Genomic DNA, 51,085 nt, shown 5'->3' on the forward strand with positions numbered 1-51,085 from the left:
CCTAAGGGGACACATTCAGCGGCACTGTATGTCAAAATGGACCAAACCGACTTTGACCCTGAGAGAGATATGGAAACTGTAAAGGACCGTATCATGGAGCAGTGCCGAAACATCCTTGACCGATTTAAGATGGACGGTTGCGTGGTAAACGCTGAAAACGAGCATTTTGCTGTCTTCCTATTTGAGTCCGATTTACGGGAAGATGATTTTTCTGGTGCTATTTCAAATGTAACTCGCCAATTCCTTTCAACGGTAAAAGAGAAACTTCATACGACAATCACTATTACAAGCGGGAGAATCTATAATGAACTGGCAGACGTTTGCCGTTCCTATCGAGAGGCAGTAAAAGCCATGGACTTCCGTCATTTAGTAGGGATTAATCAAGCTTTTTCTATTGAAACAATTGAATCTTCAAAGCGTGAGGAAGTGGCTGAGCAACTACAAATTGAAGAAGATCTCTTCCGATATATTTCACTGGGTCTTCCTGAAAAAGTGACGGAGCTGCTAGAAAAGGCCAAACATGAACTTCTTACAAATAAACGAGTATCCTTGCAGGAAATCGTATTGTTTGCTGTTAGAGTCATTAGTTTAATAGTTTATGAATCGTCTAAAATGGCAAAAAACTGGGACGATAAAAAGTTTGGGAATTTTGAGAACAGGGTAGTAAAATTACAGACCATCGATGAAATCTTTTCCGTAATAACAATAATTGCTGTTGATTTAGCCGAGTTTGTAAAACGATTAAATGGGAATCATAAGCATACACTTGTTGATAAGGCCATTGATTTCATTCGGGAAAATTACCACGTGGCCAATTTAAGCCTTCAAACAGTAGCAGAAGAAGTTCACGTCAGCTCAGCCTACCTTAGCAATCTTTTTAAAGTCGAGAAGGGTTATAACTTTGGAGATTTTCTCCTTGAGACGAGGATGAAGAAATCTATGGAGCTTTTTCAGAAAACTGATTTGAAGACCTATGAGGTCGCTGAGAAGGTGGGGTACTCTAATCCTCAATATTTCAGCAGCAGTTTTAAAAAATACACGGGTTATACCCCGGTTGAATTTAAAAAGCTAAAATAGGCATAATAGTTCGTCATTCGGGATAAAAATAAATGACCCTTTGAAAAAATGGAGATGAAAGGGAAAACGGGGTAGAAAAAGTAGATTGAGAAAGATATAAAAAAGCGAGTGTTAACGTTTACATTTATTGTTTACATATATTGATTTGTTTGTTAGACTAAAATTAATTAAAATTGTTAACGTTAACAAAAACAATAAAGGTAGGTGCTTGAAATGGAAAAATTCATGGGACCCAATTATTTATTGAAGAATGAAGTCGCTATCTCTTTATATCATGATATTGCGAAGGAAATGCCAATAATTGATTATCATTGCCACTTAAGTCCAAAAGAAATCTATGAAAATAAGAAATTTAAAAATCTTACAGAAGCATGGCTCTATGGTGATCACTATAAATGGCGGGCAATGAGAGCTAATGGGATACCCGAGGATTATATAACGGGAAACGCAAGCGACTATGAGAAATTTCTAGCTTGGGCAAGAACTGTTCCAATGACAATTGGTAACCCGCTCTATAACTGGACACATTTAGAGCTGCAACGATTTTTTGGTATCTATGATGTCCTGAACGAACAGAGTGCACCTGGAATTTGGGGAAAAGTAAATAGATTACTAAATGGGGAAGGATTTTCTGTCCGTGATTTAATCTTGAAGTCAAATGTACGAGTAATCTGTACAACAGATGATCCGGTTGACAGTTTGGAATATCATGAATTGTTAAAGAATGAAAAAGATTTCCCGGTTACTGTTGTACCCGGATTCAGACCTGATAAGGGACTAGAAATTAATCGTGAAGGTTTTCTTGATTGGGTGAAAAAACTGGAGGAGGCTTCTGACATCGAAATTAACACGTTTGAAGATTATCTTGCAGCATTACAAGCCCGGGTTCAGTTCTTTCACGAAGCAGGCGGCACTGTTTCCGATCATGCATTAGATTCAATGGTGTATGAAGAAGCTACATTTGAAGATGTGGCTCGAATTTTTGAACAAAGGTTATCTGGCAGCATTCTTTCGCTGGAAGAAGAAAGGAAATTTAAGACTTATACGCTTATCTTCCTTGGTAAACAGTATGCGGACCTTTGCTGGGCCATGCAATTCCATATTAATGCTCATCGGAATAATAATACAAGAATGTTTCACAAACTTGGCCCAGATACTGGTTACGATTCTATTAATGATGATCAAATTGCTAAACCATTGGTTAGGATTCTTGATTCTTTAGAACAAGAAGGCAAGCTTCCTAAAACCATTCTTTATTCATTGAATCCAACAGATAACTTTGTAATTGCGAGTATTATTAATAGTTTTCAAGACGGAACCACTCCTGGGAAAATACAATTTGGGACAGCATGGTGGTTCAATGATACAAAAGATGGAATGCTTGATCAGATGAAGGCTTTATCTAATGTAGGTCTCTTCAGCAGGTTCATTGGTATGCTAACAGACTCGAGAAGCTTTTTATCTTATACTAGACATGAGTATTTCCGCAGACTCGTATGTAACTTAATTGGGGAATGGGTCGAGAACGGTGATGTCCCCTATGACCTCGAGCTGTTGGGCAAAATCGTCCAAGGCATCTGTTTCAACAATGCAAAAGACTACTTTAATTTCAAAATCGCAGAACCAGTGGGCAGCTTAAACTAATTTATTAGGATCATATCATGCTATAGAGAAAAAAGAATAGAGTCTATATGATATGGAGGCATTTTCTTAAAAATAGAACGGATGATTAGGGATTTGGTAAGGATGAGTATTCATTCGCTTGCTCCTTACCGATCCTGTTCAGGTGTGCGAATAAATGTTCACGTGTGCATCTTTTAGTCGTCAATAAGGAGATATGACCTATGCAAAAATTAAACCGAAGGAATTATAAGGAATATAAAATTTATCCGGAAAAAATCCTTCAATTTGGTGAGGGGAACTTTCTAAGAGGGTTTGTTGACTGGCAAGTTCAAGTCCTGAACCAAAAAACGGATTTTAATGGCAGTGTCGTGGTCGTCCAGCCAAGAGGATCGGAAAAGATTGAGAGGCTTAACCGTCAAGATGGACTGTTTACCCTTTATTTACAGGGGATCAAGGATGGAAGCCCTGTTAACGAGCATATGGTAATTGATTCGATCAGTCGTGGAATCAACCTTTTTACTGATTATCAGTCCTATATCGAACTGGCTGCTAAGGAGGAACTCCGGTTTATCATAAGTAACACGACGGAAGCCGGCATTGCTTATGACTCTGAGGATAAATTGGAGAATCAGCCCCAGAAGAGTTTTCCGGGAAAATTGACTGCATTCCTGTATCATCGCTTTAAAGCTTTTTCCGGAGATCTTGAGCGCGGCTGCGTCATTATTCCCTGTGAACTGATTGGTAATAACGGGACGGTGCTGAAGGAGATTGTACTAAAACATGCCCAAAACTGGAACCTTGGCAGCGAGTTTATCAATTGGCTCGAGCAGGCCAATACGTTTTGCTCGAGTCTGGTTGATCGAATTGTCCCTGGATTTCCTTCCGATACCATCAATGAAAAGACTGATGAAGTTGGTTATCATGATGAATTAATGGTGGTGGGTGAACAGTACCATCTGTGGGTGATTGAAGGACCGGAATATATTAAACACGAGCTTCCAGTTGAAGGTACCGGACTCAATACGATTGTTGTGAAGGATTTAACTCCATTCCGTACTCGTAAAGTTAGGATTCTAAACGGGGCCCACACAGCGATGACGCCCATTGCTTATTTATCTGGATTAGATACGGTTGAAGAGGCAGTAAGTGACAAAGAAGTAGGATTATTTATTAGAGAACTGATAACAGAGGAAATTATACCTACCCTGGAAGGGGATGCAGCGGAGCTCGGATTCTATGCCGAGGAAGTCCTGAGCCGGTTTGCGAACCCATATATTAAGCATTATTTAACGAGTATATCCTTAAATTCGATTTCAAAGTTTATTACAAGGAATTTGCCTTCTCTTATTGATTACTTGAAGCAGACTAACGTTCTGCCGATAAGAATGGTTTTTGCTTTGAGCTGCATGATCTATTTTTACCGGGGGAAACGGGGCGAAGAAAACATTTGTTTACAGGATCGGCCTGAAACACTGCAATTCTTTAAATCTACTTGGAAGATGTATGAAAATAAGGAAATAGAGTTACACGATGTAGCGGAAAGAGTACTAAGTGACAAGAAGCTCTGGGAAATGGATCTTAATAAGATTTCAAATCTAACAAGTACCGTAACGAAACATCTTAATGTTATCGAACAACTAGGGGTAAGGAATGCGCTAAAAGAATTATCTCAAACAAAATTTAGTTGATTATATCTTCAATGTGGCAAGAGGTGAAGTAGGGTAATATTAATTAATAAATTGAACGAGAAGGGGAAATGAAAAATGGAAACACGTTACGCGATTCATCCAGAAGATATGAAAAAATATACAACTGAAGAGTTAAGAAGAGAATTTTTAGTAGAAACTCTTTTTGAATCAGGGCAGGTTCGCTTAACCTACACCCACAATGACCGTATGATTTTCGGAGGGGTTACACCAGCGGAAGAAGAGTTGACGATTAAACTGGATAAAGAATTGGGTGTTGAATATTTCCTTGAGCGCCGTGAACTTGGGATCATTAATATAGGCGGGGAAGGGTCCGTCATCCTTGATGGGGCAGAATATGATATGAAGGCTCGAGACGGATTATACGTTGGAAAGGGAACACAAGAAGTACTGTTCCGCTCCAAGGATGTCAGTAATCCAGCTAAATTCTATATTAATTCTACCCCTGCTCATCATTCGTATCCTACCGTTAAAATAGATATTAATGAAATTGTTCCTCTTGAAACAGGTGAGCCTGGTACTTTGAACGAGCGTAAAATTTATCAATATGTTCATCCAAATGTGTGCGAAAGCTGTCAGCTTCAAATGGGTTTGACGATGTTGTCACCAGGCAGTGTTTGGAATACTATGCCATGTCATACACATGAACGCCGCATGGAAGTATATCTATACTTCGATATGGAACCAGAAACACGTGTATTTCACTTTATGGGTAAACCCGAGGAAACAAGGCATTTAATCCTGAAGAACGAGCAGGCGGTCATCTCTCCAAGCTGGTCTATACATACGGGGACAGCGACAAGCAACTATACATTCATATGGGGAATGTGCGGAGAGAACATCACTTATACAGACATGGATTTTGTCAAAATGGAAGATTTGAGATAAGTGGGTCGCTTTCACGAAATGATAAATTAAAGAGCGGGGGTTATCGGAATGTCCAATGAACTTAAAGCTTTTTCATTAGATTATTTTAGCCTTAAAGGAAAAGTTGCTATCGTTACCGGGGGCAATAAGGGTCTTGGGCAAGCGTACGCTGCTGCACTGGCCAAGGCTGGGGCTGATATTTTCGTAGTTGTACGAAGCGGGGATTGGCAGGAAACAAAGGATCTGATTGAAGAAACCGGTCAGCGGGCTGTATTTTTCCAGGCAGACTTAGCTGACAGGACAAAGGTAAAACAGGTAGTTTCAGAATGCCTTAAGGAATATGGGAGATTCGATATTCTAGTCAATAACGCGGGAACTATCCGCAGAGCCCCGTTGTTGGAGTACAAAGAGGAAGATTGGGATGCCGTCATGGAAATCAATCTTAATTCTTTGTACCTCCTCAGCCAGGAGGCGGCCAAGGTCATGGTTGAACAAAAATCAGGAAAAATCATCAATATTGCATCCATGCTATCATTCCAGGGAGGTAAATTTGTTCCTTCTTATACGGCGAGCAAGCATGCCGTAGCAGGCCTTACCAAGGCGTTTGCTAATGAATTGGCCGAGTACAATATTCAAATCAATGCCATCGCACCTGGTTACATTGCAACAGATAATACCGCACCGATTCGAGCGGATGATAAACGCAATGCGGAAATTCTTTCTCGGATACCGGCTGGACGTTGGGCAAATCCTGCAGACTTGATGGGTGTTGTGGTGTTCTTGGCCAGTGAGGCCTCTAACTATATGAACGGACATGTGTTAGCAATTGATGGAGGCTGGCTTGCCAGATAACTTGGCTAAGGAATAAAAAAGAAAACAAAGAGCCGTACCAGATTTTTTTGGTACGGCTTCTTATTGTACTAAAGAGGTGTATACAGGGAAGGACTGCGCCTCCTTAGTCAATAGTAAAAGAATTGGGGGATCTTACTAGAGAGAATTCTATAACATTTCGTAAACGAAACTAGATTAAATAAATTAACTTAGTTAGGACGATGCTTCTCTTTGGACCGGACACTCTGGCTGAATTCGCTTGGAGTTAGACCTACATACTTGCGGAACTGCCGGGTAAAATGGTTGTAATTCTGAAAGCCTACGTCATGGGCTGCTTCCGTTGCATTCCGATTCGTATGTGCAAGAAGTAGGGCGGCCTGCTTAATTCGCATTCGATTAAGTGCCTCCACAATTGATTCGCCGGTATATTCTTTAAATAAATGCGACAGTCTCGATGCGGAGAGCCCCACACTGCGTGCCAGCTCCTCGACTCGAACCGTCTCCTGCATCCGCTGGGCGAGCAAATACAGCGTTTCTTCAATTCGAGGGTCAACCCCACTGGTTTGCTGCTTTGCGAGCAGCATGAGAATCTCCCGCAGTGCACTCAAGCAGAGCTCGTGCCAATAAGCGGCACGTTCCCGGGAGTCAGACAGAATACGGAGAAAAGCATGGTAGATACGCTCCCGAACCGCTTGCTGTTCAATCTGCCGGATGGTCAGTGCATCAATTGGCAGAAGACTCGCATCCATGAATCCGCCAGTAAAATGCGCCCAAACAAAATGCCAACTTTTTCCTTTAGGTGTACCGTAACGATGGGGTGTTCCCGGCTTTAACAGTGCTATGTCACCGACCCTTACCCGTAGCTCGCGGCCGTCTGCCTCGAAATAACCTTCACCATCTAGAGTGTACGTGATTAGCCAGTCACTCATGCCGTCCGGACGAACGGTAGAATAGGTTTCGCGCTCATGAAAATGCCCGGCGATCACCATACCGTTGGCCATTCCGTCATAATTGGAGGGGCGGTCAAGCTCCATGGTTATCCCCCTTTTCTTAGAAGTACTTTATTAAGATAAGTTTAGTTTAACTGCCGGCGGCAAACAAGTGGAATTGTTGAGAAATAGCAGAATCGTATGCATTGTTAGCAAGATCCATCCTTCTTCTACTCCTTATTCCAACTATATAATAAAGACAGTGATATATGTCACTTATAGTAGAAATAGGGGAGGGTAAAGAAGTGGTATATAAGAACCGAGTACTAACGGATGAGCAAAAGCGTAAGTTTGAAACGGAAGGTTATTTAATCGTTAAAGGATTGTTTACGGAGGAGCAACTGGCGGAGATTGACCAAACCTTTGAGGACATTAGCCGTCAGGCAATCCCGGGTCATTTTGAACCAGATTTGCAGCAGGAAACGATTGACCCGCTAAAACGGTATCCGAGGGTCATGCATCCGCACAGGTTTAATGAAACAGCTAAACGCTATATGCTGCATCCACAGGTAATGGATGTGCTTGCTGATTTATATGAGGAAGAACCGTTGGCTGCCCAAAGTATGTTTTATTATAAACCTCCAGGTGCACGGGGGCAGGCACTTCATCAGGATAACTTTTACTTAAAAGTCGAGCCGGGTAACTGCATTGCCGCTTGGACGGCGATCGATGCCGCGGATGAGCAGAACGGCGGGCTGTTAGTTGTGCCAAAGACGAGTGCCTATGATATTGTTTGTCCTGAATTGTCCGATGCCAAGGAATCGTTCACTACCCACTACGTGAAGCCGCCGAAGGACCAGAAGGCCATTCCGGCTGTGATGGACAGGGGCGATGTGCTCTTTTTCAATGGGAACCTGATTCACGGTTCATACCGCAATAAGACAAAAGATCGTTTCCGCCGCTCGTTCATTTGCCACTATGCCAACAGCTCGGCCGCGCGTATTGCCACGTATTATCGTCCACTGTTCAAAGTTGACGGCACCGAGGTGGAACTGGAGACCAATCCGAATGGAGGTCCGTGTGGAGTTGAATATGAATCACCGTATATCCACTAAACGTGAACCTAGGCTCGAGGTGCAAATGTCCTGGTGGGGGATGAACGGACTGGGTGTTCAAAATGGCGCTGGTGACGAATGGGGTATGGAGGAGAAAGTGGTTCGCATCGCCGAAGCAGGCTACGACGGCATTAACGGCTTCCTGCCTGAGGGCAGGGAGGCTGAACGCTTGTTTAGGCTGCTGGATCAATACAACCTTTCATACAGCGTAAACGCGTATCCGAAAACAGCGGAGGAGCTGGACGTTTTTCTTCGCAAGGCAAAATCGTTCGGAAGGGTTGATTTCGTCAATGTACAGGTAATAAGGCCGTTTCTCGTCGGAGAACAAGCGATGCAACTGCTTGCCGACATGGCAGAGGTGTCGCATTCTGTGGGTATTCCGGCTTATATAGAGACGCACCGCGGAACGGTCACGCAGGATCTACTGCGCACGGTAGAGTATGCTCAAGCTTTGCCTGAACTTAAGCTGACAATCGACTTCTCACATTATGTCGTGGCAGGTGAAATGACTACGGTGTCGGACGAGGCAGAAGAGCTGCTTCAGACCCTGCTTTCACGTACGAAGAGCATTCATGCCCGCGTATCGAACGGGGAACAGGTGCAGATTGATATTCCCATGTTAGGAAATGTGGATGTGGAGAGTGCCAAGGACCTTGAGTTCGAACACCCGATGTTGAAGCACTATAAACGTTGGTGGCTTGTAGGGATGCGCAGCTGGCGTCAAACAGCACTGGCAAACGAAGTGCTGCCGTTTGTCTGCGAGCTGGGGCCGCCACCTTATGCAATAACGGTTCGCGGTCCGGAAGACGTGGCGTGTGAGGTGAGCGACCGCTGGACGCAAGCACTGCTCTTTGCAAGGATCGCCCGGTCGTTATGGGAACAGGTTTAAATGATAAATAGCAGGTGAGTTTAATACGTGTTTACCAAATGGAAAAGCTCTTGAAAGAATCAAGGGCTTTTTTGGATTGGAAGCTAACTCTTTAATTTACCTTTTAAATTTTTCTCAGCATTTATTAATTTAAGAAATTTAAAATTTCGCCTGAATGTCTTTTAAAAACAGATCAGCAGCAGCAGAAAAAACCTGATGCTTTTTCCAAACAATATTTAAGCAAGATTCAAGCCGTGGCTCTAACGGTTTAAAACATAGGTTACTATCACTAGACGTATTGACTATTTTATCAAGGGTGACTGCATAACCAATTCCCTCTTCAACCATAATCGCGGCATTGTAGGCAAGATTGTATGTAGTTACGACGTTTAATTTATCAAAATCTTCACCAAACCAATCCGCAAATTCATTTTTAGAAAATGTCTGTTTCATAGCCTGTCGGGAACAGATTAGCGGAACATTTAGTAAATCCACAGCTTGAATGGTATCTTTGGAAGCTAGAGGACTGTCTTTCCTCATCACAACTCCCCAAACATCTTTGGCAGGGATATTGATATAATTGTATTTTGATAAATCAGCTGGTTGAATTAAAATACCAAAGTCAAGCAATCCTTTGTCAAGCCGTTCCGTCACATCGTCTTCGTTTCCACTATAAAGGTGATACCGTATATTTGGATAACGTAACTGTAACTCTTTTACTACCCGTGCAATCTGTTTCATGGCGTCTGTTTCCCCGCCGCCTATGTAAACATCCCCGCTTATTGTTTCTTCCATTGAACTAAATTCTGCCTCTAATTTATCGACCATACCAACGATTTCTTCTGCTCTTTTTCGAAGCAGCATTCCTTCATCTGTGAGAATGATACTGTGACTACTGCGATTAAATAGTTTCTTCCCCAACTCTTGTTCAAGGTCTTTTAATTGTCTTGACAAGGTTGGCTGCGTAATATACAAAAAATCAGCAGCCCCCGTAATGCTTCCTTCTCTTGCAACTGTAAGAAAATACCGCAAAACTCTAATTTCCAACTAACACTCCTCCTTAATGTGTTTTAGTATATCCATTTTAGAAATACCTATCAAGCATATCTTGATATAAGATATAAGTATTTGGCATATAAAAAAGGCGCGGTTACAATAAATAACAAAGGATGAAAAAAGAGTAAGAAAGAATGTATCTAATCTGTCTAGTATTTAAGATAGGAGTTGTTATTTTGACTAAACAAAATAAATTGTTGATTTTTATATTAACCATAGGAGTCTTCGGCATTTTAAATACGGAAATGGGGTTTATTGGAATATTGCCTTCCATTTCCGAACACTTTCATGTCAGCATATCAAAAGCTGGATGGCTGGTGAGTTTATTTGCACTTGTTGTTGCCGTATCTGGTCCAACGATGCCGTTAGTGTTTTCGGGGATAAATCGGAAGATGGTTATGTTACTGGTACTAGGTGTTTTCGTTGTGGGGAACACTGTATCCATATTTACCTCTAACTTTACCATTCTATTAATTGCACGTATCATACCAGCCTTTTTCCATCCAATTTATTGTTCTTTGGCATTTTCTGTGGCAGCTGCTTCGGTAAGTAAAGAAGAAGCTCCAAAAGCTGTGTCTAAAGTATTTATCGGGGTATCTGCCGGTATGGTTGTCGGCGTACCGATCGCAAGTTTTATTGCCAGTGCAACTTCTTTGCAAATGGCGATGGTGTTCTTTGCTCTTGTTAATGCATTTTGTTTCCTTGCTACATTGATTTTTATACCATCTATGCCAGTTGAGGAAAGACTTTCTTATGGTTCACAATTTTCCGTCTTAAAAAAATCGATTACATGGCTTTCGATCGTGACGGTTATTCTATTAAACTCAGCCGTATTTGGAGTTTTTAGTTATCTTGCTGATTTTCTGAAAACTGTTACGAATATCCCTGCGAACACCATTAGTTTACTATTATTCGTATACGGCGGAGCCAATATTATTGGAAATATTCTAGCAGGGAAATTACTAACGAAAAATGCGAACAAGTTTGTCGCAGCTTTTCCCTTTGTATTAGGAATCATTTACATCCTATTATTCTTATTTGGACGGTTTACCTTCCCTATGGCGTTCATTACGTTAATTTGGGGGATATTAGGTGGAATAGGGGGGAATATCAATCAATATTGGCTTTCTACTGCAGCGCCAGAAGCGCCTGATTTTGCCAACGGTTTATTTATCGCATCCTGTAACATAGGAACAACTATTGGTGCAGCTGCAGGCGGATTATTTATATCAGAATTGGGTACTCGGTACGTTGTATTAGTTGGAATCCTATCATTGATCCTAAGTTTGGTAACCATTTTACTAAGAAATTATCGGTATAGTCCTACAAAACAACTCTCCACTAAGGAGTATACCCTTTAAGATTTATAGATTTCATTCAATTAAAGAGTGAGGAATGGAGGAATAAAAATGTCACACGATAAACAGGTTGCGCTTGTCACTGGCGGTAATCGAGGAATTGGATATGAACTGGTCAAACAACTGGCTTTGATTGGTTTCAAGATAATTTTGACAAGTCGGGATCAAGAAAAGGGTAAAGAAGCTGCTAAGAAACTTAGGGCGTTAGATTTGGATGTTTCGTTTGTGGAAATGGATGTGACCAATCAAGAAAGCATTCATCAAGCTGCAGTTACCATAAATGAGCAGTATGGAAGATTAGACGTTTTGATTAATAATGCTGGAGTGTATTTGGATGAGAATAAAAAGTTATTGAATATGAACCCTTCCATTTTAGAGAAAACGATGGCAACTAATTTCTTTGGTGTTTACTACTGTCTCCAATCTTTTATGCCGATCATGGAAAAAAGAGGTTATGGTAGAATTATTACTATTTCTTCAGAATATGGGGCAATGAGTGAAATGGCTGATCGAGGTGCAGGGGCTTATAAGTTGTCTAAATTTGCCCTAAATGGATTGACCCAATTAGTCGCTGCAGAAATCAAAGGGGATATTAAAATAAACGCGGCCGATCCTGGATGGGTAAGTTCAGATATGGGTGGACCATCTGCTCCAAGAACCCCAAAACAAGCAGCTGAGTCGATCCTTTGGTTGGCGACACTTGGACCTGAAGGACCTAACGGGGGATTCTTCAGAGATGGAAAACGAATCGATTGGTAACATTGCATTATCAAAATATATTATGTAAGTAAAATTCCCCCTTGGCGAAAATTTAACCCGAGCGGGATGTTTTTTTATTTAAGTGCCGACTGTTATTCGCTCAATATATAAATGGAAAATGGACAAAATTCCATGCAAATTAAACCATCAGCTTAATTATGCTGTATTTCCCCCTAGGCTTGTACCCGAAAAATTATATTAAAATACTTTGTAATGAAATTGTTATATAGCTGTGATGAGTCCGTTATATCTTTCTAGTATAGTAAGGCTATCAACTCACACGAGGAGGAAACAATCATGCTAAAGAAATTCATCGTAGCCTTTACTATATTAGCTTCTTGTGGCTCTTTGTTCGCCGCCAAAGGTGAAAAAGCGGAAGCAGCAACTTATAATTATCATACAGCCGCAATTTCAATTGCGAAATCTCATATTGGAGTTCCATACCGATGGGGTGGGATGTCGCCTAGCGGATTTGATTGTTCAGGTCTTGTAAAGTATTCATACGGAAAAGCAGGAAGAACACTAAATCGCACTGCTGCCCAAATGTACTATGGAAACGGATATCGCCCATCCAATTTACAGATTGGTGACTTACTGTTTTATGGCCCGTCCAAAGTAAGTGCCCCAACCCATGTCGCCATCTATATCGGATACGGGAAAATGATCATGGCATCCTCTTCAAAAGGGGTTATTATCACCAACACTAGCAATCCATATTGGCATCCAAGATATATTGGAGCAAAGCGAGTTTAAAGATCATCATGACGATGGTCTTTTTTTTATAGTCTCTGTTATTATTCACTGTTGATTTTTGTATGATATGAAATTCTTATCATCGTTGTTTTCTTATTTTTCATTCCTTAATATTTTTTACCATAATGAATAGGTTATGTTTTGCATCTTTTGGTAAAAATGGGCTGAATCCATGTACTAAGGAATGTCACACATAGAATGTTTTACTGCTAGTTGGTTAAATTATAACCATCTTAACAGTGGTGGTGAAAACATGACAAAAAGGAATATTAAAACTAAATCAGGGAAGCAAAGTGCGAAAAGTATAACAAGTACCGAATTTGCTTCTGAAATGAAACCGCAAGACAAAAAAACAGAAAAAACAAGGCCTTCCACATAAGCTTACCATACAACTTAAGTTAGAAAGCGCAGAGATCTATCCTTTCGCGCTTTCTAACTTAATAACACTCACACATGGAATGTGTTACAAAAGAGTAATGTTTCCTTTTTTGCAATCCTCGATGGTTTGATCGTTCCAAACGGAAACTTGGACTTCACCAATATGGGCCTTTCTTAAGAGGAACATACATAACCGGGATTGCCCGATTCCACCGCCAATTGTATAAGGAATCTCTTTTTTTAGAATTGCTTGATGATATTCCAGCTTAGAGCGATCTTCCAGGTTTGCCTGTTTTAATTGGTTTAACAGCGCCTGCTCATCCACACGAATCCCCATTGAGGAGATTTCCAATGATCGTTCTAAGATAGGATACCATAACACAATATCACCATTTAAATTCCAGTCATCATAATCCGGGGAGCGTCCATCGTGCTTTTCACCAGATCGTAATTTGCCTCCTATTTTCATTATAAAAACAGCTCCGTGTTCCTTTGCAATCGCATCTTCCCGTTGCTTCGCTGTTAACTCAGGAAATCTGTCTTCAAGCTCTTGAGTCGTAATAAACTTGATGTCTTCCGGAAGAATAGGTTCAAGTTGAGGATATAGCTTATAGATGTAATTTTCAGTATTTAATAGTGCCTGATAAATCTTTTGTACTTCAGATTTTAAGGTTTTTAGATTCCTTTGTTTATTAGTGATAACTTTCTCCCAGTCCCACTGATCCACATAGATCGAGTGGAGGTTATCTAAAATCTCATCCCTTCTAATGGCGTTCATATCCGTATAGAGCCCTTCGCCAACAGTAAATCCATATCTAGCCAGAGCCATTCTCTTCCATTTTGCCAAGGATTGAACGACTTCAATAGAGGAGTTTTTGATATCTTGAGCATCGAAGGAAACGATGCGCTCCACCCCATTGAGGTTGTCATTTATCCCACTGCCAGTTCTTAAAACAATAGGGGCGGACACTCTTATTAAATTCAACACTCCAGATAGGTTTCTCTCAAAATGATCTTTTACTTGCTTAATTGCCATTTCCGTTTGTATTAAATTCAATGTGGATTGGTAAACCCGAGGGATTATAAGGGATTTAGGCATATTTTGAACAACCTCCAGTTAAAACGTCTATTTTTTGTAGATCTTTACCCTGTTTACATTATGATGAAGTCTTATTATTGCCATCAGCATATGCCTATAAAAGAATTTTAAACTGGATCATCATAAAACTTGGCAATAACGTTTCAATCTTAGAGTGAAATTCGTTATAATGGTAATTTAAAGGGGGTGTTAACAGATGGAGAATCAGTTACGATTGTCTGGGAATTCTTCCACTCATGCAAAGCCTATTATTAGAAAGGCGATACTTTGCATGGGGCGAAACCTTTAGTTTTATCGCTGAACAAGCTTTCTAATATTTTGGCTTTGCACCTTATTTTATCCAAACCAAAATAAGGAGCGGGCAAAATGAAATATATTAACGCAACCAAAGTTTTACCTGAAAAGCTAATCGTGGAAATCCAAAAGTATATCCAAGGGGAAACCTTATACATTCCTAAGCAGGTAACAGAGTATCAGAAATGGGGAACCTCAAGTGGCGGGAGACGGCTGCTTGATCGTCGTAATGCCGCCATTAAAAATTCTTTTAGTAGTGGCAGCAGTATCCAGCAATTAGCTGAGGAATATTACCTTTCAACCGAAACCATCAAAAAGATTGTTTATTCACATAAAAAGTAAAAGAACGGCACTGATGAAAGTCCTCATTAGTGCTTTTTTATGTATAAAACGTTTCTAAGTCATTTTCTCCATTTCTGAAGCTGACTTTATTTTATAAAATGTGTTAAGAGACGTTGCAAAATGATTGGAGAAATATGTGATGACCGAGAAATTTATCAAAAATGAACAGTTAAATTTTATAAAAAAACAGATTAAATTGATTAAAGACACGACCAAAAAGAATGTACCGAAAAACGTTTTGATGGCTACAATTGACTTAGCCAATGCTAAAATACTGGACCTCTTTCCAAATGCTTCATATGATCAACAAGAAATGCTGGATCTTTCCAGACTGAAAACAGATGACGAATATGAGCAATATATCCAGCGTATTTCGGCCTTGTTGCTGCCTTTTCCACAAATCACTGAGCAGCAACTGAAAAAAATGTTTCCGAAGAATAAGAAATTAAAGCTGCCTGATTTATCAAAAATAGACCACAGCCAGTTAACCTATTTAAGCTGGAACGATTTGAGATCTAATAAAAAATTTATCGTATATGAGCTGAATGGAACTATGGTTGGGATTGAATGTAAATTTACGCCCACTAGCAAATATAATTATTGTTCCGTCTGCCATTGTTTAGGCGAGGTTGCCTATTTTTCCACCGTAACAAAAGAAAAAAGGCTAAAAACCCGGATTATTACAAATCTATTGGCAATCTAATTTGTGCAGATAGCAGCGAATGCAATAAAAAGATAACCAATGTAGACTATTTAACGACTTTTTTAAAAAACTCACTAAAATATGAATAAATCCATGCAGTTTTTGGTTTAGCTTATTAAAATACGGGTATGTAATAATTAGCTACATTCCCCCATATCCTTATGTTGCTGCTAACTTTGACTATCTTATGGATAGTCCTTTTTTTTTGATTATTAAATTTATTCCATTCTATATAAGGGGATTTTATCGGGTATGCCCGACTGCTTCCTATAGTTACCGCTTTTCTTAGTAATCGTGTTATTGGTATAATACTATTAAAAACGTGTTTATATTAGAAAGGAGGAATATAAAATGGGGGAGCCTACTAGTATTATTGAATATATTCAAAAAAATAGAGAGCAGCTGATCCATGAGTGGTTAGATAAACTAAGCAGTATAGAAGAAAATAAAATTTTAAACCAAAGCTATTATAATATTTGTAATGAATACATAAATCTATTAACTTACAATTCGATTGATGAGGATATAGTTAAACTCAAAATCAGTGCGTTCATTCAAAAATTAATCCAAATAGGGTGGACATTAAATTTTATGATGGAGTGTATAAACGAATTTGGTAAGATTGTTTTTTTTCAAATGACCAAAGATGACGTAGATCAGAAGCAAATGGAGTTTGTTTGGGATTATGATAAGTGGATCAGTCCAATTAACAATCAATTATACAGTCAGTACGCAGCTTCTTGGCAAAAAACGATTTCTTTACAAAGAATTGCACTTGATGAATTAGCTGCACCACTTATCCCTGTATTTGATGATATTTCCGTCATGCCGCTCGTTGGAACCATTGATACAGAGCGGGCAAAAAGTATTATGGAAAATTTGCTTGAAGGTGTTGTCAAAAATCGGTCCCAAGTTGTCTTAATTGATATAACAGGGGTCCCAGTAGTGGATACGATGGTAGCTCATTATATTATGCAAGCCATTGAAGCAGTTCGATTAGTTGGGGCAAAATGCTTACTTGTGGGGATAAGACCCGAGATAGCCCAAACCATTGTGAATTTAGGAATTAATCTAAATCAGGTTATAACAAAAAGCAACTTGCAAAAGGGGATAATGGCTGCATTAGAAATGACAAATCGAAAGATAGTATCAACGGAGGAATAAAATGAATACGAGAATCCCAATTCTAAAGCTATATAATTGTTTGTTTGTTTCCATTCAGTGGGAGCTTGATGACAAAACAGCATTACAATTTCAAGAATTATTGCTTGAAAGAATACATGAAACCGGTGCTAGAGGTGTAGTGATCGATTTAACTTCTGTCGATATGATAGATTCGTTTATTGCTAAGGTTCTAGGTGATGTGATTAGTATGTCCAAACTGATGGGTGTAAAAGTGGTTTTAACTGGCATTCAACCTGCTGTAGCGATTACGTTAGTTGAACTCGGGATTCACCTTCAAGATGTACTTACAGCAATAGATCTAGAAAAGGGGTTAGAAACAATACAAAGGGAGTTGGAGGATTAAAGCATGGAGAACGAATCCTCTGTACAAATAATATCAGAATGGGATATTGTTGCAGCTAGGCAACTAGGGAGAAATATTGCCAAAGAGCTCGGATTTGGAACAGTTGACCAGGCAAGAATCACCACTGCCATTTCTGAGTTGGCACGTAATATTTATTTATATGCCGGGCATGGAGAGATTCATTTCGAGCCAGTCAATGATTTCGAAAAAAGAGGTTTAAAAGTAATGGCGGTTGATCATGGCCCAGGAATTCAGGATATTCGAAGAGTGATGGAGGATGGGTTTTCAACATCTGGTGGTTTAGGGGCAGGATTACCAGGAGTGAAACGCTTAATGGATGAATTCGATCTGACCTCATCACTTGGAAAAGGGACTACCATTCGGGTAGCAAAATGGCTTCGAGATAGGAGGGTTGGTTAGGAAGATGGATTTTAAACCGATTTTAGAATCAAGTTATCGGGAGATCCTTCGGAGATATATAGAAAATTCTTCCGAAGAAGCACTTTACCAAGGACAAATGTTCAGCAGGAAATCGATTGAACAGCAAATATCTCCTGAAGAAATTATAAGTATCCATTGTAAAGCTTTAAAGGAGTTATTTCCAGATATTAATCCTGACATATTAGCATCGTTTGATTTCCTTATTGAATTTATGATGAACTATGGTCTAGCCTATCAAGAACATCTGAGCTTACGAGACCAGCAGTTTGAAATTAAATCGGAAATTGAAATCGCCGCCAGCATCCAAGAAACCTTATTAGAAACACCCATTCCAAAGCTTGAAGAAGTGGATATCGGTGCCATAAGTATACCGGCTAAGAAAATGAATGGGGACTTTTATCGCTTCGTTCAGGATGGAAATAGTATTAGTGTTGCCATTGCAGATGTAATTGGCAAAGGAATACCTGCCGCACTTTGTATGTCAATGATGAAGTATGCAATGGACAGTGTAGCAAATTCTAGAAAAAATCCGAATGATGTGTTAACCAATTTAAATAGAGTCGTAGAAAATAATGTGGATTCAACTATGTTTATTACCATGTTTTACGGAATATATGATTTCGTTAAGCATTCATTTACTTATGCTGCTGCGGGGCATGAGGAAGGGTTCTATTACCATGCCTCTTCTCAATCATTTGAGGACATTAAAACTCGGGGCATTGTGTTAGGGGTAGAACCGAATTTTACCTATGAGCAGTATGAAAAAAAGGTTCAACCCGGAGATATGATTGTTTTACTATCGGACGGTGTGACAGAATCAAGGACGGAGAATGGATTTATTGAACGTTCGGTTATTACCGATTTAATTCAATCCTTTATGCATTTACCCGCACAAGAAATGGTGGAAAACATCTATCGTCATATCGAGAGACTCCAGAATTTTGAGCTTAGAGATGATTTTACACTCATCATCTTAAAAAGAGTTTAAAACCCCCTAAATCGGGTAGTTCTTATTTGAAACATATGAAGAGTGACTAAAAAATCAATGAAAGGCACTTGGTAATGATGCAGAGTGAAAAAATGCTTGAACTTGACCTTAACCAACATATTCAGGCAATTGCCTATCAAGTTCCAAAGGAAGGGAATGTATTTAACGGGGATAGCTTTTTTATGAAAGTAACAGCCGAATACTTTATATGTGTGGTTGCTGATGGTTTAGGGAGCGGGGAGCATGCGTATCATTCGTCCAACGCGATTAGTCAAGAAGTGGAGAAAAACCATGATAAAGAGGTAGAGGTATTAATCGATAGCTGCAATCAGGCCCTAAAAGATAAAAGGGGTGCTACTATATCGATATTAAAGGTGCATTTTTTACAAAAGACCTTCACCTATAGCTCGGTGGGAAACATTCAATTTGTTCTTTCTTGCCCCTCTGGTCGGTTTATCTATCCACTGCCTATCCTAGGATATTTATCTGGGAAGCCCCAAAAATACCGCTGCGAAACCTATTCCTATGAAGAGGGGGCAAAATTTATTCTTCATACGGACGGTCTCTCGATTCCCGGCATTAAGTCATTGGTAAGTTCCTCTTGTTCGATTGAAGAAATCTCGAACTATTTAGAGAGGAATGCGAAAATAGGAAAAGACGATCTGACGTTTATTGTAGGTCAACTTCTCTAACAATAACCAATCCCATTTTGATTGAATAGCTAACAATTATATTCTAATTATTATAAAAATAGGTGCATTTACACTATAGCGGGTATAACCATGGGAATACCTTTGTGAAGTTTACTATAGACTTACTAAGGAGGGAAAAAGTTGGATAACTTCTATGATACTAAAAATATTTCAGAATATATTACCAACCATAATGATGAATTCCAGAATAAACTTTTGTCTGAAGCAGTCAATGTTGCCTCAAATATTGAAGGTATTTTAAGAGAAGGTAATATTGATTTATTAAAAAATGCTCAAAAGCTAGTTCTATATGTCGTGGAAAATAGAAAAGATGACCTCACCATTTTTGCGAGAGAAGAAGGAATTGCTTGGGCGAAGCATTCATTAACTCTTGCGTTCAAATTAGAATGGGTACATGCTATAAGACGTGCTTTATGGTATTTTATCAGACTTTATGATCAAACACATGAGAATGAGCAATTGGCTAAAAGTTTTTTTGAACTGGAAGAGTTGGTTAATGATGGAATTGATGAATTTCTTAATTCCTTTTTCATTAGCTATTCACAGTATAAAGATGAACTCATCCTATCCCAAAGGCAATTAGTCGAACATCTTTCTGTACCGATCATTCCAGTTAGCCAAACGGTAGCTGTATTACCATTGATAGGTACATTTGATTCTTATCGAATGGATATTATAGAAGAGAAAGTATTAACAGACATATCAAAGCACAGGCTTCTAACCTTAATTATCGATTTATCAGGAATATCAGATATGGACGAATTAACGATTACTCATTTTCAAAAAGTGTTGATTGGTATAACGTTGATGGGAGCTAAATCAGTCATAACGGGTTTACGACCAGAACTTGTTAGAAAAATGGTTCATTTAGGAATTGATCTTACTAGTTTTACTGAAACCAAAGCAACCTTACAGCAAACATTAAATAATTATCTCGGTTAACCTCTACATATCTAAGGTTTTATCCGTATGAATTAATAATATAAAGAGAATTGAGAACCGGCTGCCGTTATTCGGCAGCCGGTTTTTTTTTTGCCGGGCTATCTTGCCTTGCTTGATGCGACTTTTCTTTCTTTTTTGACAAAAAGTTAGTTTATTAGACAGAAACAAGGGTATACGTTTAATAGAAAAGATTCCGGAAGTCTTTTAACATGATTAACCACCTAAGGAGCTACAAATATGAAAAAAATAATCGGAAGTCTATCTCTTATTTTACTCTTATTCTTATCAACCATCCTATCAGGATGTTCAAGCAAAAGCAGTGCCGCTAGTTCAAATGGGAAGGTAGTGGTCGATTTTTGGACCTTTTGGGGTTCGGAAACCAGAAGACCGGTGATTGAAAAATTGGTCGACGACTTTAACAAATCCCAGGACAAAATCTTGGTTAAACATACCTTTATCCCTTGGGGAGATATTTGGACCAAAAATCTTGCCGCTGTGGCAGCAGGCAACCCTGCCGACGTCGTAATCAATGATATCAATAGTGTTTCGCAGCGAGCTGAAAACAATCAAGCAGAGGATTTATCAAAATACATAAATCAAGATACATTTAAAAAACAATTTTACCCGAATCTTTGGGAAACAGTCTTATATAAAAACAAGCCCTATGCAGTTCCGTTCACAACCGATACAAGATTGCTATTTTACAATAAAGATGCATTCAAAGAGGCGGGCTTAGACCCTAATAGACCGCCTGCTACCTGGAAAGAGCTTGAAGAAGATGCCAAGAAGCTAGATGTGAAACAAGACGGCAAATATACCCGGATTGGATTTTATCCATTGTTTGGCGGCTTTGGTGCTCCAAGTTGGCTGAAAAATGCGGATAATGGCATTGGGTACGTCGAAAACGGAGAGTTAAAAATAAACACGCCAAACAAAGTAAAAGGATTAGGATGGTTAGCTGACTGGCAAAAACGCTACGGAGTGAAGACGATCCAAAACTATCAAGCTGAATTCAGCAACGGGCAAACCAATCCATTTATTGCAGGTAAGGTTGCCATGTTTACAGATGTAGCCACCTTCTATACTCAAATCCGTGACTCTGGTACAAAAATGAATTTCGGTGTAACCACAATGCCTGCATTTGATGAAAACAGCAAGCCATGGAGTGATGGCGGCGGATTTGTGGCGGAGATTCCAAAAGGAGCAAAACATCCTAAAGAAGCGATGGAATTTATTAAATATTTAACTGGAGAAAAAGCTCAAAAATACTGGGCAGAGAAGAACTATGATAACGTCGCCAATATTAAAGCGGCTGAGAGCGTTTTAAATGATTTAAATGGTAACGCTAAAGCGGTGTACCAAAACGCAGTAGATTCATTGCGGTATACAACTCTATCTCCAGTTCCTAATCAGTATCCTGACTATCAAGAACGAATTAATCCTCTGGTAGAGTCAGCGATCGACGGCAAAATGACACCGGCGCAAGCCTTAACCAAGGCGGAAAAAGATGTCGCAAAGATGAAAAAATAACGACGAGAAAAGAGAAGCGTTCAGCGCTTCTCTTACTCGTATGAGATAGGATGAGCAGAATGGAAAAAGTAACAGGTCAAGTGGATACAAGAATGTCGAGTATCCCGCTTAGCACACAGGAGAAAAGAGTCCAAGTTCCGTCGGTTTCCAGGGTAAAGTGGAAACGGAATCTGATCGGCTATGTATTTATTTTACCCTGGCTGATCGGTTTTGTTGGATTGACAGCAGGTCCTCTCGTTTTTTCCCTGTTTGCCAGCTTTACAGACTATAATATTACTTCCAAAATGAATTTTATTGGACTGGAAAATTATAAAAGAATGTTCACATTAGACGATATGTTCTGGACAGCGCTATGGAACACTCTTTACTATGTGATTTTTTCTGTACCCTTAACAACGGTCGGAGCCATTATGATTGCAGTTTTATTAAACCAAAAGGTGAAAGGGATGAAGGTGTTCCGCACTATTTATTATCTTCCATCTATTTTGTCTGGGGTAGCAGTCTACTTCTTATGGATGCAAATGTTAAGCCCGTCTACAGGGTTAGTCAACCAATTTTTACATCTATTCGGAATCGAAGGTCCTTCATGGCTCTTCGACCCCCACTGGACAAAGCCTGCACTGATATTGATGAAGATGTGGAGTGTAGGGGGAGGCATGCTGTTATATCTCGGTAGAATGCAAGGCATTTCTCCGTCGTTATATGAAGCTGCTGATTTAGATGGGGCAAGTGGACCTCAAAAATTTTTCTATATTACCCTTCCGATGATAACGCCGATTATCTTCTTTGACATCATTACGAGTACTATTGGATCGTTTCAAATTTTTCAAGAAGCTTATGTCATGACACAGAATGGACAAGGCGGACCAGGCAATTCGCTGCTCTTCTACAATCTTCATATGTGGAACAACGCTTTCAAATCGTTTGATATGGGATATGCTTCAGCCATGGCTTGGTTCTTATTTATCATAATAATGGGTCTGACCTTTATTAATCTAAAAGCAGGAAAGAAATGGGTTTATTATGATGGAGGAGATGACAAGTGATTGGAGCAGAAGTAAAAAGGTCCGTGCAATACAGGAAGCAAAACGTCAAAAAATCGATGGTGTTTCTAATTCTTTTCGTAGGAAGTATCGTATTACTGATTCCTCTATGGTGGATGATCTCTACTTCTCTAAAATCTCCTGAGGAGATCATGCAATACCCGCCAACCTTTTTTCCAAAGGGTTTTCATTTTTCCAATTACATAGAAGCATGGAAAACCGGTGATTTTACGAGATGGAGTTTGAATACCTTACTGATTGCTGTTGTCAATACCATTGGTAATGTATTTGTCAACGCCTTTATCGCCTATGGGTTTGCACAGGTCCGTTTTAAGGGAAGGAATGCTCTCTTTGTTTTGGTACTTTCCACGATGCTGATTCCCGGTTTTGTAACGATGGTGCCGCAATATGTTTTGTTTTCAAAATTAGGCTGGGTTAACACCTACCTGCCGCTCATCGTACCGGCCTTTTTGGGAAGTGCATTTAATATCTTTCTCATTAGACAATTTATGTTGACGATTCCGAAAGATATCATTGAGGCTGCAACAATAGACGGGGCCAGCCACTTTCGGATTTGGTGGTCGATTGCGACGCCGCTGGTTAAGCCGGCGTTAATCACCGTGGCGATTTTCTCCTTTACCGGCGCATGGAATGACCTGCTGGGTCCATTATTGTATTTAAGTGATGAAAAGCTGTATACCCTTCAGTTGGGCCTTCAGACATTTAAAGGCAGCGTCCAAACGCAGTGGAATTATTTAATGGCCATGTCTGTGATGGTACTAATTCCAACCCTATTGATTTTCTTCCTGTTCCAGCAATATTTTATTAAAGGTTCCAATATTTCAGCAGGAATGAAGGAATAAGTGACTGATAAAAAAACGGCTCTGCTTCACCGAAATCGTTTCAAAAACGATTTTGGTAAACTAGAGTCGTTTTCATTTTGCCATTTTAATCATATCCCCCCCATTTTAAATGAGTGAAATATATATATAATTATGGAACCAATTCAAAAACAGTACCTTGGTTAAAATCAGTCACTTTCATAGAGCCATAAACCGCTAAATAAAGTCTGGTTTGATCCTGATTCGTTCCCAAATTAACATAATAGGCAGATTGGGACCCAAAATTATAATCGGTTTCAATTACACTAAAATCATTTTGTTTACCATCTGTTCTTATCCTCGTATAAGCTAAAACCCCTCTTACCGGGGAAGGAGGTTCTTTTCGGGCAAGGTCGGTAAACAAAACGCTGCCCGTTAAATCAGGGATTCCATTCCCCAGATAGGCTTGGACTCCTGTCAGGGCAGTTCCTGCAAATTTATCGGGTCGTTGATCTTGATGAAAATAGCTCGTTAGAGGCTCGAGGCGCCTTGCTGAAGTGTTTACAGCTTCATTGTAATAGGCCATTGTTTTCTCGTCCAAACTCGAATTATTCGGGCAGCCCCTGATAATGGAAGTGGGAAAAGCACCTTCCCATCCACGCCAGCCAAGGTTAATATATCCTTCTTGGTCAGGTTCGGTGTTTCTTACTTGGTCTTGAATAAGCTGTGTAACCGGGATGGGTTTATAGTGAAGGAATGAAAAAATCGACTCTGCCAAATCCTGACCGACATTTCCCACATATTTAATATACTGATTATAAAGACGTTGATATGAAATGCCTGGTATATTGCGAACCCCTTTGGCCATTACCGTAAGCGTTTCCTGAATAGGGACAGGAAGTTCATTAAAACGTGTAACCACAGAGGGATTTTGGCTAAAGGTATTCTTGGACACGTCGATTTCGATTATTTTACCTGCTATTTCCATATGATCCTGACTTAAATTAAACGGATCATAGCCTGATCCTCCATCACCGGTGGTTAAAACAAGTTTTCTTGTTTCAGGTGAAAAGTTTAAGCTATTCACACCATTATGATTCATAAATGGTCTTCTTAAGTTAAGTAAGGTCCGGCGTTTTTGATGTTGACCATTCAATCGTACAATCCATTCTTCTACTGTATCAATATGATCATAGTGAGTTTCTCTGTTTTTCCACGTTTGGTTTAAGGTTTTAGGGTCACACGGGTTAGGACTAAAATGCTCAGAAAGAGCCCCTGGACCTTGTGTTCCTGCCACAGAATAATGAAGATAAAACAAACCATTAGAATAGAATTCGGGATGAAAGGCTAGCCCTAGCAATCCCCGTTCATCATAACCGCCACTAGAAGCACCTAGCTTTATGATTTGCGAGCGAATATCTAAGAATGTCCTTATCCCTCCGTTTTCTATATAAAAGATCTCACCTACCTGGGTTGCTATAAATAATCCTTCCATTGTGCCACCCGGGAGGATAGCGGTTTTTATAACGGTGGGTAAATTGATCTTACTAACAATGGGTTGTAAACGAACCTTCACTTTTTTCACCTAACTTTACACCCCTTCTTTTGGGTTTTCTTTTATATGAATATGAGTAGAAATGTACTATTAGTACCACCTCGGGGCAGGTGAATCTGGTAAGGCATAGGAACACTTTCCAAACAGAATAGGAGGAATCCAAAAATGATGACAAGCTCTCCCTAATTGGAAAACAGCAAATAAATTCAGCCCTTTCCTTTTACGTTCCTCATATGCTTTTTCCGATAGTTGAGTGGCGACATGCTGTAAGTTTTTTTAAAAGCGCTCGAAAAATAGGGACCATAACTGAAACCACACTGTTCTGCGATGGATTGAATGGAATGATCTGTTTTTAATAACAAAATTCGTGCTCGCTCAAGACGATACGTATTTAAATAATCTAGTGCCGTTACTTTATAGTATCTTTTCATATACTTAGCGATTGTATTTTCATGGATATTGAATTGTTCGGCTAACATCCTGTTGGTAATTGGTTTTTGGTAATGATCTCTTATAAATTGGGCCACTTTTTCTGTAATCATGTACCCACTATCTTTTGCCATTCCTTGAGACTCCAATAGATTAATGAGCGAAAAGAAACTGATTTGTATATCCCAAAATGATAATTCCTTATTTTCTTTCGTAGTCGCTAATAAGAGCTGATCTATTTTTTTGTAAATCTCCTCAAAATCTACTAATTTACACTTTTTTTGTAATTGAAGGGTATAGTTGTGATTGTGAAAGTGTAAAGAGGGGATTGGAATGTCTGATTTTAATTTCCTTGGTTCGACTCCTTCTGAATAGTAACTATTTGTGTAGAAGTGCAGCCAATAAAATTCTGTTTCTTCATCTGTTGGTCGTGTAGAGAAATGGTGCTTTAAAGGCAGTAATACTAACATTTCGTTTTTACTTACAGTAAAATCTTTCCCATCCTCTGTTAAGTAAAGCTTCCCTTTTTTTACAAAAATCATATCGAAATACTCCAAATCACTTCTATTTGGATGCGATGACCATTTTTCATATTTCGTGAAATTCCCCTCAATAAAGATGGGAAAAGGGGGCACGGCAATTGACACGATTTCCATACAAATCACCTCGATCTTTCATCCTCAAGCTACAACTCGTAATGCTTTCTTCTAAACTTCGATTTCCTTATGAATATTTTAACCGTGTGAAATATCTTAAAAATTGAGTAGAATCCTTTATTTTCATTCTTTTTATAGTTTGCTATATTTAGAAGGAATTAAGGGTAACGCTTTCACTTCATTATACCTTTAGATCCTTATTAATAACACATTTAATTAACCGATGTCTTTTAGTAAACCTTTGAAAGGGAGGCGAAACTTTGGAAAATAAACAATTCCGAATTGGAATTTCACCGAGTGGAAATTTGACAAATCTAGTATTAAAAGAAGATACTCATCAAATGAATTGGGTTATGGACTCATCGTATCTTGATGGCAGTGGATTTGATGAAAATGATAAATTGTTTGGAAATTTTTCTCTAAAAATAGATGGGGAAATCGTAAGTAGTGTTGATATGTTGCCGACCATATCACAAGATGATGCACAAGCTATAGTCACTTATGCTTTTGAACAAATAGAAGTGATCATGAAGTATGATTTGTCTCGATCAGAAGGTCGGTTGGTGTGGAATATCAACCTAAAAAATAGCACAGCAAACAAATTGAAGATTTCAGATTTTGCAATATGGTCGTCTTTTTCCTATGTGATGTACCGTATCAATGATCTGAACTTACAAACCAACCATTCTGCTGCAATCTTTCCATCGATCTCAAAGAGCTATTCTAAGTTGGCGTGTGTTCGCAGAAGTAATGAGGCACCCCATTTGGGGATGTATCAAACAAAGGGACAAACGTTATCAGTAGGGACTTATTGTGCGTATAATAATCTATTTTTCGAAAGCGTTTCCCCTTCATTAGATGGTCTTCTTTTTCATCAATTAATTTTAGCAGGAGGATATCCAGAGGAGTTCGAAAATGCCGATTGGTTATATGAAAAAAAGGGGTTCATTCTAACAGGTCTAAGCGAAAAAGAATGGGAATACGCGTTAGAGCCTTTTAAAGATCAAAATGAATTTTATCTGATTGGACAAAAAAATTATGACCATCCTATTTTTGATTTCGAACCACTTGCTATTGCTAATCAGAATTATGAATTCGCTTTCGAATTACCTAAAGATCAGGATTTGACGGATTCCTATATCGAATACTTGGATGCAGCTGGTAATAGAAAAAAGAAAAATATCTTTACTGCTATTAAAAATGAAAACAATAAATATCATGCTAAACTTATATTCCCTACACCTGGGGAGCATAAGATCACCATTGAAGTAAATAATCAAAATTATGATAGCGTTATCCTTAATGTGATGGAACCAATTAAAAAAATGATTGAAAATCGTTCTCATTATATAAGTGAAAAATTATTTAATGGGGAAGACAGTGAAACCCCTTACAGTTACTCGCCTATATCCAACCAGGGTGAATCCTTAGGGAAATTAAGTCTTGTGTTAAAAAATAATCTATTAGGTACTATGAATCCGAAGGAAGTTCAAAAAGTAGAAGCAAGCTGTGTCTATTACATTCGTCAAAAGTGGTTCCAAAACGGTGAATTTACAAAACCAATCAAGTTATACGGTGATTTTTACCGTTGCATGGACTTCGAATATATCGGTCATGTATTTTTTCTTCTTTCACAGTTTGATAAAAATATTTTACAGTTACACCATCCGGATACTTACTTATCCTGGGCGGCAGACGTGTTCTCCTTACGGGTAAATCCTGATTCACATGATAACCCGAGAGGCAAAGAAGAAGCTGAAATGCTAGGTGTGTTCTTCTTATACATTGATGAATTAATGGAAGAGCTTAAAAGTCGTGGACTAACTGAAAAATATGAGGAAATCAGTTCTTTATGGACCAAAATCGCACAAAAGGTATCGAATGATAGTAAAACCTATAAAGCTGCAGTAACCGAGCATTTTTATGATAATGCTGGATTTGGTCCTGCAACAGGCGCTTTAGCAAGCACCCATCATTTTGAGTCAGCAAAAAAATATGGGGAATTAGTTCTTGCGAATATTGGATTTTCAAACGATTTCCGCGCCCAAAGCCCTGACCGCTGGTGGGAAGCACTGTCCTATATGATTCATTCCTTATGGGGTGGAATTACCGCTGCAGCATGTTTGAAAGCTTATGAAGAGTTACATGATAGCAGGTACTTAAAAGCGGCCTACCGTGCGACGATCGGTATCCTTTACTGCTATGATACCAATGCCAAAGCCACTGATACAAAGCTAACAACTGGGGAAGCAGCTTCCACCTACAGTATTGCCGGCCCACATATCAATCGGCCTGACTTATCCCGAAACCGATTTGGCCAATCGACTTTCTATCGAGATGGTGGAATCTTTACTCGTTTATTCTCGAAAGAAGAAGAAACGGCTGATTGGGATATGGGTGAAGAACTTGTTGCTTATCTAGATGGATTTGGACAGAAGACCTTCCTATATGAAGAAAATGGAACCGTTTCCGTTGTGAATGGCTCGATCGAAAAGACAACAGAGGGACTTTTAATTACTAGTAATGCTCCTTACCCGACTGAATATCATTTCTATGATAGAAATTTACATTTTGTTTCAAAAAATGGAGAAACTATTCGACAAGTTTTATTAGTAGATGGTGAATTTAAACTAAAAAAAGAAGAATTACTTACTAGGGAGTGAGATGAATGATGGAGGGAAACACAGCAAAAAAATTGGAAATCGGTATGAAGGAAGAAAATAACTCCAAAATGCCTTTAAAACGAGTATTAGCTTACGCAAGTACGGATACGGCTGGTAATTTATTATATTGTACACTTACAAGTTTTATAATGTATTTTTACACTGATGTTTTTGGAATTTCGATTGCTTCAGCAGGATTAATTCTACTGATTGCGCGTATATTTGATGCTTTGGATGCACCTATTTGGGGATTAGTGATTGACCATACAAAAACCAAATGGGGCAAAAACCGCCCGTATTGGCTATGGTTATCCGTTCCTTTTGGGCTCATGGTGTTTTTAGCTTTTTCAGCACCAGATTTATCAACTAGTGCCAAGTTTACCTATGCTCTAATCACTTACATTCTGGCTGGTGTCGTTTATACAGGTATTGGAACACCTATCACGGCAATTTTACCTAATTTAACCAATAAATCTACTGAGCGTGTCCGGTTAAATTCTTGGAGAAGTAATGGCGGGATGATTGGTTATTTAATCACAGCTTCATTCACTTTACCTCTTGTCTCGTTTTTTGGTAAAGGGAACGATCAATTTGGGTTTCAAGTAACCGTAGGTATTTACGCCGTGATTGCGATTGCCTTACTGCTTTTTGCTTTTGCTGGAACGAAAGAAATCAATACAAAAAGTATTAAATCGATTCCTATTAAACAAAGCTTTAAAGCAGTGAAGGGGAATTGGCCTTGGATTACTTTGGTTCTTGCTTTTATCTTCTATTGGTTAGGTAATACAGCTAGAACTTCAACAGTTATTTATTATTCAGAATATAATCTCGGTAATAAAAACTTAGCATCTATCTTAAACGGGCTTGTCGTGTTTCAAATGGTATCAATCACAATACTCCCATTTATTGTTAAGAGATTCTTGAAAACGCATACCCAAATTATTGGATTTTCAATTGCAGCAATTGGTCAAATCATTATTGCTTTTGCGGGAAGTAATGCTTCAATGGTAATTATTGGATGGGTAGTAGCGTCGCTAGGAACAGGTATTGCTGTTACATTACCATTTGCCATGTTATCTGATACTGTCGATTATGGAGAATGGAAAACAGGTATTCGTGCGAGCGGCTTCTTAACTGCCATCGGCAGCTCATTCTGTATCAAATTAGGATCTGGATTAGGCAGTTTTATCCCTTCTATCATTATGGAAAAAGCAGGATATGCAGCAAATGTAACTCAATCGGCTACATCATTAGCTGCGATTAAATTTTGCTTTACCTGGTTGCCGGCGATCTTCTTTATTGTTGGAGCGATTATCATGATGAATTACATTAAATATGAAAAAAATGAAGCAAATATGCGCAAAGAGTTATTATAGGGACGGTTCTCGGTTCTTTTTGGAACAGGGGACGGTCCCTGTTCTTTTTATCTATTATTATGTTAAGAAAATTTCATTTACCAACCATAAAGCAACTAGTTTATAATATAAGGATGGCCAAAATAGGTATGGAAATCTATTTATGACTAGTAGGAGATTTAAGATTTAAGTAGGTGAGGACAATCGATGTTATTGAAACAAGGGTGAGAGGTTTTATTGGAGATATTCAACACCCTAAACAAAAGAAGAAGATCAATATAAACGATTTAGAAATTCAGTTGCGGAAGCTATTGAAGGATTACTTTGAAATGGACGGCTATTCGTTGTTTTATCATGCCATAGAAACATTGCAAGCCGAAGGCCAGCTTATTCCTATTCAAAATAACCAATATAACGGCAGATTACCTGCTCTTCCATTATATTACTGGGTTAATATAAAAGTTCTGGTCTCCAAATGGGATCGTCTTGAGATGATGAAATTAAGTGATCAATTTGATTTTTCCTATTATGAACGGCATCCCGAATGGCAAACGGAAGAGGAATGGAGTCGAATCCAAAATCTATATACTTTTCTAAAGTCCAGTCAGGAACGGGAAATTGTATCCGTCGAAGAAAGAAGCCTTGAGCTCTTTGGCCATGAAAAATTTTTACTAGATGGAGATAGTTTTCCTGATGGCAAAGGCTTTTTGGCTAGAATCGGAGTATCAGAAGAGCAGCTTAAAATAGTGAACTACGGGGAGCCTTTTGTATTTTGGATCAAGCAGGGTACGGAACTCAAAGATATTCAGCGGGTCTTGATTGTTGAGAATCTATCTTTCTTTCATACTTCCATTAAATTATTGGAAGCAAATGAACTGGATTATGAGCCTGAACTGATTATTTATGGGGAAGGGACGAAGATTGAACGGAGCTTTTCCTTTTTCTTTCGGATGTTTCCACCTAAGCCTTATCTTTTCTATTACGCAGGAGATCTTGATGCTGCAGGATACGGGATTCTCATTCGTCTGATTGAAAAATATCCTGATTGCTGTATCCAGCCGGCCTTGAAAATTTACCGCAAAATGCTTGAATGTCTCAATCAAAGGAATGACCAGAAAGCAGGCCAAACACAAAACACCCAATACCGCGATCGATTTTTTCAATGGTTTACTGACGAAGAACAAGCCATATTAAAGCAATTATGGCAGGACAATAAACGGATCGCTCAAGAAGTGTTAACGATCGAATCATGGAGGAGATGGAAGTGAACGAATCATGGGAAGGATTTGGCAAGCGGCTGCAGCGGCTGAATCCACTGTTTGAGCTTGGGAGGGGAATGGAAGTAGGGGAGCTGAAACCGTATATCCAAACCATCCTCATGCAAGTGCTCCTCACCATCTTTTATAGAGAATTAAATGATGATGATCATAGACGGAAAGCGGATATCAAGTATATGGTGCAAGATTCGATTAAGCAAATGAGGTTACTCGCAGACGATAAGCAGATCGAACGGATTACAAGCGGGCTTTTATATCAGGGAAAAGAGGAGTATAGTAAACCGTTTGAGGCCTTCTATTATGATGAAATCAAACAATCCTGGGAAACACAGACTTTCCGCTATGTCGCAATGGATGAATTGTATACCAATCTAGAGATGGGCGGATCGATTGTGTATAAATTGACGGATGTTGCGCAAGAAATGATTTTTATGAGCAGGGAAATGGCAGAGGAGTTCTCCATCACCATTGAGCAGCTCTATAGTATGCAGCTGATTAAAAACGGTAATTTCCGCAAAGCTACGCGAAACCTCGATCACCTCATTTCACGAGTAAACCGCCTGATGGCCAATGAATTTACCTTTCAGAAGGAAATGATTAACAATCCCAAAATCTTATTGATGGAAGAAGAATGGCAGCGGGCTGACAATCGTGTGGAAATTGAAAAGCAATTTGATGAAGAAAAAAACCACTTCCGTACGATCACTAGTATGATCGAAAAAACAAAACGAAGGAACGAAGAGGATGATTATATTCAGAAGGAACTCGTTCTTCTTCAAGAAAAAATTGGTCATACCAGGCAATTGCATGATCGTTTTGCTAAATTAGTGATTCAAAATATCTCTTATGAGATGAAATTGAAAGCGGAAAACCCTTCCTTGTTCTGGGAAAGCAGTCTGGTAACATTTCGTGAACATTTTTATGAAAATTGGTTCATGAAGGAAGGTGTTCAAGATTTTAACGAATTAGAACGAGTGCTTTCCCCTTTATTTTCACCGCATAATGAGTTTATTTTGCCGCTTGAGTGGATTTGGGGCGAACAAGAATTTAACGAAACTCAAACGACGGACGTTGTAATCGAAGATGAGGTGGAAGAAAACATTACTCGTCAGCGGGTAACGAACTGGGACTCTGTTATTAAGGCCTGGAGCTATGTTTTTCAATTTCTACAAACTTCCGGAGAGTTTTCGTTAGCTGATCTTGAAGAACTGCCTTTAGAAGTGCAGGAATTATGGTTTGAAGAATCTGAAACAATTGATTTATGGATGATGTTTGATAAAAAGCCGCTGAAGGTTCAGGTGCTGCATCGAAAAGAAGACACCTTAAGCGATGAGAGGGAAATTCTTCTTTATAAACTAATGATGGAGTATCCGCAATTTCAAGTATTTGAAGGCTCAAAGATATATACATCCTTTGATCATCGAGCGGAGCCTTTCACCTGGTACAGAATGAAAATCACTCCTTTTAAAATATGTGTACAGGAGGAGAAGTAATGAACGCAGAAACGATTAAACAGGCGTCGGCCGTCTATTTTACTCTATTAAAAGAAAAAGTAATCGATGAGAATAGTGAACACTTCCAGGCTTATTTTCATCCGGAAGTGAGACAGACCGTTCTTTTATTAGCGGACGAATCAGGTACCTATATCATTGAATCACCGAAGCGCATCCAATTGGTGGTTCAGCCGACTGGATCTGTCTTTGCGACGAATTTTACTCATTTGAAAGAAAAGCATCGGCAAGTTGAAACGAAGAAACACTTCAATCTGATGAGTGTTGTTATGATGGCGTTTTTGGCAGCCATCGACCGTAACCAGGCGGCAAAAATTCGCACCAAGCGGGAAGGCATCAGCTACTACGCGTTAGAGCGGCAAGTGAACGATCTTATTATGAATTGGGATAGCATCCTTAAAACAAAACCTTCCTTTGGAGAAGAAGAACGAATTGATATGAAAGAAGTGGTGACTACCTGGAAATACATGGAGGTCGACACGGACGATTATGGTGTTAAAAAAGGCAATCGACGAACCAGAATTGGGTTAATTGCCGGCGCGATGCGTTTATTAGAGACGGAAGGGTTAATTGTCATCCTTGACCGCGACGATATACCAAAGGCAATTCCCAAACAAGAGCTTTTTGAGCGGATTGAATACTTATATCACGATTATAACCGTTATGAATTATTTAAACAGTTAATGACTTCAGAGGAGGATCAGCATGCCGAAAATCCACAGAATTAGAATTGTTGGCCTCAAGTATGATGGCATGCAAAAGCAATACAAAGATACCACTTTTAATTTCCATAATGAGGAGACTTCGACAAACGGCCTCATTGCGATGATGAATGGCGGCGGGAAAGGTGTGTTCCTGCAAACGATTTTTCAGATATTGAAACCTGGAACTTCGTGGGGGAAACAAAACAACCGTTATTATCAGCAGTTCTTTTTTAATAATAAAGAACAATTTATTCCCTATACCTTTCATGTTCTGATTCAATGGGAATTGGACGGAGCTGACCGCAGGCATCTGGTCACAGGAGGAATTTTCTCAGCTGAACAGCGGATTTCGATGAGTGAAGAAAGTGGAAATGAAAGTAAAACACTAGAACAAGAAGCCAAGATCCTTCCTAATATTACCTTTTATACAAGAGAATTTGACCGGAAAGAAGAGGCAGCACTTGAGCATATTCCACTCTTTGAAAATGATGAAGTAGCTGAAACCGAAAGCTTGAAGGATTATTTAAAATGGAATGGATATGACGTTTACCGAGATACGAAGAAGCACTATCGCATCCTTGATACATACGGAATTAACCGTAAAGATTGGGATATTATGAAGGACATCAACAAGGATGAAGGGGGCGTAGGGAAATACTTTGAAGGAGCTGAGGATGATTTTTCCTTGTTCCAAAAAAGAATTATTCCGACCGTCAGCCAAGTCTTACATCGAACCGAACATCAAAAGAACGATCTTGTGGAGATCTTTAAAAGCCAGGCCAGTATCGCGAAGGACCTGCCTGTTCTGCTAAAAAGAGAGCAAGCCCATAAAGAGTTTTTAGAGGACATTGTTCCATTTGAAGAGCACCTTGCTAAAGGCATAGAACATAAAGAAATTGTTCAGGAAAGTATCAAGGCAGGCAGACAGCTGCTTGGGGCTTTAGAGCATTTGAAACAAACGGAAGAGGAAGCACTAGTTACTTTAGAAAAAGAGCTTGAAAAATTAATCGTAAGGCAGGCAGATTTACGTTTTCAAAAAGACAACTTAGAGTATGCAAAAGCGCACAGAGAAGTGATGGATTGGGAAAAGAAATTAGCCGAAGAACGGACCAAGCATACTTCGTTGCAAGAGGTTGTGAAAGAAAAGCAGGATCGAAAAGATCAATACTCGTTTCAACTTTTATTGAAAGAGTGGTTTGAAAACGAACAGAGCATCCGATCGCTTTCACAGCAAATCGAGAAATTGGAACAAAATAGCGGTTTAGAGCAAGTGAATCAAAGAATGAATGAAATCAAAAAAGAAGCAAGTGCGCAATGGGAACATGCCTATCTCTCCGTTCAAGAAGCAGTTAAACAATATGCGGGATTTCAAAAGTACTTAACTAAAAAAGGAAAAGAGCTGTCGAGACAGGATAATCAAAAGACAAAAGACATTGCCAAGCTTAGTACGGAAATTGATTATCTTTATACGGATATACATAACTTTGAGTCGAAGGAAGCGGCATTGGTGAAAGAATTTGGTGACCGCTTAACCTATGATTTAAAGGGACTGATTGAAAACCTTCAAAAACAAACGGAAGACAAAAGGGTTACCTTAGAGGAGCTGCAAGCAAAAGAGAAGGAATCTAGTGAAAGGCAAAATCAACTAGCCACATCACATGGGACACTGGTCCAATCCATTCAATTTTCAGAAGAAAAATGTGAAGAGTTAAAGGCTGCCAATGAAGCGCAAAAGCAAAAAGAAACGAAACTGCTAGATAAGCTGCATGGTTTATTAGATGATGTCACCGCGCCGTTTACTCATTCTCTTCTTTCGAAGTATGTCATCCGGATTGAAGAAATGCTCGTAGATAACGGTGAACAAGGGGAACAAATTAAGAAAGATCTTTGGGAAACCCAACTCGACCATTCCTTAAATGATGAGCATTTCTGGATTGCCAACAAAGATGTAAAAGAATTAAAGGAATGGATCGACGAGAAGACGGGCATTGATGTCTTTTATGGAACTCAGTTTCTGCAATCATTAAGTACGGAGGAAATGACAACCTGCCTTTTGAACTATCCGCTTCTTCCATACGGTTTGGTTGTCAGCCAGCATCAATGGCAAAAGATTAATCAACAGGTCCTTTCCGGCAGGTTGTTTAAAAGTCCTGTTCCGATTTTCTTGCGTGAGGAAATGAACCGCGAAAATCAGCAGCCATCCTTTGTGATTATCAATGGTACTGAGCGAGAGCTATTAACCGATAAGAATCTATTTACCAACTGGAAAATAAAGATTGCTAAACAAATAGAGGAAAAGAAAGATACTCTTGTTGAAATTGAAAAAACTGAAGCCTTGTACCGTCGTATTTTAAAAGAAATAGATCGTTTTTTATCAGGCGAGTTATTGAGTGATATCGAAAGAGCACTCCAACAAGAACAGAACGCCCTTCTTTCAAAGAAAGCGAACCTACAGGAAATCACCACCAGGGAAGATAAAGAAAGAGAATTACAGCTTCAGCTCAAAGAAAAGCTTGAAACAACGAAGCGAAAAATAGGGAAGTTTTCAAAAAATATTGAGACATTAGAGCTGTTTGACCAAGAAAAGACACTATATCAAGAAAATAAACGGGTGAGACTAGAGAAAGAGAAACAAAAGGATGCCTTAGGTTCGAAGCAGCAAGAAATTGTCAAAGAGCATCAAGACATTCTTGACCTGCAAAATAAGTGGAGTCAAACGTATCTAGAATGGAAGCTTACAACCGAACAAGCTATTAAAGAAATAAGCTTCTTTATAGAAGAGGCAGCTTTTCCTGCGGATGAAAAAGCGGATCTTAGTGAAGAGGTTCCGAGTTTATCCCCACATTTATTAGAAGAGATCAATGGAAAGCATGAGTTAAAACAGCTCCAAAAATCAAAAGAGGAACAGGCGAGAGAATTGCTTGTGATCCAAGCTAGAAAAGAAACCGAACAAAAGCAGCAAAAGAAATTAGAGAAGAAACTCGATTCGCAAAATAAGGAATGGAATCAGGCTCCAGAACCAGAGGAACCCATTAGTATATTAGAAAATATGCTGCAAACCGCACAAAAGGAAGCGAAGGCAGCGGAAAAAGAGGAACGGGAACAAGGTACGGCTGTAACTGTAGCAGAAACCTCCTTAAAACTTGCGACCGAGCAACGCGGCAAGTCAGGAAAGAAAATCGAAAAACATGAGAAACAGCCTGAAGAATGGGAAGACCTCGCCTTAGAGATTAAGGAAGTTGAAATTAAAGACCAAACAAAGATCACGAAAGACGAAGTAAAGAAGGCGGAGAAACGCCAAAAAGAAACAGAAACGAAAATTACGGGTTATGAAGGGGATTTATTAACCTTATCCGTTATTTTAAAGGAGGAAGCGGCAGCCTTTACAGACGATGATGTCGAAAGAATTAACAGCCAAGGAAAAGCAGGGATCCTATCCTGGTGTGAAGACCATCAAGCGATTCAGAACGAAGGCCAAGAAAAGCACGCGAAAATCGAACAATCCTTGCGTAACTTAAAGCTTACGATTGAGGGGAAAGATTGGGAGATACGCTTTAAAAATGAAGTCCTCACCACACTCGATCATATGGATACAAGGCATTATTCACATATCCAAAACATCGTGAAAAACATGAAGCGTTTTTCACAAAGTGGATTGGAGCAATTAGAACGAGATAAAGAACGGGCAGAAAATGCTCAAAACTTCTGGGCAAGCCGGGCCAGCATGAAAGTGATGAGTATTTCAGAGGCCATTCGTTCGATGGTTGCGAAAATGAAGCTGAAGAATGAACGAGGGTCCTTTCCGCTCGTCCAGCTCAAAGAAGATATCTTACCGAGAAAAGCTGAAGATATCGAGTCATTATTGAAGCAGCATTTTGTTACAGCGATTAATAAAATAACGAAACAATTTGATGTGATTGATGATGGTAACCAAGCCTTGGACCAAGAAATAAAGCAGCTGATTAGTGATGAGCAAATCTTATTTGTCTCATTGCGGAATCGATATCCTGAGCTGCTTGTTTATAATATGCGGACGGATAATGCCTTTATGTACGGAAAACCGCAAAGGGGGCATTATTCAACCTGGCAGACGATTAATCAGGGTTCTAGGACGAAATCCGATGGCAGCGGCGGACAAAAGTTATCGGCTCGAATGGTCATGATGATGATGTTATTATCCGTTAAAAGTGAGACCGACCAAAGCTGGGTTCCGTTAGTGTGTGATAATCCGTTTGGACAAGCTGCATCCGCGCATGTTCTGGACCCGATCTTCGCAGTTGCCGAAAAATTGAAGTTCCAATTCATTGTCGTCACGCCGCCTGAACTGGTGAAAACGGAAATTAGTCAAAGATTTGATGCCTATTATAAATTGGACTTTATTCGCGAAAAAGGAAAAGAAATTGTTTCAGACAGAATTGTTCCAGCATTTCGAATTTATCAGGGAACGGAAGGAGCGCAGGTAAAATGAAACAGTTCTAAATATTGTGTAAGAAAGAAACTCTTCTAAATGGAGAGTTTCTTTCCTTTTTAACCCATTCTATGGAACTAGCAACCAGCCAAATTGCTTTAGGGATACCCTCTGTTTCAAATAGATTTTCTTGTTGAATATTCGGTTAGCCAATGGGGAATTGTGATTTGTTTTGTTTGGTTGTATTCCATTCTTTCAGGTCCTGTCTTCATCCATTTCTGTAGGGGCGCTGGAAAATCGTTTTCTTCAAAGGGGAATACCGCAATGTCCGCAATCGTTGGAGGATAAGGACTTTTTCGAATGTGGTTTTTCAGTTTCGCCATCACTTTTTCAACATCCATTTCAGAACAGAATTGGAACCATTGCTGAACCGTCTCGTCCTTGAATACGAAGTTGGAATAAACAGATTCGATTAGTATTAATAAATTAACTACCTCTGATTTAGTCATTGTTTTTTCTCCTCCACCAAAATATCACCTTTGTTTGTTTTTTTGAGCTGCTTCCCTTTTTTCTCCGCTACTAGTATCGACCTGATGTCCTCTTCGCAATACAAAAAGCAGTTAATTTTCCCATCTCGATTTTTCAATTGAAACTCGTATCGTGGGACAAAAAAAGGCGGCCAACGGCTCACTTTTTTGATGTCCTATTTAGAGATTATGAATAGTTTATAATAAGCAACTTGTACCATCCATTCCCAGAAAGTAGAGGTGATGATTATGGCAAAAAAATCAAACAACAATAAAAAAAATTCTTCGGCTTCAAAGAATAGCAATAACAAAAATAACAAGAATAACAATTCTAATAAATCAAACCAAAAAAATAAGAAAAAATAGATTGAGGACAAGGTAAAATAAAATAGTCCCCTCCATAAACAGATAAAAGAAAGCCAACAAATCTGTCTTTGGAGGGGACTTCCTTATGGAGAGAACCAACATCAAATACACGAATTTCAAGTTCTGTTTATTGACTATGTGGTAGATTTCTCCCCCTGGGACATTGGCCTGTCTTTTTCTCAGGGACAATTTTTAATCATAGCGGACTTGGTCTTCTCCGTCTATAATGAGCTCAAGTTCTGTAAGAAAGTTAAGTTCTAGCGGTGCAGGTAATCGATCCATTAATTCCTTTATTTCCATAAGATTTTCTGCTTCCTCGATCGTAGAGGGAGGTTGTTTTAAATGCTGGTACCAATTCTTTAATTCGTCAATAAACTCATAAAAATGCCGCTCAAACCTTTCTGCACATTCTTCGCTTTCATCCTCTGAGGCTTTCTTCATTAGTTCCCAATCTTCTAAAGCAGTTTCCAATTTCTCTTTTACTCTATTTATCAAACATAATCACCCCTCGTAATTAGTATAATATGGCGCTTAAATAAAAAACAAATCGCTATGTAGTGATACAGCTCCTCCATTTAAGGGTATGGAATAGTAAATAGTAAATTTAAGGAGGAATAGATAAATGAAAGACCTATTTAAAAATGGATTCCTTTTAGGGCTTGGGGCTGCACTGTATGGCAAAGAAAAACTTGATGATTTGGTGAAAGGTATGATTGAAAAGGGGATCGTAAGCCAATCTGAAGCAAATTCTTTAGTCTCAGATTTTTTGAAGCGTGGTGAAGAAAAAAGCGAGAGCTGGAATCAACAATACCGTGAAATGGTACAGTCTCAACTAAAGGATCTGGGTTTCGTGCCCCGGGAGGAAATCGATAACATCCAATCCCAGCTATTACTGCTTCAACAAGAAATCGCCGAATTGAAAAATAATCAAACAAACGAAGAACAGAAATAGGTGGCAGGATGGGGACGAATGGAATGAGACGTTTAAACCGATATAGAGAAATTGTTTCCCTGTTGGTCAAACATGGATTTGGTTACATAGTCCAGGAGATTGGTTTAACCGATACCCTTTCTATGAAAGACCGAGTCATAGCAGATATTAAACAGGGAAACTCACAGGAAATGGGGCAGCGCTTACGCCATTTATTAGAGGAGCTTGGTCCAACTTTTATTAAGTTAGGCCAGCTCCTTAGTATTCGAAGTGACCTGTTTCCCGTAGAAGTCATTTCTGAATTGGAACTTCTTCAGGATAACGTGAATCAGGTATCAATTAAAGAAATTAAGGAGAAAATTCAGCTCGAATTCGGACGGACGGTGGAGGAAGTCTTCACTCGCTTTGATGAAACACCGGTCGGATCTGCTTCTATTGGCCAAGTTCATGAAGCGGTCCTGCCGACCGGACAGAAGGTAATGGTAAAGATACAACGGCCTAACATAAAAGAAACGGTTTATGCTGACCTTGGAATATTAAAGGATATAGCAAAGATGATGGAAACCCACTACGATTGGGCCGAACATTACCATGTAACTGATTTGATGGACGAGCTGGCAGAATCAATCAAAAATGAACTGGATTACATGGAGGAAGGCCGGAATACGGAAACGATTCAGCTTCAATTTGAAAGCCATTCCGGAATAAAAGTCCCTGAAATTTATTGGGATTACACGACAGCCGAAATACTTACGATGGAACGGATAGACGGAATAAAAATAACCGAGATACAGCAGCTTGACCTAACTCAGCAGGAAAAAAGACAGATAGCTGATTTGTTGATCGAATCGTTTATTACGCAAATTTTAAGGGAAGGTTTTTTTCACGGAGATCCGCATCCCGGTAACATTCTATACATTCCTGATACGAAGCAGCTCGGGTTTATAGATTTAGGCCAGGTCGGAAGGTTGTCCTCGAGAAAAAGATATGATGTGACCACCTTGATGATTGGTCTTATGAACGAGGATACGGATTTAATCGTGAAGGCCATGTACAAACTTACCTATGTCCCATCATCCGTTGATGATAAGCAATTTTACGATGACATTGACAGAATTAGAAAAAAATTCAGCCATACTCCTCTAGGTGAATTGAATTTTGGTTTGACGATCAATGAACTTTTCTCGACTGCACACAATCATCAGATTTATATCCCAACTGATTTCATGATGCTGGGAAAAACGTTAATAACGTTGGAAGGAATTATTAAGGATATAGATCCGTCTTTAAACCTGCTTGAACTCGCCAAGCCTTATGGTCAACAATTATTGATGGAACGCTATAATCCTGTTAAATTTGGCAAGAGACTTTTAAAAGATGCAGAGGACATGACGGAAAGCTTTACAAAAATTCCTGGACAGCTCGAGGAAGTTCTCCAGAAAACTTCGGAAGGTGACTTAAAAGTAAAAATTAGTGTCCATGAGCTAGAAGATATTTTTGCTAAAATTGACCGCTTAAGTAACAAATTCTCGTTTAGTTTAACACTACTTGCTTTTAGTATTGTCGTATTAGGATTAATAGTAGGGGCTACTTTCGGAACCAACACGATTCTCACCAGCATACATGCAGTCGAAGTTGGCTTTGTTATTGCCTTTTTAATGTTTTTGTGGATTATTTATTCCATTATTAAAACAGGCCGCTTCTAACTTTTTTCTACATGATAGTTGATCGTTGATTGATCCTGTTTAAGAATACATTAAAATGCCCGGGAAGGTTCACTTCCCGGGTCATGGTTACGATTCCATGTAATTAAGCTGTTCTTCAATTTTACCATCATCATCATGAATGTAGACCATCGTTTTCGCTTCTTCTGCCATCCTTTTGGCTTCTTTTACAGCTTCACTTTTTGAATCAGTTGTGCTGGCTGGCTCCTCTTTGCCCTCAATCTTCACGGCCCAGCCTTCCTCGTCATGTGGAACTACATGGAACCTTGCCTCATCGGTCCCGGCGCGATCTTTAAAATATTGATCGCGGTCAATATGGTTATTTGTTTTATTTGCCATCGGTACTACCTCCCATTATAAATTCTCTTGTTGAAAAGATTACAGGCCACCATACTTTTTTTCACTAGAGGAAGTATTCTTGCTATCACGTTTGTGCTTTTCCTCTTGTTTTTCTTCATTTAGGTCTTCCATCGGGATTGGATCTACTGTTCTTTCACTTTCAAATTTATCAAATAAGCTTTCGTTAGTTGTTTCATATTGTTCCGGGTGATCCATTTTAATTGTTTTGTAACTTTCGCTGTTCTTTTTAATTCCCATCCACTCACTCCTTTTTCTTTTGTCTATTTTTTACCCTATTGGTAATTAAATAAACGGTTTTTTATCATCTCTTTCCAAGAATCTTAGATTAATTGAAAGAGTGATGAATAGCAGATGAATGGGTATATAAGTAAGAAGATGATAATGAGGAAGTGGTTAATATGCGTTTCGAACGAGCATTATTAATTTATAATGGAAATGCCGGCCAAAAGGATATGAAACAGGCACTCGCTGTCTCTGTTCCGATTCTATTATCCAGTATTTCAAATTTAATGATTGTCCAAACGCAAAGAAGCGGCCATGCAAAGGAGCTTTGTCAGTTGCATGGACCAGATGTTGATTTGGTCATTATCCTTGGTGGAGATGGTACTGTCCATGAATGTATTAATGGACTATCAAACCTGGATCATCGCCCTATGATTGGTATATTACCTGCTGGCACGTGTAATGATTTTTCAAGGAGCTTATTAATTGAACAGGATATCGCCCTAGCTGCGAAGCAAATTATCTCATGTGAAAGCATGCCAGTGGATGTTCTCAAAGTGGATGAACAGTACTGTTTAAACTTTTGGGGGACGGGATTAATCGCAGAAACTTCCAATAATATTAGACCAACCGAAAAGAACCATTTTGGGAAAGTAGGTTATATGCTCAGTGCAATCAGGACAATGAATAAGATGGATCAATTTAAATATGTGCTAGATATTGATGGGGAGAAAATGGAAGGAGAGGCGCTCTTAATCATTGCAGCCAATGGGAATTACATTGGAACCAAAAGGCTGCCTTTTAAAGCGGTTAGTTATCATGATGGACTCGCAGATGTCTTTATCATTAAACATACAAACTTAACGTTGTTGAGAGAGCTTTTTACGACAGATATTACGATTCAAGATAATGAATTAAGCCAGGAAATGGACCATTATTCTGGGAAATCAATTACCATTTATACAGAAGAGGACATGGATGCAGATATGGACGGGGAAGTGTATACCAAAACGCCGAGTCATATTACCGTGCTCAAACATCATTTACAAATGGTAACTCCGAGTGGAAAATGGTAAACGAGAGTCTTGTATGGAAAAAAAAGACGCTAATTCATATCCCAAACGTTAATTAAAATTAAAATACTCCCGCTACCGTTTATGAGTACTAAAATAAAAGTAAGTCCGTTCAAAATGAAAGGAAGTCCAGTAAGATGTAAGAGAAATCAATTTTCTTCTCGGCTTCGTTAAAGTAATTTTTTTAAGCGGCGTTATTTCGTTTACTGCCTGATGGATAAAGAAGAAGACAACCACAGACGCACCTGACAACATGATGTTAAGGGACTTATCCAATAAGATATCAAAGCGGTATGCCTCTACACCGTATTTCATGATCCATCTTGATAAACACACTATATAAATCAGTTCATTCACACAGTATATTAACGTGATCAGTTGAAAAAGCTTAAATGTTTTCTTTTCAAAAAGCAACTCTTTTGTTGTTTTTCTGTCATACCCCCTTAACGCCATTAGATCCAATGTAAAGTATAGATAAAGGGGCTTCCTTGCTGCCATGCTGACAGAATATATTACTAATAAGGAGGCTGAGTAAAAAACATTATTCCATAACAGCTGCAAAGCGGATCCAGATAGTAAATCCACCAATATGCCTGCAACTAAATTCAGGATGACACATATTCCCGTATAATTAAGTTTTCCTGAATCATTGAATCGGTACAAACTATAAAGAATTCCCGGCAGTGTGGAGATAATCATGGTGGGATAGTCTCCTGCCATATCCCGAAAAAGCTCCCAGAATACCAAAGGGAATATAAAAAATAGTACAAAATCTAAAATCAGCATTAAGGTTGGTCTCAAATATTTCACCATACTTTCCGGAGTCATTCAATTCAATATATGGACCAATCTCCATAAAAAGACCAAGCATAAACCCGATTCTTAGATTGGGTTATCCATTGATGACGAAATGACCAGGAACTGGTGTCGTTTGGATCATGATACCTCTTCAAATTGAAAATACGTAAATAACTTCTTTTGTACATGCAGCTCCCACTCGTCCAACGGCGCGTCTATGTCTTTTAAAAGCTGATATGCATTGACCCATGCCTTCATTTCGGCGTTAATACGATAGGGACGGTTCGAAATCCACTGGTCGTAGTCTAAGTTTCCTTCGATGTAGTCGATGAGATGCCCAGTCTCATGTGCTAGGGCATAGAGGTTTTCTTGCTCTGCAATCGGTGGGACCGTTACCGTTAAATCCGGCTTAAAGCTCACCCGATTTTCGTGTGAGAAACGGACAGTTCCTCCCATGCTTTCTACTATATCTATTAATCTGTTTATGTACTTATTGATGTCTGCCCTGCCAATTAGACTTCGCATCTTTCTTTCCACCCTTTTTCTCTAATTGATTTCATCTTATCACATTTTATCTAAAATTTTTAAAGTGGTTTTAAAATTAAATTTAGTTAATCTAATATACGCCAAAATCCAAAAACAACTAGAAGTACTATCATTTTAAGTTCAAATGACAAACGTTATGACATAATTATTGTATATAATCATAAAAAACTGCCCTCCTCATTGGTTTGAATGTGTTTAACAATGAGGAGGACAGTTCATATTTCAGTCGGCTGGATTATAGCCCCGGTACTTAGTTTATCAAGCTTACCGGATCATAAGCTGGCTTTAAGTCTAACGGTTGTGTTCTGAATTATTCTTACCTACATTATCGTTTGGTGAATCGCCAGTTCCATTTTTACTCTTACTATTAGGCGTTCCATAGATTTGATTATCCTGTGTTACTTTCGCACCTTCTAGAAAATCATCCTTTGTTTTCACTTTTCTCACCTCCTGAATAACTTTCATATTATCTGTAAAGATAACTAGAAACATACAATCAGTGGATTACCTCAATAAGATTGTTAAAGAGTGAGGATTAAAAATAATTCAACAAAAAAGGGCCATCCCCTAAAAAGGGACTGCCCTTGTAAATTCAACTATGGAATTGAAATCTTATTTATTTCTGTAATTCAAAAGAAACGGATTCAGGACGCTCACATGTACTTTGCATTAGATAGTGGTTACCACTATCAGAGGAATCATGGAAGCCATGCATCGCTTCTAAAACATGATACGCTAACTCTCCATTGGCTCGATATTGACCACCTTCGAGGATGGCTTTAGCCATATCGGCAACACCAAGTCCGCGACTGTTTTGGGCGTATCCGTAAGCAAGTGGAACCTCTTTAAATTCATTTTCGTCACGTTTTCTTACTTTGACAGGACCACCGAACGTGTTTGGATCTGGAACAAGTATTGTTCCTTCACTTCCGTAAATTTCGATTGGAGGAAGGGTTGTACCGCCAAACGCATCAAAACTGGTAGTAATGTTTCCAATTACTCCCGATGCAAAATCAATGACACCTGAAATATGAGTAGGAGTGGATACTTCGATTTTGGTACCTGCCTTTGGCTGGCTAAGCACTGTTCTTTCAGGATAACTAATCCGAGTGAAACCAGAAATCCTTTTAATGGGTCCTAACAGAGCCACCAAAGCTGTTAAGTAGTAAGGGCCCATATCAAACATTGGTCCGCCGCCCAAGTCATAATAGAAGGCAGGGTCTGGATGCCAATGTTCGTGCCCGCGGCAAATCATAAAGGCAGAGGCGCCAATCGGGACACCAATTTCACCTTGTTCAATTAAATGAATGGCCGTTTGAATACCAGCACCTAGGAAGGTGTCAGGTGCACTGCCAACAAGGAGATTTCGCTTCTTCGCTGTTTCTAAAATTTGTCTGCCTTCCTCGCGTGTTACAGCCAGTGGTTTTTCAGTATAAACATGTTTTCCTGCTTCAAGTGCCTGGATGCAAACGGAGGCATGTGCTTTAGGAATGGTTAAATTAATCACTAGTTCAATCTCTGGGTTAGACAGTAGTTCTTCTACAGAACAAGCGGTCGGAATAGCGTATTTCTCTGCTTGAGATTGAGCCCGCTGCACATCTAAATCTGCACAGGCAACCAGTTCGAGGTGGGGGAACTTCGGACAATTTTCCATGTAGATCGAACTAATATTTCCACAGCCGATGATGCCAACTTTTAGTTTTTTCAAAATAAATCCTCCTAGATTTTGTCTGTTGTTATTGACTGTCTCCCATACCTGTATAGGTACGTACATTTCCATAAATAGAATCTACATCGAATTCTTCAGCCCGTTTCTTTCCCTCAGCAGCCCATAAAAATCCTCGGCGCATAATAAGAGAAACTTCCGGCATCGCAACGATATTGGCCTGATGGCCTAATGAACTATAGAACACATTTCCAAGGCCCCAGCGTTTGGTCCAGACAACGGGCATATCTACGGCTTTATTGGCAGAATGCGGGCCATGATATACAGGGAAGCGGGTAGTGGCTAACACTTCCACGGCCGGATCATAATGAAGGTAATATTGCTCGCTTGCGACTTTAAAATCGGGAATCCCTTCTAGTAGTGGACTGGAGGAATGCTTGATGTTTACGGTGTATTCCACCCCATCATTCCCTGGATGAGCAACCCAATTGCCGCCGGTGATAAATTGCCAGTCGACATTTTTACGGAACGAGTCACACATTCCACCGTGACATCCGGCTAAGCCGACACCGGCTGCGACTGCTTCAGAGATATTGAGTACATACTTTCTTTCAATTTCACCCATCGTCCAGTGGGGAATGATTAAATCCACTGATTTCAACTTTTCTTTATCTGCATACGTGTCAAGCGAATTGGATACCTCAACTTGGAAATTTTCCTCCTCAAGGATTCCTTTAAAAATGTCTGCAACTTGTTCAGGCTGATGCCCATCCCATCCGCCCCACACGATCAATGCACTTTTTTTCATGGTAAAAGCACTCCTTTATAGGTTTAATTAAACGTCAGAAATCCGTATCCATTGCCGTTTCCCAATCGATAAATCCACTGCTTCCAAAACTTCTTGGCACTTTACACCGTCACGGAAGTTGGGAACTGGCTCACGATCTTCACGGAAAGACTCCATAAGTTCCACTACTTCGTGAATAAACGTATGCTCATAGCCGATTGTATGTCCTGGCGGCCACCATGCTTCGGAGAAAGCGTGAGAAGGGTCAGTGGCTAAAACGCGACGGAAGCCTTGTACGTCATCTCTGTCATCCGTGAAATAAACTTGGAGTTCATTCATGCGCTCAAAGTCGAAGATGACGCTGCCTTTACTGCCGTTAATTTCAAAAGAATTCGTACAGCGATGGCCTGCAGCAAAACGTGTCGCTTCAAAGCTGCCTAATGCTCCGTTAGCAAAGCGAGCCAAGAAAAGGGTAGCATCATCGACCGTCACTTCACCTTTTTCACCACTATCGCTGCCTTTTGCTGATAAGCCGGTCATCTGAGAGGGAATGGGCCGTTCTTTAATAAAGGTATCGTTCATGCCAATAACTTCTGTCATATCACCAATTAGGTAGTGGGCCAAGTCAATCAGATGAGCCCCAAGGTCACCGTGGGAACCTGATCCTGCAATTTCCTTTTGAAGTCTCCAAGCTAGCGGGAAATTGGGATCAATGAGCCAATCCTGTAAGAACCAGGCGCGGAAATGATAGATTTTACCTAATTTGCCTTCATCCAGCAGCTTTTTCGCCAGCATAACAGCAGGGGCAAAGCGGTAGTTGAATCCAACCATATGTTTAACCCCAGCAGCCTCAACCACTTCAAGCATTTCTCTAGAATCTTTTAATGTAAGCGCTAACGGTTTTTCGCAAAAAACATGCTTGCCTGCCTGTGCCGCAGCAATCGTGATTTCTTTATGTACATCACTCGGTGCATTAATATCGATTAAGTCAATATCGTCTCTTTCTAAGAGGCTCTTCCAGTCTGTTGAATATTCCTGCCAGCCGAATTGCTTGGCAGCAGCAGCTACAGCGTTTTCATCACGGCCGCAAATGACCTTCATTTCAGGATGAACAGTGTTCGGAAAGAATAGGGGAAGGTCCCGGTAAGCATGGCTGTGGGCTTTACCCATAAATTTATAGCCGACCATGCCAATTCTAAGTTTTTCCATAATAATCTCCTTTTTTATAGATTTAAAAAAAGAACTCTTGGATTCTAGTGTCGAACACTTGATAATTGAAACTAGAAGAAGTTTAAAGGTTGTCTCTAAAGAAGAGGATACCTAAACTACAAGAAATGCGTTTCTACTATTGGTAAATGTATCATTTCTACGTTTGACACAACAAGATAAAACTTATATAATCCTAGACAAAATTTATCCTTTTTGAAAGGGTCAGTCTAAATGTTAATCTATGAACCGCACCATTTTGATTTGATTGCAAACTATGAGGTTATCAATTTAAACTTTCCAAGCCACCTCCATCGTTGTTATGAATTGATATTTGTCGTTGAGGGAGATATGGAAGTCATAATTGAACAGAGAAGTTGTCAGTTACATACTGGACAATACTTATTAATATTGCCCAATGAAATTCATTCCATCGTGACAAAATCACAGGCGAGGGCTAAAATATGTATTTTTTCTCCAGATTATATTCCAACCTTTCAAAGGATGATCGAAAATCGTTCTCTTGAAAATCCAATTTTCGTCCTTTCTTCAGAGGCAGAAAAGCTTATTTCCAGGACCCTCTTTAAAAATGACACAAATTTACTAGCACAAAAGGGAAGTCTCTATTTATTATTATCAGAATTAATGGCACAAACCACATTCATTAAAGCAGAAAAAAATGACTCAGAGCTGCTCCATACCCTGCTAACCTATATTCAAGAACACTTTACTGAAGCGATTTCGTTACACAGTATCGCAGTTACCCTTGGGTATAGTTATAATTATTTATCGAAATATTTTAATGCCAATGTTAAAACGTCTTTTGCCGATTTTCTAAATGGAACTAGGATTAGCTATGCTTGTCATCTACTAAGAACAACTGAAAAAAATATAACTGAAATTGCTTATCTTTGTGGGTATGAAAACATTCGTTCATTCAATCGGAACTTTGTTAAGAAAACGTTATGTACACCCAAAGAATACCGTGAAAATATACCTTTGATGTATCTTGATTTGCACCCTGTCCACACTTGATCAAAGGATTTCAATCAATAGGCTATATCACAACGAGGTGGGACCTTATTGGCTAAATTTAAGCCTCTTTTGCTGGGAGAATCACAATAAGCGAAGGAGGACTTCTTATGGGGTAAAAGGCAGGTATACCGAGATAGTTATTTTTTTATAGTGCAGGGTAAACAATAGTAAATGTATCTAGGATTTGAAAAAGGGTAACAGAAAATATTAGAATGGAGACAAACCTTTTCAGGTAGTGATTAAAAAGAAAACTAGATTAAACATCGAAAGTTGGAAACAAAAATGACGAATCAAAGCATTATTTTTTTTGATATTGATGGAACTTTGCTTAACCATGATAAAAAACTGCCTCTCTCAACGAAAGAATCCATTTTTAAATTAAAGGAACTTGGACATGAAGTAGCGATTGCCACTGGTCGGGCTCCTTTTATGTTCGAGGATTTACGAAAAGAATTAGATATTAACACCTATGTAAGTTATAACGGGCAATACGTTGTATTAAAAGGGGAAGAATTATATCGAAATCCATTAAACATCACTTCTCTTGAAAAGTTAACAGAAGTGGCTTTACATAATAATCACCCTGTCGTTTTTATGGATCACGAGGATATGAGAGCTAATGTCCCAGAGCATGCGTATATTACTGAGAGTATCGCAACGTTAAAAATCAGCCGTTTTCCTACGCATGATCCGCTTTATTACAAAGGGCGCGAGCTGTTTCAAACGCTTCTTTTTTGTCCAGAAGGGGAAGAAAAACAATATGAGCAGGATTTTCATGATTTTGATTTTGTAAGATGGCATCCTGTTTCAGTTGATGTACTCCCAAGGGGAGGATCAAAGGCTCAAGGTATCAAGAAGATCGTTGAAAGTCTAGGTATTCCATCAGAACGGCACTATGCCTTTGGGGATGGGCTCAATGATATGGAAATGCTCTCAACAGTTAAAAATAGTGTAGCAATGGGAAATGCCGAAGAAATAGTAAAGTCTGCAGCGAAATATGTAACAAAATCTGTTGAAGAAGATGGAATTCGCCATGGTCTTCAAATGGTAGGTCTTTTATAAGTAGAAAACAAACCGGAAATGTAGAGTTTTCGGTTTGTTTTTTTGTAAAAATACCGGTAAGATCCACTAAAGGCTAGGCATGAACTTGGTAAATACCGGGTTCATAACCCCCGAAGGAGAAAGCAGCCAAGAGCTACGACAGATAAAAGGGGTTCATAACCCCTGAAGGAGAAAGCAGCATATAGCTACAGCAGATAAGAGGGGTTCATAACCCCTGAAGGAGAAAGCAATCAAGAGCTACGGCAGATAAGAGGGGTTCATAACCCCCGAAGGAGAAAGCAGCCAAGAGCTACGACAGATAAAAGGGGTTCATAACCCCCGAAGGAGAAAGCAGCCTGGAGCTACAGCGGATAAGAGGGGTTCATAACCCCCGAAGGGTAAAGTAGCTATGAGCTACGGCAGATAAGAGGGGTTCATAACCCCTTAAGGAGAAAGCAGCCAAGAGCTACAGCAGATAAGA

48 protein-coding genes (1 of these 48 running past the window's edge) are annotated in these 51,085 nt (G+C 39.3%); 33 read left to right on the forward strand and 15 right to left on the reverse strand.

Annotated features, from left to right (window positions below):
- The 5 genes from J7E81_RS04995 to kduD form a co-directional block, all read left to right on the forward strand.
- Positions 1–1,077, forward strand: partial view of a response regulator gene (locus J7E81_RS04995; RefSeq protein ID WP_215041005.1) — the 3' portion only. The gene continues 504 nt to the left of window position 1, outside the view; only the last 1,077 of its 1,581 coding nucleotides appear in the window; its start codon lies beyond the left edge, outside the window; it ends in the stop codon at positions 1,075–1,077.
- Between the two features lie 213 nt (positions 1,078–1,290).
- On the forward strand, positions 1,291–2,721 hold the full coding sequence (gene uxaC / locus J7E81_RS05000; RefSeq protein WP_215041006.1) for a glucuronate isomerase: 1,431 nt from the start codon (positions 1,291–1,293) through the stop codon (positions 2,719–2,721).
- Positions 2,722–2,921: 200 nt separating this feature from the next.
- Positions 2,922–4,388: a tagaturonate reductase gene (locus J7E81_RS05005; RefSeq protein ID WP_215041007.1), complete on the forward strand. Its 1,467-nt coding sequence runs from the start codon at positions 2,922–2,924 to the stop codon at positions 4,386–4,388.
- A gap of 75 nt (positions 4,389–4,463) precedes the next feature.
- Positions 4,464–5,294, forward strand: a complete 831-nt coding sequence (kduI, locus tag J7E81_RS05010; protein ID WP_215041008.1) for a 5-dehydro-4-deoxy-D-glucuronate isomerase — start codon at positions 4,464–4,466, stop codon at positions 5,292–5,294.
- Between the two features lie 48 nt (positions 5,295–5,342).
- Positions 5,343–6,125: a 2-dehydro-3-deoxy-D-gluconate 5-dehydrogenase KduD gene (gene kduD, locus J7E81_RS05015; RefSeq protein ID WP_215041009.1), complete on the forward strand. Its 783-nt coding sequence runs from the start codon at positions 5,343–5,345 to the stop codon at positions 6,123–6,125.
- A 188-nt stretch (positions 6,126–6,313) separates the two neighbouring features.
- Here kduD and J7E81_RS05020 read toward each other — a convergent pair whose 3' ends face one another.
- Positions 6,314–7,138, reverse strand: coding sequence for a helix-turn-helix domain-containing protein (locus tag J7E81_RS05020; RefSeq protein WP_215041010.1), 825 nt, complete (start codon positions 7,136–7,138; stop codon positions 6,314–6,316).
- A gap of 164 nt (positions 7,139–7,302) precedes the next feature.
- Here J7E81_RS05020 and J7E81_RS05025 point away from each other — a divergent pair, with 164 nt between their 5' ends.
- Together J7E81_RS05025 and J7E81_RS05030 are read left to right on the forward strand one after the other, a co-directional pair.
- Entirely contained in the window at positions 7,303–8,148 is an 846-nt protein-coding gene (locus J7E81_RS05025) for a phytanoyl-CoA dioxygenase family protein (RefSeq protein WP_215041011.1), read from the forward strand.
- Positions 8,102–9,037 carry a sugar phosphate isomerase/epimerase family protein gene (locus J7E81_RS05030; RefSeq protein WP_251028427.1) on the forward strand — a complete coding sequence of 312 codons (936 nt, stop codon included), beginning with the start codon at positions 8,102–8,104 and terminating at the stop codon, positions 9,035–9,037. The genes J7E81_RS05025 and J7E81_RS05030 overlap by 47 nt, the downstream gene beginning before the upstream one ends.
- A 138-nt stretch (positions 9,038–9,175) precedes the next feature.
- Here J7E81_RS05030 and J7E81_RS05035 read toward each other — a convergent pair whose 3' ends face one another.
- A complete protein-coding gene (locus tag J7E81_RS05035) occupies positions 9,176–10,063 on the reverse strand; it encodes a LysR family transcriptional regulator (RefSeq protein WP_215041012.1) in 888 nt (295 codons plus the stop codon).
- Between the two features lie 185 nt (positions 10,064–10,248).
- On the opposite strand from J7E81_RS05035, the gene J7E81_RS05040 reads away from it, so the two are divergent.
- From J7E81_RS05040 to J7E81_RS30835, 4 genes are all read left to right on the forward strand, one after another.
- Complete coding sequence (locus J7E81_RS05040; protein WP_215041013.1) at positions 10,249–11,433, forward strand: MFS transporter; 1,185 nt, start codon at positions 10,249–10,251, stop codon at positions 11,431–11,433.
- A gap of 48 nt (positions 11,434–11,481) precedes the next feature.
- The gene (locus tag J7E81_RS05045; RefSeq protein WP_215041014.1) at positions 11,482–12,189 is read left to right on the forward strand and encodes an SDR family oxidoreductase; all 708 of its coding nucleotides are present in this window, start codon (positions 11,482–11,484) and stop codon (positions 12,187–12,189) included.
- A gap of 297 nt (positions 12,190–12,486) precedes the next feature.
- Positions 12,487–12,942, forward strand: a complete 456-nt coding sequence (locus tag J7E81_RS05050; RefSeq protein WP_215041015.1) for a C40 family peptidase — start codon at positions 12,487–12,489, stop codon at positions 12,940–12,942.
- 253 nt (positions 12,943–13,195) lie between these two features.
- Positions 13,196–13,321 carry a hypothetical protein gene (locus tag J7E81_RS30835; protein ID WP_285291983.1) on the forward strand — a complete coding sequence of 42 codons (126 nt, stop codon included), beginning with the start codon at positions 13,196–13,198 and terminating at the stop codon, positions 13,319–13,321.
- Between the two features lie 84 nt (positions 13,322–13,405).
- Here the strand turns inward: J7E81_RS30835 and asnA are convergent, their stop codons facing one another.
- Entirely contained in the window at positions 13,406–14,419 is a 1,014-nt protein-coding gene (gene asnA / locus J7E81_RS05055) for an aspartate--ammonia ligase (RefSeq protein WP_215041016.1), read from the reverse strand.
- Between the two features lie 366 nt (positions 14,420–14,785).
- Between asnA and J7E81_RS05060 the strand changes: the two genes are divergently transcribed.
- From J7E81_RS05060 to J7E81_RS05110, 11 genes are all read left to right on the forward strand, one after another.
- Positions 14,786–15,055: a CD3324 family protein gene (locus J7E81_RS05060; protein WP_215041017.1), complete on the forward strand. Its 270-nt coding sequence runs from the start codon at positions 14,786–14,788 to the stop codon at positions 15,053–15,055.
- Positions 15,056–15,194: 139 nt separating this feature from the next.
- Positions 15,195–15,758, forward strand: a complete 564-nt coding sequence (locus J7E81_RS05065) for a FusB/FusC family EF-G-binding protein (RefSeq protein ID WP_251028428.1) — start codon at positions 15,195–15,197, stop codon at positions 15,756–15,758.
- Positions 15,759–16,109: 351 nt separating this feature from the next.
- Positions 16,110–16,922 (forward strand): STAS domain-containing protein, encoded by an 813-nt coding sequence (locus J7E81_RS05070; RefSeq protein ID WP_215041018.1) that lies wholly within the window; start codon positions 16,110–16,112, stop codon positions 16,920–16,922.
- A 1-nt stretch (position 16,923) separates the two neighbouring features.
- Positions 16,924–17,286 carry an STAS domain-containing protein gene (locus J7E81_RS05075; protein ID WP_215041019.1) on the forward strand — a complete coding sequence of 121 codons (363 nt, stop codon included), beginning with the start codon at positions 16,924–16,926 and terminating at the stop codon, positions 17,284–17,286.
- Between the two features lie 3 nt (positions 17,287–17,289).
- Positions 17,290–17,706: an anti-sigma regulatory factor gene (locus tag J7E81_RS05080; protein ID WP_215041020.1), complete on the forward strand. Its 417-nt coding sequence runs from the start codon at positions 17,290–17,292 to the stop codon at positions 17,704–17,706.
- A 4-nt stretch (positions 17,707–17,710) separates the two neighbouring features.
- Complete coding sequence (locus tag J7E81_RS05085; protein ID WP_215041021.1) at positions 17,711–18,715, forward strand: PP2C family protein-serine/threonine phosphatase; 1,005 nt, start codon at positions 17,711–17,713, stop codon at positions 18,713–18,715.
- 92 nt (positions 18,716–18,807) lie between these two features.
- A complete protein-coding gene (locus J7E81_RS05090; protein WP_215041218.1) occupies positions 18,808–19,407 on the forward strand; it encodes a PP2C family serine/threonine-protein phosphatase in 600 nt (199 codons plus the stop codon).
- 141 nt (positions 19,408–19,548) lie between these two features.
- Positions 19,549–20,370 carry an STAS domain-containing protein gene (locus tag J7E81_RS05095; RefSeq protein WP_215041022.1) on the forward strand — a complete coding sequence of 274 codons (822 nt, stop codon included), beginning with the start codon at positions 19,549–19,551 and terminating at the stop codon, positions 20,368–20,370.
- A gap of 237 nt (positions 20,371–20,607) precedes the next feature.
- Complete coding sequence (locus tag J7E81_RS05100) at positions 20,608–21,900, forward strand: ABC transporter substrate-binding protein (protein WP_215041023.1); 1,293 nt, start codon at positions 20,608–20,610, stop codon at positions 21,898–21,900.
- Between the two features lie 59 nt (positions 21,901–21,959).
- The gene (locus J7E81_RS05105) at positions 21,960–22,946 is read left to right on the forward strand and encodes a carbohydrate ABC transporter permease (protein ID WP_251028429.1); all 987 of its coding nucleotides are present in this window, start codon (positions 21,960–21,962) and stop codon (positions 22,944–22,946) included.
- On the forward strand, positions 22,943–23,806 hold the full coding sequence (locus J7E81_RS05110) for a carbohydrate ABC transporter permease (protein ID WP_308162139.1): 864 nt from the start codon (positions 22,943–22,945) through the stop codon (positions 23,804–23,806). The genes J7E81_RS05105 and J7E81_RS05110 overlap by 4 nt, the downstream gene beginning before the upstream one ends.
- Positions 23,807–23,936: 130 nt before the next feature.
- On the opposite strand, the gene J7E81_RS05115 is transcribed toward J7E81_RS05110, so the two are convergent.
- Complete coding sequence (locus tag J7E81_RS05115; protein ID WP_215041024.1) at positions 23,937–25,349, reverse strand: PQQ-dependent sugar dehydrogenase; 1,413 nt, start codon at positions 25,347–25,349, stop codon at positions 23,937–23,939.
- Positions 25,350–25,525: 176 nt separating this feature from the next.
- Positions 25,526–26,404, reverse strand: a complete 879-nt coding sequence (locus J7E81_RS05120) for an AraC family transcriptional regulator (protein WP_215041025.1) — start codon at positions 26,402–26,404, stop codon at positions 25,526–25,528.
- Between the two features lie 260 nt (positions 26,405–26,664).
- Here J7E81_RS05120 and J7E81_RS05125 point away from each other — a divergent pair, with 260 nt between their 5' ends.
- The 6 genes from J7E81_RS05125 to J7E81_RS05150 all read left to right on the forward strand — a co-directional run bounded on the left by J7E81_RS05125 (position 26,665) and on the right by J7E81_RS05150 (position 38,382).
- Entirely contained in the window at positions 26,665–29,067 is a 2,403-nt protein-coding gene (locus J7E81_RS05125) for a hypothetical protein (protein ID WP_215041026.1), read from the forward strand.
- A 5-nt stretch (positions 29,068–29,072) separates the two neighbouring features.
- Positions 29,073–30,443, forward strand: coding sequence for a glycoside-pentoside-hexuronide (GPH):cation symporter (locus J7E81_RS05130; protein WP_251028430.1), 1,371 nt, complete (start codon positions 29,073–29,075; stop codon positions 30,441–30,443).
- Positions 30,444–30,616: 173 nt separating this feature from the next.
- Positions 30,617–31,690: a Wadjet anti-phage system protein JetD domain-containing protein gene (locus tag J7E81_RS05135; RefSeq protein WP_215041027.1), complete on the forward strand. Its 1,074-nt coding sequence runs from the start codon at positions 30,617–30,619 to the stop codon at positions 31,688–31,690.
- The gene (locus tag J7E81_RS05140; protein WP_251028431.1) at positions 31,681–33,192 is read left to right on the forward strand and encodes a hypothetical protein; all 1,512 of its coding nucleotides are present in this window, start codon (positions 31,681–31,683) and stop codon (positions 33,190–33,192) included. The genes J7E81_RS05135 and J7E81_RS05140 overlap by 10 nt, the downstream gene beginning before the upstream one ends.
- Entirely contained in the window at positions 33,192–33,938 is a 747-nt protein-coding gene (locus J7E81_RS05145; RefSeq protein ID WP_215041029.1) for a DUF6063 family protein, read from the forward strand. Before J7E81_RS05140 ends, J7E81_RS05145 begins: the two co-directional genes overlap by 1 nt.
- Positions 33,916–38,382: a coiled-coil domain-containing protein gene (locus J7E81_RS05150; protein ID WP_215041030.1), complete on the forward strand. Its 4,467-nt coding sequence runs from the start codon at positions 33,916–33,918 to the stop codon at positions 38,380–38,382. The genes J7E81_RS05145 and J7E81_RS05150 overlap by 23 nt, the downstream gene beginning before the upstream one ends.
- Positions 38,383–38,498: 116 nt before the next feature.
- Here J7E81_RS05150 and J7E81_RS05155 read toward each other — a convergent pair whose 3' ends face one another.
- On the reverse strand, positions 38,499–38,831 hold the full coding sequence (locus J7E81_RS05155; protein ID WP_215041031.1) for a glutathione S-transferase family protein: 333 nt from the start codon (positions 38,829–38,831) through the stop codon (positions 38,499–38,501).
- A gap of 576 nt (positions 38,832–39,407) precedes the next feature.
- Positions 39,408–39,710 carry a hypothetical protein gene (locus J7E81_RS05160; protein WP_215041032.1) on the reverse strand — a complete coding sequence of 101 codons (303 nt, stop codon included), beginning with the start codon at positions 39,708–39,710 and terminating at the stop codon, positions 39,408–39,410.
- Positions 39,711–39,837: 127 nt separating this feature from the next.
- Between J7E81_RS05160 and J7E81_RS05165 the strand changes: the two genes are divergently transcribed.
- Both J7E81_RS05165 and J7E81_RS05170 read left to right on the forward strand, forming a co-directional pair.
- Positions 39,838–40,167: a phasin family protein gene (locus tag J7E81_RS05165; protein WP_215041033.1), complete on the forward strand. Its 330-nt coding sequence runs from the start codon at positions 39,838–39,840 to the stop codon at positions 40,165–40,167.
- 23 nt (positions 40,168–40,190) lie between these two features.
- Positions 40,191–41,852 carry an ABC1 kinase family protein gene (locus J7E81_RS05170; protein WP_215041034.1) on the forward strand — a complete coding sequence of 554 codons (1,662 nt, stop codon included), beginning with the start codon at positions 40,191–40,193 and terminating at the stop codon, positions 41,850–41,852.
- A gap of 87 nt (positions 41,853–41,939) precedes the next feature.
- Here J7E81_RS05170 and J7E81_RS05175 read toward each other — a convergent pair whose 3' ends face one another.
- Both J7E81_RS05175 and J7E81_RS05180 read right to left on the reverse strand, forming a co-directional pair.
- Complete coding sequence (locus J7E81_RS05175; protein WP_215041035.1) at positions 41,940–42,209, reverse strand: DUF2188 domain-containing protein; 270 nt, start codon at positions 42,207–42,209, stop codon at positions 41,940–41,942.
- Positions 42,210–42,248: 39 nt separating this feature from the next.
- Entirely contained in the window at positions 42,249–42,467 is a 219-nt protein-coding gene (locus tag J7E81_RS05180; RefSeq protein WP_215041036.1) for a hypothetical protein, read from the reverse strand.
- A gap of 161 nt (positions 42,468–42,628) precedes the next feature.
- Here J7E81_RS05180 and J7E81_RS05185 point away from each other — a divergent pair, with 161 nt between their 5' ends.
- Positions 42,629–43,528, forward strand: a complete 900-nt coding sequence (locus J7E81_RS05185) for a diacylglycerol/lipid kinase family protein (RefSeq protein ID WP_215041037.1) — start codon at positions 42,629–42,631, stop codon at positions 43,526–43,528.
- A 72-nt stretch (positions 43,529–43,600) separates the two neighbouring features.
- Here J7E81_RS05185 and J7E81_RS05190 read toward each other — a convergent pair whose 3' ends face one another.
- The 6 genes from J7E81_RS05190 to J7E81_RS05215 all read right to left on the reverse strand — a co-directional run bounded on the left by J7E81_RS05190 (position 43,601) and on the right by J7E81_RS05215 (position 48,531).
- Positions 43,601–44,353 carry a VC0807 family protein gene (locus J7E81_RS05190; protein WP_308162141.1) on the reverse strand — a complete coding sequence of 251 codons (753 nt, stop codon included), beginning with the start codon at positions 44,351–44,353 and terminating at the stop codon, positions 43,601–43,603.
- 108 nt (positions 44,354–44,461) lie between these two features.
- Positions 44,462–44,848 (reverse strand): hypothetical protein, encoded by a 387-nt coding sequence (locus J7E81_RS05195; protein WP_215041039.1) that lies wholly within the window; start codon positions 44,846–44,848, stop codon positions 44,462–44,464.
- Positions 44,849–45,160: 312 nt separating this feature from the next.
- On the reverse strand, positions 45,161–45,307 hold the full coding sequence (locus tag J7E81_RS05200) for a hypothetical protein (RefSeq protein ID WP_215041040.1): 147 nt from the start codon (positions 45,305–45,307) through the stop codon (positions 45,161–45,163).
- A 178-nt stretch (positions 45,308–45,485) separates the two neighbouring features.
- On the reverse strand, positions 45,486–46,577 hold the full coding sequence (locus J7E81_RS05205; RefSeq protein ID WP_215041041.1) for a Gfo/Idh/MocA family protein: 1,092 nt from the start codon (positions 46,575–46,577) through the stop codon (positions 45,486–45,488).
- Positions 46,578–46,605: 28 nt separating this feature from the next.
- On the reverse strand, positions 46,606–47,343 hold the full coding sequence (locus tag J7E81_RS05210; protein WP_215041042.1) for a ThuA domain-containing protein: 738 nt from the start codon (positions 47,341–47,343) through the stop codon (positions 46,606–46,608).
- A 27-nt stretch (positions 47,344–47,370) separates the two neighbouring features.
- Positions 47,371–48,531: a Gfo/Idh/MocA family protein gene (locus J7E81_RS05215; RefSeq protein WP_215041043.1), complete on the reverse strand. Its 1,161-nt coding sequence runs from the start codon at positions 48,529–48,531 to the stop codon at positions 47,371–47,373.
- Positions 48,532–48,762: 231 nt separating this feature from the next.
- Here J7E81_RS05215 and J7E81_RS05220 point away from each other — a divergent pair, with 231 nt between their 5' ends.
- Positions 48,763–49,563, forward strand: a complete 801-nt coding sequence (locus J7E81_RS05220) for a helix-turn-helix domain-containing protein (RefSeq protein WP_215041044.1) — start codon at positions 48,763–48,765, stop codon at positions 49,561–49,563.
- Positions 49,564–49,845: 282 nt separating this feature from the next.
- Positions 49,846–50,625 (forward strand): Cof-type HAD-IIB family hydrolase, encoded by a 780-nt coding sequence (locus tag J7E81_RS05225; protein ID WP_215041045.1) that lies wholly within the window; start codon positions 49,846–49,848, stop codon positions 50,623–50,625.
- Positions 50,626–51,085 lie beyond the last annotated feature (460 nt).

Source organism: Bacillus sp. ISL-18, from assembly GCF_018613415.1.
In the GTDB taxonomy this organism is placed as follows: Bacteria; Bacillota; Bacilli; order Bacillales; family Cytobacillaceae; genus Neobacillus.

What these genes read in the sequence shown, in the direction of transcription:
- uxaC (WP_215041006.1), top strand. Translation starts at nt 1,291, where the DNA reads ATGGAAAAATTCATGGGACCCAATTATTTATTGAAGAATGAAGTCGCT.
- J7E81_RS05005 (WP_215041007.1), top strand. Translation starts at nt 2,922, where the DNA reads ATGCAAAAATTAAACCGAAGGAATTATAAGGAATATAAAATTTATCCG.
- kduI (WP_215041008.1), top strand. Translation starts at nt 4,464, where the DNA reads ATGGAAACACGTTACGCGATTCATCCAGAAGATATGAAAAAATATACA.
- kduD (WP_215041009.1), top strand. Translation starts at nt 5,343, where the DNA reads ATGTCCAATGAACTTAAAGCTTTTTCATTAGATTATTTTAGCCTTAAA.
- J7E81_RS05020 (WP_215041010.1), bottom strand. Translation starts at nt 7,138, where the DNA reads ATGGAGCTTGACCGCCCCTCCAATTATGACGGAATGGCCAACGGTATG.
- J7E81_RS05025 (WP_215041011.1), top strand. Translation starts at nt 7,303, where the DNA reads ATGTCACTTATAGTAGAAATAGGGGAGGGTAAAGAAGTGGTATATAAG.
- J7E81_RS05030 (WP_251028427.1), top strand. Translation starts at nt 8,102, where the DNA reads ATGGAGGTCCGTGTGGAGTTGAATATGAATCACCGTATATCCACTAAA.
- J7E81_RS05045 (WP_215041014.1), top strand. Translation starts at nt 11,482, where the DNA reads ATGTCACACGATAAACAGGTTGCGCTTGTCACTGGCGGTAATCGAGGA.
- J7E81_RS05050 (WP_215041015.1), top strand. Translation starts at nt 12,487, where the DNA reads ATGCTAAAGAAATTCATCGTAGCCTTTACTATATTAGCTTCTTGTGGC.
- J7E81_RS30835 (WP_285291983.1), top strand. Translation starts at nt 13,196, where the DNA reads ATGACAAAAAGGAATATTAAAACTAAATCAGGGAAGCAAAGTGCGAAA.
- asnA (WP_215041016.1), bottom strand. Translation starts at nt 14,419, where the DNA reads ATGCCTAAATCCCTTATAATCCCTCGGGTTTACCAATCCACATTGAAT.
- J7E81_RS05060 (WP_215041017.1), top strand. Translation starts at nt 14,786, where the DNA reads ATGAAATATATTAACGCAACCAAAGTTTTACCTGAAAAGCTAATCGTG.
- J7E81_RS05065 (WP_251028428.1), top strand. Translation starts at nt 15,195, where the DNA reads ATGACCGAGAAATTTATCAAAAATGAACAGTTAAATTTTATAAAAAAA.
- J7E81_RS05070 (WP_215041018.1), top strand. Translation starts at nt 16,110, where the DNA reads ATGGGGGAGCCTACTAGTATTATTGAATATATTCAAAAAAATAGAGAG.
- J7E81_RS05075 (WP_215041019.1), top strand. Translation starts at nt 16,924, where the DNA reads ATGAATACGAGAATCCCAATTCTAAAGCTATATAATTGTTTGTTTGTT.
- J7E81_RS05080 (WP_215041020.1), top strand. Translation starts at nt 17,290, where the DNA reads ATGGAGAACGAATCCTCTGTACAAATAATATCAGAATGGGATATTGTT.
- J7E81_RS05085 (WP_215041021.1), top strand. Translation starts at nt 17,711, where the DNA reads ATGGATTTTAAACCGATTTTAGAATCAAGTTATCGGGAGATCCTTCGG.
- J7E81_RS05090 (WP_215041218.1), top strand. Translation starts at nt 18,808, where the DNA reads ATGCTTGAACTTGACCTTAACCAACATATTCAGGCAATTGCCTATCAA.
- J7E81_RS05100 (WP_215041023.1), top strand. Translation starts at nt 20,608, where the DNA reads ATGAAAAAAATAATCGGAAGTCTATCTCTTATTTTACTCTTATTCTTA.
- J7E81_RS05105 (WP_251028429.1), top strand. Translation starts at nt 21,960, where the DNA reads ATGGAAAAAGTAACAGGTCAAGTGGATACAAGAATGTCGAGTATCCCG.
- J7E81_RS05120 (WP_215041025.1), bottom strand. Translation starts at nt 26,404, where the DNA reads ATGGAAATCGTGTCAATTGCCGTGCCCCCTTTTCCCATCTTTATTGAG.
- J7E81_RS05130 (WP_251028430.1), top strand. Translation starts at nt 29,073, where the DNA reads ATGATGGAGGGAAACACAGCAAAAAAATTGGAAATCGGTATGAAGGAA.
- J7E81_RS05140 (WP_251028431.1), top strand. Translation starts at nt 31,681, where the DNA reads ATGGAAGTGAACGAATCATGGGAAGGATTTGGCAAGCGGCTGCAGCGG.
- J7E81_RS05145 (WP_215041029.1), top strand. Translation starts at nt 33,192, where the DNA reads ATGAACGCAGAAACGATTAAACAGGCGTCGGCCGTCTATTTTACTCTA.
- J7E81_RS05150 (WP_215041030.1), top strand. Translation starts at nt 33,916, where the DNA reads ATGCCGAAAATCCACAGAATTAGAATTGTTGGCCTCAAGTATGATGGC.
- J7E81_RS05155 (WP_215041031.1), bottom strand. Translation starts at nt 38,831, where the DNA reads ATGACTAAATCAGAGGTAGTTAATTTATTAATACTAATCGAATCTGTT.
- J7E81_RS05165 (WP_215041033.1), top strand. Translation starts at nt 39,838, where the DNA reads ATGAAAGACCTATTTAAAAATGGATTCCTTTTAGGGCTTGGGGCTGCA.
- J7E81_RS05170 (WP_215041034.1), top strand. Translation starts at nt 40,191, where the DNA reads ATGAGACGTTTAAACCGATATAGAGAAATTGTTTCCCTGTTGGTCAAA.
- J7E81_RS05175 (WP_215041035.1), bottom strand. Translation starts at nt 42,209, where the DNA reads ATGGCAAATAAAACAAATAACCATATTGACCGCGATCAATATTTTAAA.
- J7E81_RS05180 (WP_215041036.1), bottom strand. Translation starts at nt 42,467, where the DNA reads ATGGGAATTAAAAAGAACAGCGAAAGTTACAAAACAATTAAAATGGAT.
- J7E81_RS05185 (WP_215041037.1), top strand. Translation starts at nt 42,629, where the DNA reads ATGCGTTTCGAACGAGCATTATTAATTTATAATGGAAATGCCGGCCAA.
- J7E81_RS05190 (WP_308162141.1), bottom strand. Translation starts at nt 44,353, where the DNA reads ATGACTCCGGAAAGTATGGTGAAATATTTGAGACCAACCTTAATGCTG.
- J7E81_RS05195 (WP_215041039.1), bottom strand. Translation starts at nt 44,848, where the DNA reads ATGCGAAGTCTAATTGGCAGGGCAGACATCAATAAGTACATAAACAGA.
- J7E81_RS05210 (WP_215041042.1), bottom strand. Translation starts at nt 47,343, where the DNA reads ATGAAAAAAAGTGCATTGATCGTGTGGGGCGGATGGGATGGGCATCAG.
- J7E81_RS05215 (WP_215041043.1), bottom strand. Translation starts at nt 48,531, where the DNA reads ATGGAAAAACTTAGAATTGGCATGGTCGGCTATAAATTTATGGGTAAA.
- J7E81_RS05220 (WP_215041044.1), top strand. Translation starts at nt 48,763, where the DNA reads ATGTTAATCTATGAACCGCACCATTTTGATTTGATTGCAAACTATGAG.
- J7E81_RS05225 (WP_215041045.1), top strand. Translation starts at nt 49,846, where the DNA reads ATGACGAATCAAAGCATTATTTTTTTTGATATTGATGGAACTTTGCTT.